This window comes from Terriglobales bacterium (assembly GCA_035764005.1).
Classification (GTDB): domain Bacteria; phylum Acidobacteriota; class Terriglobia; order Terriglobales; family Acidobacteriaceae; genus Gp1-AA112.
On sequence record DASTZZ010000111.1, the window covers coordinates 115,343 to 160,362 of the forward strand.

A 45,020-nucleotide genomic window follows, 5' to 3' on the forward strand; every position below is an offset into this window, starting at 1 on the left:
CTTTGGGATTCACGAGAATCTTGACAATGTGCTCAGTGTCCTTGAGTCCAACGTTGTTCCAGTTCTCGCCGCCGTCGGTCGATTTGTAAATCCCGTCGCCGATGGAGACGCTGTTTCGCATCCAGCTCTCACCGCTACCCGCCCATACGATTTTTGTATTCGTGGAATCGACCGCAAGGGCGCCAATCGATTGCACATCCGGCTGGTCAAAGACCGAACGGAAGCTGCTGCCGCCATTCACCGACTTCCACACGCCGCCACTCGCGGCGCCTATGAACACCGTAAGACGGCCGTGATCGCTATAGGCGGTGACTGCAGCGACGCGTCCGCTCATCGTCGCGGAGCCGATGTTGCGCGCCGGCAGTCCCGAAATGGTACCGGCATCGAAGCGCACGGGACGGGGCTGCGGCTGCTGCGCGAAAACACTGATTGGAACTACAAGAGCAAGAAGGAATAATTGAGAACACAAAAGAAAATGCTTTCTGCGGCTAAACATCATTGTCTGGCATTCCTCTCGGTAGATAGGGCGATTCTTTTGACTTGTTGACGAAACAGGCGACACGCATATGACCAACTCGTTCCTTCTATACGCACTGTCATCCGTCGCGTCGCTGCGAAGCAGTATCGAATCGGGAACAACTGCCTTTGCGACGCGGGGGATCTGCTGTTCGTGCGAGTGAATTCAACAGCAGGTCCCCCGCGCAGCAAAAACAACTCTCCAGCATCCTCACTTTTATGGCGGCTGCGCGAGGGATGACAGTTCCTGGAGATGTTGCGGTTGCATTTCGCCGTAACGTTCATCTAGCGACTTTCGTTAGCTATTTGAGTCCCGGTTTCGACCCTGCAGGCTTCGCCGGCGCGGCGGGCGCGCTCGGCATCTTGAACTGGGTATCGGGGATATCGACGTTGGCTTCCATTTTCTCGATGGTGACTGTCCCTTTCTGGTTCGGACGGTTCTTGGGGCCGCTTGAGATCGAAAACGGGAAGTAGACTCCGTTCACCTGTTTGTACGACCCAAGATCGGTCTGCGTCTCGCGGACGGCGCCGCGGATGAACTGCTGGCGATCGGTGCGAATCTCGATGTAGGTATCGGGATCGAGATACATGTAAACGATGTCGCCGTTTTTTAATGTGACCTTCAGCCGATAGACGTCGTCGCCATCCACGGTATCGTGACCGAGATACTCAACCGTGTTTCCTTTTTCCTTGTAGTCGACCAACGGTCCGTAGAAATCGGCATCTTCGCTGATATCGCGCAGATCGTCTTCACCCAACATCTCAGGGTCGCGTCGGCCCTCGAACGGCGAGATCTGCCAGCCGACGTTGCCGTCGTAGGCCTGAATTTGCGTCATGCCCTGAATGGTGAACATCTCGCGCAGATCGTCTGGAGCCTTAGCTTCTTCCGCAACCTGAGCAGTGAAGCTGCCTTGCTGATATTTGCCGGAAAACTTCAGCGACTTGATGGCCTTGATCTTCTCCAGACCGCCCTTGGCCTGAAGGTTCTTGGCCACAAGCTCATCGGCAGTTTGGGCCGACAGAACGGTCGTGCCGCAGGCGATCGCCAGCACCAGACCCAGTCCTTTACGCATCAGAATTGCTCCTTCATTAGTACGGCGAGTGTGCCGCCTTCGACTCGATTCAGTTGTGAAAATTGAAAACGGGAAAGTGTACATCAAGGGAGCAAGTTGCTCGTCGCAAATGCGATGGGACTCGTCCCATGCTGTGAAGCTTACCGGGGCGGAATTGAAGGCGGGTTTACAACCTCGCCGTTTTCACCGAAAACGAGGCAAGCCAATTGTCGTTTTGTCTGCACGAGTTTCGCAGGAGTGTTGGCAGCTAAGAATTTTCGAGCAACCTGAAAGAAGTGCTCTTTATCGCTGACTGAAGTGGGCCTTCCGCCGTTGCGTTTGAAACGTTCTCTCTTCCTCATGCTGAAAAGACTTAGAAAATTGTACACATTCCGATCTTACCGATGACCGATCGCCCAATTTCCTCTCGGCGTATCATTAGATTTAACTCTGACCCAACCTTCCCCGGTCACAAGAGCCATCGGAGCAGTCAATGGCGGTGAAAACCGATTTTGAGTATCGCGTAACGGAAACGCGTGCGCAGCAGCTCGAGCTGCAGCCGAATCGTGGTGTGCCTCTCAATCTCGACTGGGTGGAAGACGTCCGCATAAATACCAGTGCCGTCGAGCGACGCGCCGAGTCGCTGACTAAGCGGCGCACGGTGAAGAAAGATTGGCAGGCGGCATGGCTGCTGCGCGCGATCTCGTGCATGGATCTCACTACGCTCTCCGGCGACGATACCGAGCAACGCGTCCTTCGACTTTGTGCTAAGGCGAAGCAACCCGTCCAGCACAGCATCATGAAGCAGCTCGGACTGGAAGATTTCCGGCTCAAAGTGGCCGCGGTATGCGTTTATCACAGCTTCGTTGAGACTGCGTTGCGCGCGCTTGAGGGTACGGGCATCAATGTAGCTGCTGTCTCGACCGGATTTCCTGCTGGACTTTCACCATTGGCGGAGCGCGTAGGGGAAATTCGCCGCTCGGTAGCTGCTGGAGCGCAGGAGATCGATGTGGTCATCACACGCGCACACGTCTTCGGCGGCCGATGGCAGGCACTCTTTGACGAGGTTGCAACATTCAAAGAAGCATGCGGCAAAGCGCACATGAAGGTGATCCTCGGGACGGGCGATCTGGTGACGCTGCGCAATGTCGCTCGTGCCAGCAAGGTTGCCATGATGGCAGGTGCAGATTTCATCAAGACCTCGACCGGAAAGGAAAGCGTGAATGCCACTTTGCCGGTAGGTCTGGTCATGGTTCGTGCCATACGCGAATACGTCGCGCACACCGGCATGGCGGTGGGATTCAAACCTGCAGGCGGCATCCGCACCGCAAAGCAGTCGCTCGATTGGCTCGCGCTTATGAAAGAAGAACTGGGAGATCGCTGGCTCGATGCAAGTCTGTTCCGCTTCGGCGCAAGCGGAATGCTCGCCGACATCGAGCGGCAGCTCGAATACTACGCAACCGGACGTTACTCGGCGGATTACAGGCATCCGATTGCGTGAGGAAAGACACTAGCATTCAGCAATCAGCATTCAGCACTCAGGGTTGCTGACGGCTGATTGCTGATGGCTGACTGCTAATTTCATGTCTAAGATCGCGGAAAAATTCGCCACCATGGAGTACGGCCCGGCGCTGGAGGATGCGAAAGAGGCGCTGAGCTGGCTCGATCGCCACAAGCGGCACTTTGGGCACTTCATCAAAGGAAGCTGGCAGGAGCCGGTCGAGGGAGAGTACTTCGATACCACCGATCCGTCGACAGGTGACAAGCTTGCGGCCGTCGCTCAAGGGAGCGCGAAAGATGTAGATGCGGCGGTGAAAGCGGCGCGCGCAGCTTTCCCATCGTGGAACTCCCTCACAACGCATGCGCGAGCTCGCTACCTCTATGCTCTCGCCCGGCAGATACAGAAGCATTCGCGGCGGCTCGCGGTTTTGGAGACGCTTGACAACGGCAAGCCGATCCGGGAAAGCCGCGATATTGATATTCCGCTGGTTGCGCGCCACTTCTATCATCACGCCGGGTGGGCGCAGATTCTCAACGAAGAATTTCCCGGCTACGAAGCTTGCGGCGTTGTAGGACAAGTGATTCCATGGAACTTCCCGCTGCTCATGCTGGCATGGAAGATCGCGCCGGCTCTTGCGACCGGCAACACCGTTGTCTTGAAGCCCGCGGAGTTCACGCCGCTCACGGCTCTGGCCTTCGCGGACATCTGTCACGAGATTGGGTTGCCGGCCGGCGTGGTGAACATCATCACCGGCGATGGCCGCACGGGAGAGGCGCTGGTTAAGCATCCCGATGTAGACAAGATTGCCTTCACCGGCTCAACTGAGGTTGGGCGCGCGATTCGCAAAGCCACCGCAGCCAGCCACAAGAAGCTTTCACTTGAACTCGGCGGCAAGTCTCCGTACATCATCTTCGATGATGCCGATCTCGACAGCGCAGTAGAGGGACTGGTCGATGGGATCTGGTTCAACCAGGGACAGGTCTGCTGCGCGGGCTCGCGTCTGCTGATGCAGGAGAGCGTTGCCGATGCATTGGTCAACAAGATTCGGGCGCGGATGGAGACTCTTCGCGTAGGTGCGCCTCTGGATAAAGCCATCGATATCGGGGCGATTGTCGCTCCCGTTCAGCTCGAACGCATTCGCCGTCTGGTCGATCAAGGCGTTGCCGAGGGAGCGACCTGCTGCCAGCCCGGAACGCAGCTTCCCATTAAGGGGCTGTATTATCCGCCGACGCTTCTCACGAATGTTCATCCCAGCTCAACGGTGGCGCAGGAAGAGATCTTCGGGCCCGTGCTTGCGGCCATGACCTTCCGCACATTGCGCGAGGCCGTCGAATTGGCAAACAACACAACGTACGGCCTGGCCGCGAGCGTTTGGAGCGAGAACATTAACGTCGCTCTCCAGGTCGCCTCGCACATCAAAGCCGGCGTGGTCTGGGTGAACAGCACGAACCTATTCGACGCGGCCTGCGGCTTCGGCGGCTATCGCGAGAGTGGCTATGGACGCGAAGGCGGACGCGAAGGGCTGCTCGAGTACCTCGAGCCATCTTGGTTCAAGAGAGCTCCGCTGCTGCTAAAGAGCACGAAAAATGTGGAGCAGCAAGCAGGAGACGAAGAACCCTCGCCCGGCATTCCAGGCATCGACAGAACGGTGAAGCTTTACATCGGCGGCAAACAGGCTCGTCCCGATTCGGGATACAGCTTTCCGGTGTATGGAGCTGACGGTGCACTGCTCGGCGAAGCACCACTGGGAAATCGTAAAGATATCCGCAATGCAGTTGAAGCTGCGCGCAAAGCCGAATCCTGGGAAAAGGCGACTGCACACAATCGCGCTCAGATCCTGTACTACATGGCCGAAAACCTGTCGCAACGCGCGACAGAAATTGCTGCGCGATTGGCGCGAGCTGTAGGCGAAAAGCAGGCCTCGGCCGAGGTTGAGCGCAGCATCGAGCGCATCTTCTCTTATGCGGCCTGGGCAGACAAGTTCGATGGGGCGGTGCACAATCCACCGTTCCGCAATGTTTCCATTGCGATGAATGAGCCGATTGGGACGGTAGCAATTGTCGCTCCAGCAGAAGAGCCTCTGCTCGGATTCCTTTCCCTCGTCTTGCCGACGATTGCAATGGGAAACACCGTCGTAGCGATTCCGTCCGAACGTTATCCGCTGATTACCGGCGACTTGTACCAGCTCTTCGATACCAGCGATCTCCCGGCAGGCGTGGTGAACATCGTCACGGGACGAGTCGCGGAACTCACGAAAGTTCTGGCCGAGCACGACGACGTCGATGGCGTCTGGTGCTTCTCTGACGAAAGCGCGGCTGCGCAGGTAAAGGCACTGTCAATCGGAAATCTGAAGCAGGTCTTCACCAATGAAGGTCGCGCTATCGACTGGTTCAAGAACGATCAAGCCGAGGGCCGCTGGTTCCTTCAGCATGCAGTACAAGTGAAGAACATCTGGGTGCCATACGGAGAGTAACGCAAGCGGCGAGGATCGCGGGCTCATTGTCGATGAAAGGTCCAGCTCCCAAGCACGATAAGGGTGAACACATTCAGCGTGTTCGCCGGATTTGTATGGCCCTGCCCGGAACAACCGAAAAGCTGTCGCATGGTGAGCCTACGTTCTTTGTAGCCAAGAAGGTCTATACCATGTTTGCCGACAACCATCACGACGATGGCCACATTGCCGTCTGGCTGCCCGCCGCGCCGGGAGCCCAGCCAGCCTTAATTCGCCAGAATCCCAAGGCTTACTTCAAGCCTCCTTATGTAGGCGTGCGCGGCTGGATCGGTGTCAATCTCGATCACCTTGATGAGGATGAATTGGGCGCCCACATCCACGAAGCGTGGCAGATGGTCGCCTCAAAAAATGCGAAGAGACGCGGGGTGTAGCGGTGCTTGCTTTGCCGTTCGCACCATTGAGTTTCTTTGCCTGCTGCGAAAATTCCCTGTTCGGTGCTCCAAAATCCCTGGGGCTCGGGAATGTAGTCGCGCCTTTCGTCTAAGTCATATCCGATCAGCGGCAATACCGGCGTTTGTGAAGAATCCCTGCTCATTCGCTGTTAGTTCCCTGCCCTGCAGAAAAATTCGTCAAATTTCGGCAGAAACACGCAATTTCGCGAAATCCTGAAGAAAGTTCCCTCTATACTTCGCTGTTAACGATTGGAATGGGAACTTCGGGGGCGGAACAAAGCGAAGATCGCCGCGACAATCAGGCCGTCTTGGTAACAACTCGCGCCTGGGCGGCTGGAGAGATGTACTTCCCCCCTACGGAGTTCATGCGAATGCGGAGTAGCTCGCCGAGCATTCGCGTACCGTCACGCATAGGGCTGATCTTGGAGCGATGATCGTGGGCCCACGAGACCGGGACTTCCGCCACACGCAGTCCATAGCGACGAGCCAGGAAAAGGATCTCGGGATCAAATCCCCAGCGTTCAATCTTCATATTTGGGAAGATCGTCGTAACAGCCTTCCGATTGAAGGCTTTAAACCCGCACTGGGTATCAACATACGAGAGTCCAAGAATCATGCGCAGCGCCCCATTGAAGGCTCGTCCGAGCATGCGACGATGCAGCGGCTGCTTTCGCGTCTGCAGCTCGCTTTGCAGATAGCGGGAGCCAATAGCAACATCCGCCTGGCCACTCTCGATTACAGCGAAAAGCTTGTTCGCTTCCTCGATCGGAGATGACAGGTCGGCGTCAGTAAAAAGCAGCACCTGCCCCGAAGCATTCAGCATTCCGTTGCGGACACTATATCCTTTGCCGCGATTGCCCGGATTCTCCAGCACACGGATGATGGGATTCCGACCCGAGTACTCCTGAACGACCTCGGACGTGTTATCGCGGGAACCGTCGTTGACCACGATAACTTCTGCCGACCATCGCGATTCGGCGATGTAGCTAAGAATACGGTCAAGACTGGCGCCGATACGTTCGGCCTCGTTATAAGCCGGGATGATGATGCTGTAGAAGGGGGCGGGCATTGGTGCCAATCCGGTACCTGAGACTTAGACGCTCACGATTGTACGTCAGTTGCTAAGGAAGTGGGATGGAATCAGTCCCGCTTTCTGTAACTTATGACCTAAGTGGGAATGATGCGGGCAACCTGCTCGGGAGTTGGTACCACACCTCGTCTTTAGGCCGCGCGGCGCTTTGCTTCCAGCATGCTGAAGAATTCGCGAACGAGTTCGTAGTCCCAAAGTCCGCGTTTGGCTTCGCGCAGCATCGTCTCTTTGGCTTGAGCGGTTGGGAGTGCAGGCTTATAAGGACGAGCCGTGGTGAGCGCATCGAAGACATCTACTACTTGGAGAACTCGCGCTAGGACGGGAATGTTGTGACCTTCGAGCCCGTCCGGATAGCCCGACCCGTTCCAGTGCTCATGATGGTGACGAATAATCGGAAGGACTTTGCGGAAAGATTTCAGCGGTTGGCAGATGGTTTCGCCATCGACGGGATGCTGCTTCATGATGTCCCACTCGTCACGGGTAAGCTCTGAGCCTTTCTTGAGGATTTCATCCGGTACCTTGATCTTGCCAAGATCGTGGAGATACCCCCCGCGTTCGAGCGCAATGATGTTCTCATTATCGAAGTGGAGATGCCGCCCGAGGGCACTGGCATAGTGCGCGAGTCGGGAGCAATGATCGCCTGTGAATGGATCCCGGGCCTCTACACCCAGAGCCAGCGTAAACAGGACCGATTCCGCGTTCTCAAGCTCATCGGTAAAATGCTTGAGCTTCAGCAGGCTCTTGACGCGGGCATATAACTCTTCTGGATAGAGCGGCTTGGAAAGAAAATCGTCGGCTCCGGCCTCAATGCCGCGGATGCGGTCGGCGCGGTCGCTGAGTCCGGTGATCATGACTACCGGAATAAGCCGAGTGGCGGGATCTTCTTTTAATTCCCGGCACAAGTCATAGCCAGACCGACCCGGCATGATCACATCCAGCAGAATTAAATCGGGTCTCTCCGCATGAATAGCTTCGATCGCTTCGTCGGCGTCAGAGGCAGTCGTAACGTTGTATCCGCGGGAGGTGAGTAGCTCGCGGACCAGCAGAAGGGTGTCGAGCTTGTCGTCAACTACCAGGATTGTCTGTAACTTGCGCGGCGTGCCGCTGCGAGAGCCCTGGAGCATGGATGCCATCTACTGATGTGAGGGCAAATGTGCATCTCTGAGTTGCACAATCGCGCCTCAAGACTGAATTACTATTGTGCCAGCACCGCCGAACGACTGGACAGCCAAGTTTACCTTAATACCAACATGCGCAATAGCTTCCTGGTCGCTATCTGCTTCGTAATTTCAACCGCAACTCTGGCTCATTCCGCCAAAGCGCACCTCGTCACCTTTGGGCCCTGGATCAAAGTAAAGCTATTCCTCGGGCCTGAAGCCGACCGCGTTCAGGACATGAGAATCCGTTCGCTCAACGTTGATGGACGCTCGCGAGAGTTCACGATCGATCAGCCGCACGATGTGACCGACCGCGTCTTCGTAGTTCGTCGCGCCTATCGCATGAACGACGCGCTTACCTCGCGCCCGGACTGGAAATGGCAGCGCGATGGCTGGCTTCTGGTGGATCGCAGCTCGGGGAGGGTGTCGAAGATCAATCTTCCCGACTTCGATCCTTTTTATTCTGTCGTGAGCTGGTTCCGCGACTACGCGGCTTATTGCGGAGTCACCGACCGACAGAAGCTCTATGCGGTTGTAGCGCAGCTAGGCCAACGTAAGCCGGTGCTTCGGACTCCGCTCGGACAAGCCAGAGGCGGCGACGATCCCGATTCGGAATGCAAAGCGCCGGTCTGGCAGAAGCAGCCGGTGCGAGTGACCTTTGAACCGCTGAACGGCGAAAAACGCAGCTTCTCCGTTCGCGGCCGGTCCACTGAACCCGAGCAGGCGGAAGATCAACCCGAGCAGAAGGAAGGCGAGAAGCCGCAATAGCCGTTGCTTGTATGGAACCGCTCGAGACCTACCTTCATGAAGCCGAAGTTGCGCATGGCCATTTATGCGCCGGACAAGTTCTAGGCGTGCGCATGGCAATGGCCGGTCTCTCCCGATTGGGGATTCACGACGCTCGCGGTGCTGATCGCAAGCGGCTGGTCACATACGTCGAAATCGATCGCTGCGCAACTGATGCAATTGGCGTTGTCACCGGATGCCGTCTGGGCAAGCGCGCGCTCAAGTTTTTCGATTGGGGAAAAATGGCAGCCACGTTCGTGGATCTCGAATCCGGACGCGCAATTCGCGTCTCAGCAAAAGAATCATCGAAGGAAGCGGCTCGGCGCCTCCATCCAGAGCTTCAGAGCAAGAACGAGCAGCAAATGCTCGCATATCGAGAAATGAAAGATGAAGACCTCTTTGATTTTCAGAACGTGAAGGTAGAGGTCCGCCCCGAAGATCTGCCCGGATTCAAAGCGGAAAGAATCGTCTGCTCAAAATGCGGCGAGGGCATCAACTTCCATCGCGAAGTCAGACGGGGGGATCAAATCCTTTGCCGCGCCTGCTCAGGTGACAGCTACTACACGCTAATTGGAAGCTAAGCGGAATCTCCGTGACCTCCGCCGTTTACCTCCGTGACCTTCGTGTTCGCTCTTGGGGTTTGAATCGAACTCAGCCATCAAGCATCTACATGGCCATGCCAGACTTTGCCCTGCTCGATTCTGCTCTTCCAGCGCAGCCTTCTCTTCAGTCGTCTATCCCAATTCCTGAAGACATTGAAATCCTTGACAGTTATTCGCGCGCAGTAGTCTCGGCCGTCGAGAAGGTTGGCCCTGCGGTGGTTCACATCTCCGTACGCCAGCAGAGTTCTGCACGCAATCCGCAAAGTGAACGCGGAGGCAGCGGCTCGGGGTTTGTCTTCACGCCCGATGGCTTTGTCCTGACGAACAGCCACGTGATTCATAACGCGTCGGAGATCATCGTCACTTTCCTAGACGCGCAGACCTGCCGCGCCACTCTGATCGGCGACGATCCCGATTCCGATCTCGCCGTGCTTCGCGTCGATGTATCCGGTCAACTTCCGTTTGCCGCGCTGGGCAGCCGCCGCCCGCTCGTAGTTGGACAAGTCGCCATTGCCATCGGCAATCCTTTGGGCTTTCAGCACACCGTTACCGCGGGCGTGGTGAGCGCGTTAGGACGCAGTATGCGCTCGCGGACTGGCCGGCTAATCGATAACGTGATTCAGACCGATGCGGCACTAAATCCCGGCAATTCGGGCGGTCCGCTGGTGAACTCGCGCGGCGAAGTCATCGGCGTGAACACGGCGACGATCATGGGCGCGCAGGGAATCTGCTTCGCCATCGGAGCGGACACGGCACAATTCATCGCTGTCCGCCTGATCCGAAACGGGAAGATCGAGCGTAGCTACATCGGCGTCGCCGGACAGGATGTTCCGATTCATCCGCGCATCGTGCGCCACTATTCACTGAAGGCGAGCACGGGAGCGATGGCGATTTCAATCGAGCCCCGCTCCCCAGCTGAAGCGGCAGGCCTGCGGGAACGAGATGTAATCATTGGCTTCGGCCGCAGTTCCATTTCGGGCGTCGATGACCTCCATCGACTGCTCACCGAAGTCGCTCCCGACGAGTCAATCGAAATAACCGTGCTTCGCGGCACAGAGCTGGTCAAGCTGCAAATTCGCCCTCAACCGAGACTCGCATAACGTGGAGCCGGACGCCATCGCCCGGCTGTTAGGAATTTCGCGATTTCCTGACCTCGCGATGTCGTAGCCGAAAGCCGGCGGCCGGTAGCGTCTTCGGTGTTGCTGTTGCCGTTGTTTTGGCTGGAAGCCGGTAGCTGGTAGCTCGCCGCTTCGTTTTGGCTGGCAGCTAGTAGCTAGCAGCTCAGCAGCTTGTTCTCGCTGAGTGCCGAATGCCCGGCATCCTGAGCGCAGGAGGGTCTACCGCGACCTCATCAGCGGCGGAAACCGGGGCCCCCAAGAACTCGGTTTTGTTCTTGGGGTGGCAAACCGGAGTCGAAGGATCTTTTGTTTGCTGTTGCCGTTGTCTTAGCTAGCAGCTAGTAGCTCAGCAGCTTGTGTCCTGCCATTGCGGGGGAGCAGTTCAAGCCGTCCCAACCGCTGCCTCTACCTGCTCGACAGCCTCCGCCGACGCATGGAATATCCCGAATTGAAACGGACCGTTCTGGAACACGCGCGGGAGTGGACGCCGCGCAACATCCTCATCGAGGATCGAGCCTCGGGTACGCAGCTCATCCAGGAACTCCGGCAGGAAGGACTGTCCACGCTCACGCGCTGCGACTCGAAGGAGGAGAAGATCGTGCGCATGTCCACCGCCAGCAACCTGATCGAGAACGGGCAGGTCTATCTGCCGGAGAAAGCGCCGTGGCTCTCACAGTACATCCACGAGCTGGTCACGTTCCCAAATGGGAAACACTTCGACCAGGTCGATTCCACGTCGCAGGCCCTGCGCTGGTTCAAAAGCCGCGCCTTCTTGTCCGGCATTCAGCAGTACTACAAAGACGAAGCAACAATCGCAAACTACAGGCGAGGACTCATCAAGAAAGAAGACGTGCCGGAGCACCTCTGGAAGCGTCTCGATGAACCACCGCCACCGCCGCGCGGCCCGTACGGGCTATGGTAGTGATGGCTATGAGAAGCCACGAAGCCACGGAGCCACGAAGCTTCGAAGCTGAAAGGCAAAACAGAAATAAGTTGCGGATTGCCGACTGCCAAGTGCCGGAGGCACGAAATGTGAAAGCCCAGGACAAAGTCCTGGGAATGGAGACACATATAGAATTCAAGTCCCGGAGGGACGACATCTAGATTCCATGGGACATTCCTATTCCAACGTCCTCGTTCACATTGTTTTCAGCACCAAGAATCGCGCCAAAATCATTCCGCGCGATCACCAAGAAGACCTTTGGCGATACATGACCGGTATCGCTAAGAGCGTTAAGGCCAACGTTCTCGCCATCGGCGGCATGCCCGACCACATTCACGCGTTAGTCGCCCTTCCAGGAACGATTGGTCATTCGACTCTTATCCAAAAGATCAAAGAAAATTCATCGAAATGGATGGGCTCCAAGTTCGAGTGGCAGGAAGGATTCGGTGCATTCAGCGTGAGCGATTCACGCCGCGACGATGTGATTGCATATATCCACAATCAGGAAGAGCATCACAAGAAACGCAATTTCGAAGAGGAATTCATTGCGTTGTTGAAGGCGCACAACGTCGATTACGATCCGCGGTACGTGTTCGGATAAGCGTTGGTGTCGTCCCTCCGGGACTCGGGATCTCTGTTATCCGTCACCCAGGACCTTGTCCTGGGCTTTCACATGTCGTGCCTCCGGCACTAGGCTCGTGACTCCGCAGCTCGGTATATGCCGAGTGCTGAGTGCCGAATGCCGCTCTTCGGGTCTTGTCGTTGATTTTTTGGCTAGCAGCTAGTAGCTAGCAGCTCAGCAGCTTGTTTTGTGTCATCAAAACCAAACCGAGGATGGCCTCACCCTCTTCTTCACCCACCCTTGCAAAAGCGGCAGGGATGGGCACCCGGCCTCAGCCACGGCTCACATAAACGTGGAGCCGGGCGCCCTCGCCCGGGTGTTGGGAATCTCGCGATTTCGTGATTTGGCGATGTCGTGGTTTCCCAATCGCGGAAAGCTTGAGCTGCCCAGTTGTATCGTCAGACGGAAGTAGGCAGATCAGGCTGTCCCGCTCCGTTTCCGGAAGTAGGCAGATCAGGCTGTCCCGCTCCGTTTGCATGGTAACGCGGTTTGTCGCTGACGCACTCGGGGTAAGAACTGTGTCACCCGAAGCGTGTGAACAACTCGTCCGCGACGCAGTCGCAATTCTGAAATCGGAATTTCCTAAGCTGACGCCAAGCCTGCTCGATCACGCGATCTGGAACTATCAGCGCCACCAGGAAGAAAGTAGGGATTTGCACTGCAGCCGCGCGGCGGCTTCGTGATAGTGAAGAACAGTCGTATGTGATCCCTGTCACGGATGGGGCGGGTCAGGCTGTCCCTGATTTCCGTCCCTGATTTCCGTCCCTGATTTCCCGTTGCAGCGTACATTCGGTGAAGTTCATCCAATCCCTTAAAGAGCCTGTCGGCCTTCTCCTTCTCGAAAGCCTGCGTGAACGCTTTGTCGCGCTCATCGAGAGATTTGTTAAGCCAGATTTTCTGAAGCTCAGGGTCACTCAGTGTGTAGTGGCCATGAGCGGCGTAATCCATTGCGTCTCAAGAATCGAACGAGCTTCCTGCAAGCACCCCTGAAAGGCTAATTCCAAAGCAATACGCATCTTCGCGTGAGCGTTGATGAAAAATGTGAACGGCAAAACCGTCTTGGGGTCACGGACTGTGGACAAATCGTCGAACTCGCGGTGAAGGATTTTATCGAGAGCCATAAACATGCCCCATAGTTCGCGGAACGCATTGATGCTCGCGAGCAGATGGTGACGTTTGCTCTTGTAATATTCCTTATAGTCGTGCGGAAAGTCGCGCTCGAACGATACGAGCAGCATTCGCTTTCGCTCACCTCTGTTGCCGTTTGCGTTGCTGACGTGGTTGTGTCCTCCAAGCTCTCGATCGCGCTCATACGTCCTTCTCCCTTGCCAACCGCACATGCTCGTTCTTCGCCACGCATCGCTCGCCATTGCTGAGTTCGACCGTACACCAGTTCTCACTGACGGCAACTAGCGTCGCTTCGATACGTTGCACGCTCTTGCCGTAGCGACCGCGAACGGGCTTCAACCAGATGACCTTGGGCATTATTTCTATTGTAAGCTGCTCGAGGCGAAGGGGGACTCCATGAAATTCCCGAAACGGCAGTCTTTGGCTGTGCTGTTGTTGGTTATTGCTGTCTCGGCTCAACAAAACAGGAACCTGAACGAAGCCAATGCCGTAGGGAGCGTGCGGGTCTTGAACACTGCTGAAGCAACGTATGCGAACCGTCATCCGCAGGAAGGCTTTGCCTGCACGCTGTCACAATTGGCAAGCGCAGGCCTCATCAACGCTGCGTTGGCATCTGGACGAACGAACGGATACAGATTCAGCCTGAATTGCGGTGGAGCACAGCGACCATATGTGCGAGTGACGGTGCAAAGTTTGCCGAATGGCTCTCGCTCTGGTGTGCGCGCATTCTGCTCCGACCTATACCTGTCGAATGGAAAGATTGTGGGTGGGGCTATCAACGTGAGCAACGATGGAAGGGCAGATACATGTTTCATCAAAGGCGAGCCGTTACAGTTGGGACTATCGCCAGCTCGATGACCGAAGGGCTACATCATTTCTGAAACCGATAAAACCAGTGACAGACGGGAAGTTCCCATCTCGGTATCCGCTTACCATCACTCTGGATGATCCTCCGCCGTGGCCTTATATCACGGCCTGCTTGCCTGGGGAAAGATCGATGGGGATGTTTTGATGAGCGTTGAAAGGACGCTGCGCGCACGCACGCCGCCATAGTCGATCCTATCGAATCTCACCCATTCGCTACCCGCAAACGGTTCTGAAGATCGATGTTGCTCGTCATCGAATCGTGCGTGGCCGCCCAGCGCGCCGTCCGGATGGCAAGGATGAGAGAGGTTGGTCGGTTCTTACGGATATGCGGCAAAAAGGATTTTCGGCTGACAGCCCATGCATTTATGCATGGGCGACGCTTTAGCGTCGTCCGTGTGTGCGAGGTATTGATTTGCGGCTTCAGCCGCGGGCTTTGATTTGTTGAGCATGCGGATAAAATAGCAGAGCCGCCGCGGCTAAAGCCGCAAATTAAGGCCAACGTTTATGACGAGGCTAAAGCCTCGCCTACGGATAAATCCGTAGGCTCTCACCAAAGGCTTTGGTTCTTGAATCCGTGGGCCCTCCACGGGGAAGCACTGCTTCGCAAATCCGTGGGCTCTGGCTCAAAGGCTTTCGCAATGCCCACGTTGCCCTGAGAACCGAATCGCTCGACTCTTTGCCCGCATGGTATAAACATCCGCCATGCCGCTTGCGCCACAAGAGGTCCGCACATTCTTTGTTTCGTCGGTTACGCACGAACGAAGACCGATCTTCCGAATGGTTCGCTTCTGCGCGTTGCTGCTCGATCTCTTGCGTGATGATCGAGCCTTGAAACGATATGAGCTGCACGAGTTTGTGTTCATGAGTAACCACATCCACCTGATTCTCACTCCGGCTCCGAATGTTTCGCTGGAGAAAGCCATGCAGTTTGTTAAGGGCGGATTTTCCTTTCGCGCGAAGCAGGAACTGACGTATGAAGAGGAAATCTGGCAGAAGGGCAATGACGATCACCGAATCAAAGATGCCGCGGATTATGCACAGCACGTCGAGTACATCTGGATGAATCCTGTGAGGGCTGGCCTGGTCGCGCGACCGGAACAATACCTGTATTCGTCGGCGCGACTCAGAAATGAGGTTGATCCGGCGCCCACACATTTTCAAATGGCCCGCGCTGTAGCAAAAGCCCGCCGGTAGTGTGGGGGAAATCAGGGACACCGGACGCGCCTGCGCGCCAAGCGCTTCCGCGATGACCTTGTCGAATCCGCGACAGCTTGACCGCCCTACCAGCTTCCAGTCAAAACAGGGGCAACGCCGATGAAGCTACCGGCCACCAGCTACCAGCTAAGACAACGGCTACACAAAAGAAGCTGCTGAGCTGCTAAGCTCCTAGCTGCTAGCTAACGGCAACAGCAACACCGAACAAGCCACCAGCTGCCGGCTACCAGCTTCCAGCCAAAAGAACCAGCAACACCAAATCAGCTACCGGCTACCGGTTTTCGGCTACGAAAGCGTGAAATCAGGAAATCTCGAAATTCCTAACAGCCGGGCGAGTCGGGGCCCCCAGCAAGCGCGGTTGCTGGGGTGAGACGGCGCCCGGCTCCACGTTGTTCTGCTACTTTCCCAGTTGATAATTCAATGCGGACAGCGTAGAGAGATATTCGTAGCGAGCATTCGAATTCCCAATCTGGGCATCGGTCTGCTGCAACTGGGCCTGGCTTAGCTCGACGATGGATGCCAGCCCGAGCTTATAGCGCGTCTGGGCCAGGTCGAGGGCGAGGTTCGCCTGTTTCAACAATTGCTCTGTGACCCCTACTCGCTCGTAGGCGGTGTTGGCCTCCAGCCAGGTAACTCGAACGTCTCTTGCGATCCGATCGCGCAGGTCGCGAACTTGTTGCTGCAGGGCTGAGGCGCGATAATCCGCTTCCCTGGCGCGGGCTGAAAAGAGAAATCCGTTGAAGACAGGAATGCTCATGTTCACGCCCGCGGCGCCATACCAGGAGGAAGTGATCTGGTCGGCACGCACCGGAGTTCCTCCAACCGCAGCCAGGGCGCTGATGGTCGGGCGATTCAGTTCGTGCTCTGCGCGCGCGAAACGCTGCTCCGCTTGCCACTGATCATCGAGAGCGGCTAGATCAGGACGGGAGCGGAGAGCTTCAGCGACGAGATCCTCTTCTTTTGCCGGCGGAGCGGAGAAGGCATTTCCGCTTTCCGCTTCAGCTTCATCCATCAGCAGATAGGTCGTGGGCTTCTCGAAGCCAAGAATCTCATTGAGACCGGTAAATGCTGCTTCCTTCCTGTTCTGGGCATCGAGCAGCAGCAGCTTGGCCTGCGCGAGATTAACATTCGCAAAGCTGAGATCGAGATCCGAACGGAGCTTGGCTTGCGCGAGAGCCTGCACCTGATCTGCAGTTGTTTGCCGCGTCGTCACGGTTTGCTCCGCTACGAGAAGCTGTGCCTGGGCCGCGAGGGCTGAATAAAAGGCTCGATCGACCGCCAGGGTGATGTCGGCAGCAGTTGCCTGTTGCGAGAACTGCTGCGCGTGCTCGCGAAGAGTCGACGACTGCAGCAGGTTATGGGTGCGGCCGAAGTCGGTGATGAGCTGGCCCACATTCATGCCGGCTCCGGCTCGCTCGAAGACGCTGGGATTGTTCAGCACTCCCGCAGTAATTCGCGTGCCCGCATGAGCATCTACGGCAGTGAGATTCGCCGTTGCCGTTGGCAGCTCGGTAGAACGCGTCTCGCGCGTGGCTTCGTGCTGAGCGAATGTGAGTAACTTCGCGACGGTGATCTGCGGGTTGTTCTTGAGCGCGAGTTGCTCAGCGTCGTGGAGGGTGAGGCGCATGGGCGACTGGGCTTCCAGCTCGACGACAAAGCAGGTGGACAGGAGAACGAGACCGATTGTGAACAAAGCTTTCATGGCATTTGGCCGCATCCGAAATTCAGATCAACGTGGAGCCGGGCGCCCTCGCCCCGGGTTTTTACGATTTGGTGATTTTGTGATTTCGTGATTTCACGATTGAAAACAATCACAAAATCACGAAATCGGGAAATCACGAAATTCAAACACCCGGCGGAGGGCGGCCGCCTCCACGTGTTTGGTTATGAGGCTGTTGGGATCGTTTCTTCTCGGTGATGGATTAGCAGATATGCTGCCGGCACTAAGAAGACCGTGACAATCACCGATACCGTCAATCCGCCGATAATGGCACGCGCGAGCGGAGCATACTGCTCGCTTCCTGCCTCAAGTGCCAAAGCCATCGGAATCATTCCCAAAATGGTAGCGAGTGATGTCATCAGCACCGGCCGCAACCTCATGCGGCACGCTGTAGAGACCGCCTGCTGGATCGGCATGCCGTCGCGGCGCAGATTGCGCGCGACATCCACGATCAGAATGCTGTTCGAGACGACGATTCCGGTCATCATGATCACGCCCATGAGCGACATCACGTTCAGGCTCGTGTGCGTGACCAGCAGGAAGATGATCACGCCGGCGATGCCGGGCGGCACGGCCAACAGAATGATCAGCGGATCGATGAACGAGGCGAACTGCGCCATCAAAATCAGATAGACGAGCACGATTGCGAGTATCAGGCCGATGCCGAAGCTTTTGAACGATTGCCGCATGCCTTCCACAGATCCCCGAACGGTGATTCGGACGTTTTCGGGAGTCTTTGTGTCATGAATGATTCGATCGACTTTCGAAGCGATGCTGCCAAGGTCCTCGCCGGAAGGAGCGACATAGACGTCGATCACGCGCCTAAGCTGATAGTGATCGACTTCGGTCGGCGCGAGCATTGGCTCGATATTAGATACCGCTCCGAGCTGCGTGGTATCGAGACCTCTCGCCGAGCGCAACGGAATTTGCTTCAAGTCGTTCATTGACTTGACCTGCGCGTCGGGATACTGCACGGTGAGCATGTAGTCGTTTCCCGTTTTGGGATCGACCCAGTAGCTCGGCGCGATCATCTGGTTGGAGTTGAGCGCGGTGATGACGTTATCGACCACCTCGCGCGATGAGAGGCCCAGACGCGAAGCCATTTCCCGATCGACGTTCACCTTCAGCGCCGGATAGTCGAGATCCTGGGGGATGAGAACGTCACTCACGCCTTTCAGACCGCGAATTTTGGTCGCAAGCTCTTGCGCAGTTTTGTAGGCGGCGTCGAGATTATTTCCGCCAACCTGGATATCGATCGGCGCGGGCAAACCGAGATTGATGACCGCGTCCACCAGTCCGCCAGACTGGAAGTACGTCGATAACTCCGGCAGATCGTCAGCCAGCCTCTCGCGCACACGCTTCATGTACTCGTAGCTGCCGACTTCGTGCCCTTTTTTCAGACTCACCTGCACGGTCGCGGTGTGTTGGCCGGAATTGCTGGTGTACATGGAAGAAAATCCCGGCTGAACTCCGATATTTGAAACAACAACGCCGAGATCGCGCGGAGAGACAACATCGCGAATGTCGTCTTCGACCTTCTTAACGTATCGATCTGTGACTTCGAGCCGAGTGCCGGTTGGCGCTTTGAGATTGATCATGAACTGCCCCGGGTCCGTTCTGGGAAAGAACGCGACTCCGAGCAGCGGGTATAGGGCGAAGGTGAAGAGACACACGCCGAGAATTCCGATCACGCTCGCGGCAGGACGGAGCAGCGTTTTGCTGACGGCAACGTCGTATTTGCCGAGCATCGCTTCGTACTTGTGGTTGAACCAATGGACGAAGCGGCCGAATCCAGAGCGGCGCCGGTCGTGTCCTTCCTCTTCATCAGCTTCGAGCTTGTGAATAAATTTGGCGCAGAAAAGCGGCACAACCGTCATTGCCACCGCGTATGACGCAAACAGCGACAGCACAACCGAGAGGGCAAGTGCCGTAAACAGGAACCTGCTCACGCCGTAGAGGAAGATCACCGGAAAGAAGACGATCGCCGTGGTGAAGGTGGCGGCGAGCACCGGCAACCCCATCTCACGTCCACCTTTTTCGGCAGCTTCTTCCGGAGACTCTCCCATTTCGAGATGGCGGAAGATGTTCTCAAGCACTACGACCGAGTTGTCAATCAGGCGGGAGAACGCCAGCGCCAGTCCGCCAAGCACCATGGTGTTGATGGTGCCGCCGCCGGCGTCCAGCGCCATAAAGGCCGCCAGTGCCGAAAGGGGAATCGAGAGCATAACCGCGACAGTGGCTCGCACGCTGCCGAGGAAGATGAGAATCATTACAGCCGTTAGTACCAGGCCGATTCCGCCCTCATTGCCGAGATTCTTGATCGCGGTCTTTACATAAATGGACTGGTCGAAGACTACCTTCGCGACCAGTTGCTTGGGAACGTCGAACAAATCGTTGAGCGCCGACTTGACTCCGCTCACGATTGCGATGGTGTTGCTATCGCCGCCTTGCTTCATGACCGGCAGATAAACCGACCTTTGTCCGTCCACGCGGACGATGCTGTTCTGAATCTGCGCCGCATCCATCGCCTGGCCTACATCGCCGACCAGCACCGAAGCATTACCGACAGTCTTAAGCGGGAGCTGGTTGATTTCTGCTGTGGATGGAAGCTGGCTATTGGTGTAGATGTTGAAGTCCTTCGGCCCAATGCGAACATCACCGGCAGGGAGAATCATGTTGGAGTCGTTGATGGTGCGCACGACGTCCATCACGCTGAGCTGATGGGCCTGCAGCTTCACCGGATCGACGTACACCTGAATCTGCCGGTACTTGCCCCCGAACGGCTGCGGCACCGAGGCGCCGGGAATATTCGCCACCTGGTTGCGGACGTTGTATTGACCTAGATCGCGAAGTTGCGTTTCGGTGAGTCCGGTACCTTTCAGAGTAATCAGGCAGACCGGCAGGCTCGAAGCGTCGAATTTCAGGATTACGGGCGGCAGCGTGCCCGGTGGCAAACGCCGCAGATCGGCCATGGCGAGATTCGAAATGGTGCTTACGGCGGCGTTCGCATCGGTCCCCGGCTGGAAATAAATCTTGATCAGACTCACACCGGGGAGTGAGCGCGACTCCATGTGATCGATGCCGCTGCCCAGAGTGAAGAATCGCTCGAAGCGTCCGGTGATGTCGGACTCGATCTGTTCCGGCGGCATTCCCGAATAGAAAGTCGCTACTACGACCACGGGAATGTTGATGTTGGGAAACAGATCTACCGGCATGCGCGCCACGCTCACGACGCCGACTACTGCGATCATCAAACACAGCATGATGATGAAGAAGGGATATTTGATTGCAAATCGAGACATCGGCTAATGCGCGCCTCCATTCGCAGCTTGGGAATTGAAGACGCTCACGCGGGGATCGACCGTTTGCCCATTTTGGTACGAGCCCAGATTGGCAACGATTACGCGGTCGCCGTCTTTCAATCCTGAGACAACCTCAATCGAGTTAGGGTCTTCGAGTCCGGTACGTATGGGTCTGATTTGGACGCGATGGTCGCTGCCGACCACGAGCGCCGAAGCTTGGTCACCTGCGCGGTTGACCGCCTGCACCGGAACCAGCAGTGCAGAATCGTGCCGTTCGACCTGAAGGACCACATCGGCAAACATGCCCGGCGCAAGATGCAGCTTCTGATTGGGAACATCGATCTCGACCTGCTCAGTTCGCGTCGAAGGATCAAGAGCTCCTGTGAGCCGCGATACTTTGCCGGTAAAGTGTTCGCCAGTCGCCTGCACCGAAATTTCTGCCGGCTGGCCGTCATGAACGGAGGCGGCCAGTGATTCCGGAACGGGAATGCGCAGGCGCAGGACGTCGACTTCCGCGATCTTCACCACCGGTTGCGCGCTGTTGGTCGAGGTCCCAGCCTGCACAAGGGCGCCGGTATCGGCGTATCGCCATGTGACTACGCCGTCAAACGGAGCGACAATGCGCGAATAATCAGACATTGCCGATACCTGCAGATGGCTCGCCTTCGCGGCATCGAGCTGCTGTCGCGCCGCCGATAGCGCCGACTTCGCAGCCTCCACCTGTGCCTCGGCAGCACGGTCTTTTGCTAACGCGTCGTCGAGTTCCTGTGCGGCAACCAATCCGGGGCGTGCCTGCGAGGCTTGCTTTAGACGAATCGCCGCTGCGTGCAGCGCTTCATGATCGGCTTGCGCACGCGCGACTTCGTTCTGCGCGCGGACAATCTCGTCCTGACTGTGGCGGACACCGGCGTCGGCGCCTTGAACCTGTGCTGCAAGTTCGGGAACCTCAAGAACAGCCAATACCTCGCCCTGATGCACGCGATCGCCGATATCGACATTGATCTTCTTTATGTATCCGGCGACCTTGGCGTGCAGCTCGACTTCTTGAAACGGGAGAAACTCCCCGGCTATCGAGAGCGTGTTGGCGATGGTTCCGCGTCGGACAAGCGCGACGGCAGCGCGGGGCACTGTCCTTCCAATGCTGCCCGACGGAGTGCTGGCGCGTACTCGCGCCGAGATGAGTAGCACGGCAATGAGACAAATGAGGGCGATCCCTGCTATCGAAATGGCATACTTGCGGCGTACTTCCACGTTATTCCTCGCGGTTAAACTCTGGAGCCAGAACATTCAGCTCTTCTTTTCGCGCGGTGCTTCCGCGCTATGACGCTTCGCGTCTAGGAAACGGCAACTCGCTAAACGCGGTAGGAAGCTCAACGTTCATTTCAAATCGCAGTCGTCGAACAGGAACCGACTGCGCTGAATTGAACTGAAGCTAAGCGGAGTAGTGGCGTGAGGAATTAGGCGGGGGACGCAGGAAGCGGTGAAATTCGAAAGCAGGCATCGCAGACGGCCGGGGAACGCGAAGCTGCGTGGTCGGTAAAGGCGATCGGTGGAACCGCGGCCGCAGCAGGACGAATGCGAGGCTGAGCACAGCAAGGACCAAAATGGGCGGTGTTTGCGCTTCCATCTTCTGTCCACTCAGCCAAAGTTTGGAGCTGTTGGTCGCATCCACCTGCGCAGGCTGCTCGTAGAGCGAGAGCTTCGCGTCGAGTGCCAATAAAAAGACGAATAGCGAAAGTGCGATCAAAAATATCTTGATTTGCTTCGCTTTGGGTGACATGTGGCAGGGATGCGACAGGCGCTCTTCGCATTATATCCACAGATCCGGCATCTTTGGCGAGATTACCTTCTTCTTAGACCCAGCATCTGTACCATCTGTGTTCGGCTCGAAGACAACGCCTGGCAGCCAGTCCTCCGCATCGGATTCCGCATTCAGCGCGCAGGTAAATGCCCAGGCAGAACGAATCACCGCGGAACTGAACAAACTGGGGCAGTTGTTGCAAGCGGGAATGGTCGACCGGCGAGTGCTTGTCAGCTTCCGGGAAGCAGTCAATCGCATTCGTTTGATTAGCTGGGGCGTTCAGCAGTGGTTGGAGGGTGGCGAATCGGACCTTCAGAGTTTGTTGCTGAAGGAACGCATCCGCATCGCCGAGCAACTCACCACACAGCTCAGCGAAGACCTCACCCATTGGGACCTAACGCAGGATTTAAGTGCTTTGCGGCAAGCTGTAGAAAAGTTATCCACTGTGTTGCGCGATATGCCAACCGGCTAGGATTCCCTGCCACAGCGCCACAAAGGACGCACACAACACGATTTCAGTCCACGCTGTTTCCGCTCATTCTTTGCGTGCTTCCGCTTCTGCGCGGCAAATCGCGTCTTGAAGGTTTGACCATCAAACCTGCCCCATGAAATAGTCATCCTTCGTAGCTTCTTCACTCTGAGTGTGTGAGACGCATGGTCCGGCTGATTCCAAAGCAGACGCAGTTCTTCGACATGTTCTACGACATGGCGAGCAATCTTACCGATGGCGCCAAACTGCTCAAAGCCATTCTGGAAGACATGAAGGACGTGAAATCGCGCGTCGAGCAGCTCAAGACCATCGAACACCGGGGCGATGAGATGACGCACGAGATCCTCACGCGCCTCAATCAGACGTTTATTACGCCGTTCGACCGGGAGGACATCCACAAGCTCGCCTCCTCGCTCGACGATGTCCTCGATTTTGTTCATGCCGCCGGCGAGCGCCTGGTGATGTACAAGATTACGGAGTTCACCCCTTCCGCTCCCCAGCTCGCTGACGTAATCATTCGTCAGGGGGAACAGCTTTGCAAAGCCGTCTCACATCTCGAAAAGAAGAACAACGTTTTGCAGTACTGTGTCGAGATTAATCGTCTGGAAAACGAGGCTGATCGTATCGCCAGCGTAGCGCTGGGTCAGCTCTTCGAAACCGAAACGAATCCAATTTCGCTCATCAAGAAGAAAGAGCTGTATGAAGTACTCGAAACTGCGACCGATAAGGCCGAGGACGCCGCAAACGTCATCGAGTCGGTTGTTGTGAAGAGCGCTTAAGCCTGTATTTCCACTGTTCCGGCTGTATCTGTTGTCAAAACCTTGGCGGCAGCCTCGCTGCAGCTTCGTAGTTTCGGAGACTCTCCTGCTTGGATAACGCGACAATCCTGGTCATTGTCACCATCCTGCTGGCTCTTTGCTTCGATTTTTTCAATGGCTTTCACGATGCCGCAAATAGCATCGCAACAGTGGTCTCTACACGCGTATTGTCGCCACGACTGGCGGTGGTTTGGGCGGCGATCTTCAATTTCATCGCTGCCTTCATTTTTGGAACTGCGGTAGCAAAAACGATCGGCGCCGGAATGATCGACGTGAATCGCATCACTCAAACGGTAGTGCTGAGCGGTCTTGTGGGTGCGATCGTGTGGGACATTCTCACCTGGTGGTGGGGACTGCCAACGTCATCTTCCCATGCTCTGATCGGGGCTTACGCTGGGGCCGCCATCGCGCGTGCGGGCTTCGGCGTAATCATTCCCCACGGCTGGACCAAGACTCTGATCTTCATTGTTGTGGCTCCAATTTTGGGAATGATCCTCGGTCTCATATTTATGACCGCGATGTTCTGGATTTTCCGGAACTCGGCGCCACAAAGCGTCGACGCACTATTTCGACGCTTGCAACTTCTTTCCGCCGCTGCGTACAGCCTCGGGCATGGCGGCAATGACGCGCAGAAGACTATGGGCATCATCGCCGGCGCGCTCTACGCCGATGGCATCATCACCAAGCACGAGTTCTCGACAACCTGGGGGCATTTTCATTGGCCAATCATTCTCGGAGCGAACCTCGCCATGGGACTTGGCACCTACTTCGGCGGCTGGCGCATTGTGCACACGATGGGCTCCAAAATTACCAAGCTCAAGCCCATCGGCGGCTTCTGCGCGGAAACCGCCGGAGCGATAACTCTGTTCGCCACTGCGGCAGCAGGCATTCCCGTCAGTACGACGCACACCATCACTGGCGCAATCGTCGGTGTCGGTTCCACTCAGCGCCTTTCTGCCGTGCGCTGGGGCGTAGCCGGCAAAATAGTCTGGGCTTGGATCCTCACAATTCCCGCTTCAGCGGCGGTTGCTGCCGCACTGTTTTGGACGATTCGCTGGTTCAATCCAAGCGCCTAGCGATAACCAGCTGCATCGGGTTGGCCTCCACAAAAGTCGTATTGGTTTCGCAGCTCCTAAGGTCTAGCCTTCACGCATTGCAACTCGCCGGATTTTCGACCCAGTTCAGTGTTTCGGCTACTAAAAGTTGTGAAATCAATGTGGTAACTTGCTTCGCGCGCTAAAAGGTTACTTAACATTCCTTTACATTTGGCATTAGTTGTGTCATTTTGATGGCCCTTTGCGGTTCCCCCGTCAATTGAAACGAACCGTAAATCTGAAGTTTGCGGTGCAATACGAACGGGCCGGAGTCCAGCACCCACCGCGCCCGCGCGCCGGAGAAACATTCGAATAATGTGCGGAATCGCGGGATTTACCCACGTTGAAAAACGTCTTCCTGCTGGAGTTCTGACATCAGCGCTCGACTCGATCGCCCATCGCGGCCCGGATCATCAGGGACAATTCGTCTCAGGACAGGTATCGCTCGGCGCTACGCGGCTGCGAATCATTGATCTGGAAGCCGGCGACCAGCCGCTGAAGAGTTCAGATAGCGATGTGGTGCTTATCTTCAATGGTGAGATCTTCAATCACCATGAACTTCGCTGCGAACTTCAACAAGTCGGCTATCGTTTTCAAACTCACTGCGACACCGAAGTCGCGCTGAATGCCTACCTGCATTGGGGCGATTCATGCTTCGCGCGCTTCCGCGGCATGTTTGCCATTGCGGCATGGACGCAGTCATGTCGCCGACTCGTGCTCGCACGCGACCGCATGGGCATTAAACCTCTTTACTATCGGCTGCATGAAGGCGAGGTTTTCTTTGGCTCGGAGCTGAAATGCCTGTTTGCTCATCCGGAGGTGCCGCGACAGATCTGCCTTCAAGGACTCGACTCATTTCTAAGCGTCAACTATGTGCCAGGACCATTCACTCTGGTAGATGGCATCGTGAAGCTGATGCCCGGCCAGATGCTCGAGTGGCAGCGAGGCGCCGCCCATGTAAGCGATTTCGCGATCGCTTCACCGAAGCGGCGATCGCCGGCAACCATCGAAGCTGCATGTGAAGAACTCGACGCTCTCCTTTCCGAGGCGGTGCGCGAACAACTTGTCGCCGACACAGCGGTGGGAATCTGGTTGAGCGGCGGATTGGATTCCTCGACAATCCTTCACTACGCCAGCGAGCAATCAAGAAAGGCGATTAAGACTTTCTCCGTTACCTTCAAAGGCAGTTCGGGAGACGAGAGCGAGCACATCCGCCGCGTGAGCCGCCACTATGGAACCGATCACACGGAGTTTGATCTGAATAGCGAAGTAAATCTAATCGGAGCAATCGAAGACCTCGCCTTCTACTCCGACGAGCCGAGCGCCGATGCCGGAGCGCTGCCCACATGGTTTCTCTCTCAGATCACGCGAGAGAGCGCGACGGTAGCTCTGAGCGGCGAAGGATCGGACGAGTTATTCGCCGGCTATTTGACCTACAAAGCTGATCGCTATGCCTCGACGTTCCGACTGTTGCCTCGTGCCCTGCGCAAGGCCGCACTGGCTATGGCAGCACGATTGCCCGCTCAGGATGGCCGCATTAGCTTCGAATATAAACTCAAGCGATTTCTCGAAGGATCGCTGCTATCGCCGCAGCTCGCGCACATTTTCTGGAACGGAACCAATTCGGAGCGCGACAAGGAAGACCTGTTTCTGTTCGCAGAGCCGGATTCACTCGGCGGATGGTTAGGTCAAATGAGCGGCTCCACATTGCAGAGTTTTCTGGATTTTGATCAACGCTTCTATCTCGCCGACGACATTCTCTACAAAGTCGATCGCATGAGCATGGCGCACTCGCTGGAAGTGCGTCCGCCATTCCTCGATATGCGCATCGTCGAGTTCGCGCGGGCGCTTCCAGCAAAGTTCAAGCTGTACGGCAGCACGTCAAAATATGTGCTGCGCAAGCTGATGGCGGACAAGTTGCCGCCCCATGTCTTGCATCGTTCCAAAATGGGATTTGATATCCCGGTCCACGACTGGTTCCGCGGAGTGCTGCGACCACTCCTTCTGGAAACGTTGAACCGGGAAAACGTCGAGGACACCGGACTGTTCCGTTGGCCCGCAGTCGAACGCCTGATTCACAGGCATCTCGAGAGGAGAGAGAACGCAGGTTATCAGTTATGGGGACTTATGGTGTTGTTGATGTGGATGAAGCGCTGGAGCGTGGAACTGCCGGCGGCCGAACAGGTATCCGAGGTGCTGGTCGAGGGCTTGGAGGGGGTCGGATCGTCCTCGCCGCAGCTAGCCTTGTCTTCCTCGTAGGCGTCATCAGCCCGCCGCATCTGATGGACGACGTAGATGCCGTCCAGGCGCAGATCGCACGCAACATGCTCGCGTCTGGAGATTACGTCACCGCGCGCCTCGATGGCGTTCCCTATTTGGAAAAGTCTCCGCTTGTGTACTGGCTCATGGCGGGTTCGTACCGCACCTTGGGCGTGCACGACTGGTCAGCGCGCCTGCCGCTTGCTCTCGGCGTTTTGCTGCTGTGCTGGATTACTTACCGCTTCGCGCGCTGGGCGTTCGATGAAGCGGCGGCAGTCTACACCGGGCTGGCCCTGGCGACGTGCATTGGACTGTTCCTCTTCACACGCATTCTGATTCCCGATGCACTGCTGACTCTGACGATCACAGGCGCGATCTGGGCGTGGCTGCGATTGCTGGATCCTGACGAAGAACCAGGAACGATTCACGCCGTTCTGCTTGGCGCCTGTTTTGGCGCTGGTTTACTGCTCAAGGGATTGATCGCGATCGTTTTCCCGATACTTGCAGTCCTCTTGTACATGGGTTGCACGCGGCAATTGTTCGCACTGAGCGCGTGGAAACGCCTGCAGATGTTTACAGTGGCGGGAATCGCGCTGCTCATCGCTGTGCCCTGGCATGTGCTCGCTACCCTTCGCAATCCACCCTACTTGGCGTTTTCCTTGCACAGCGGTCCTGGTGAGTACCGCGGATTCTTCTGGTTCTACTTCTTCAACGAGCACCTCCTGCGCTTCCTGAACCTTCGATATCCGCATGATTACAACACCGTCCCTCGCGCGCTCTTCTGGCTGCTGAACCTGGTTTGGCTGTTTCCCTGGTCGGCATTTCTGCCTGCCGCTGCACGATTGAGTTACCGTCCGAGCACGCGCGCCGGTCGTGCGCGCCTGATGGCTCTCTGCTGGATCGGCACAGTCATGGTCTTCTTCACTTTCTCCACCACGCAGGAGTACTACTCGATGCCGATTTATCCGGCTCTAGCCATGCTCCTCGGATCGGCAATCGCTTCAGAGAACACGCGTGTTCGCGCAGGAATGCGCGGACTCCAAATCACCTTCGGTCTGCTGTTTGCTGCGGTAGCAACTTTGCTCCTGCTGGTTTGGCGCACGCCCGCGCCGGGCGACATCTCGCAGGCACTGGTTCAGCATCCTGAGCTCTATACGTTGTCCCTCGGCCATTTCGGCGACCTCACCCTCGCCGCATTTGCCTATCTCAAGCTACCGCTCGCTCTCGCAGCCCTCGCGTTTGCGTTGGCATCGGTAGGGCTCACACTCGCCCGCGAAAACGCGAAAAAAATCGCTGCGATTGCCGTTGCAATGGTGGTGTTCTTTCAGGCAGCTCGAGTGGCTCTTATTCGGTTTGATGGCTATCTCGGTTCGTATCCGCTCGCACAGGCACTGGAAAAATCTCCTCCAGGAGAACTGATCGAAGCAGACGCTTACTATGCATTCTCGTCGGTCTTCTTCTATACCAACCGCAGCGCGCTGTTATGGAATGGACGCAAGGACAATCTCGAGTATGGCTCGTATGCTCCCGGAAGCGCGAAAGTTTTCATCGATGACCAGGGATTCCAGGCGCTCTGGTTGCAGCCGGCGCGATTCTATCTGCTTGCGTACGGAAGCGATGTGCCGCATCTGAAGCAACTCGTCGGTGAGGCGAAGGTGCACGAGGTGGCTCACAACGCCGACAACTACTTACTTACGAATCTCCCGTCGCATGAGTGACACAATGCAAAGATGGATCGAGTGTCTTCGATTGGCAGTAGCGGCGCTCAAGGCTGATCGCCTGAAGGCATTCCTCACTACTCTGAGCGTAGTGATCGGCTGCGCGTCGCTGGTGCTGGTTCTCACCATCGCCGGCAATGGGAAAAAATACATCGTCTCGCGCATTGAAGGCATAGGCGCAAACCTGGCATATGCAACACTGAACCGAAATGGGAATCCGACGACTCTCGAAGATGAGTTAAACCTTGCCGATCTCGACGCTATCCGCACCACAATCCCGGGGGTAAAAGCGGTTGCCGGAACCTACGATGCGCCCATTGACTTCCAGATCGCCGGCAAGCCTCGCCACGCGCGACTGGTGGGCGCAACGCCTGATTTCCTGAAGATTCGCAATCTGAACATCACCTCTGGCCGCTATTTCGATGACGAAGATTTTCGCTCGCGCTCGAGGGTCTGCCTGGTGACGGATGCGATTGCCGACCGCAATCCCACACTGGCAATCGGCGACCGCCTGCGCATTGACCAGTTCCACTGCACGGTGATCGGCACCTTCACCGAAGGTATTCCCACTTTTGGACAATCAGAAATTCAGGCGGAAACCATTCTGGTCCCCTACAAGACGGCGCGGCTCATTACCGGCGAGTCGTTCCTGCAGGTAATCTACGCACAAGCGGACTCCTCCTATGCTGTGCGTCAGATCACCCGGGATATGAAACAGCTACTTCAGAGCCATCATCGCCCGGAAGCTAAATACGATGTAGAGAATCTTTCCTCGTTGCTTCAAACCGCGGGCGACATTTCGCTGGCAATGAGCGCGGTGCTTCTCGCGATCGGATTGGTTACGCTTGTGGTGGGCGGCACCGGCATTATGAACATCATGCTGGCAAACATTGCGGAGCGAAAGCAGGAGATTGGCTTGCGGAAAGCGCTGGGCGCACGCTCATCGGAAATTCGTCTTCAATTCCTGCTCGAAGCAGTGTTCATCAGCTCGGCCGGATCGATCGCGGGCGCATTCTGCGCACTCGCCTTACTGGCTTCTGCAGCAATATTTGTTCAGGATTTTGTGAACCTGAATGTCTCGTGGACTTCCGTGCTGTTTGCGCTGTTAGTCTCAAGCGCCGTCGGTGTGCTGTTTGGTTACCAACCGGCAAGCCGGGCGGCTAGTCTGCATCCGGTGGAAGCGCTCCGCGCCGAAGCCTAGCTCGACTCTGATTCCTTCAATTCCGCAGCGTGCTTTTGTTGGAGATGCCGTGCAAACGCATCGCGCAGCTTGCGCTCCTGCTCGATAGAGTCACCAATATTTGATCCGAGAGGAATGTCGGCCTGACATCCTGAGCATCGAGCGCGCACCGGCCCGCCACGGATAATCGCCGTAACAATGGGATGAAGACCTCCCGGAATGGGAACGGCGGGCGTTCGCGGCTCAGATGCCGCTGGATGCTCCACGATCGGCAATGCAACGCGAGACAAGGGAACTGGCGGGCGAACCAGCGTCTGGATTTCAAATTGACGAGACAGCCAACCTTCAAGCTCGCTACGATCGGCTTTCGTCATCGACGTGAATTGCACGCCGGTAAGACCATCGCGCTGCCAGACGATGCTTCCCGTCAGCTCGACTAAAGGTCCGCCATCCTCAAATGCAAATCTCATATGCAAGCTGCCCGATAGCCGCTCATCGATACCTCGAATACAAACGCCTCCCTGGCTGACATTCAAAATCCAGGCATGAGTTGAGAATGCGCCGCAGCGAACATCAACTTCCGCAACCAGCGGAAAGCGGCTGTATCGTCCTCGTTCGCGGAGAATCAATCCATACGCCGAGCGCAGCGTGGTAGCAATTTCTACCGAATAATTTGCATGGGAGACGATGAAGTCAGCGCCTGCTTCTGACACCTGCTCCCGGTTTCCATGCTCGCCAACGATGGCGATCGATACGGCGGAGCGATGAGTCGGACTAAGTCGGATCTCGCGCAGCGCAGCGCAGCCCTGTTCGACGTTGGAACAATCGACTACCACGAGATCGAACTTATTTCGCTGGAGCTCTTCGAGAACATCTCCGCCCCTCGCACCCGATCCCGTCGCGATGCCAAAGCGCTCCACTGCAGTGCGAATCGCCTGCGAGAGTTCGAGATCTCCGGTCAGGATGAGCGCTTCTGGTTTCATGGCTTAAGTGCGTCTGGCGTAAATCGAATGTTAGCTCTGGAACCCCCAGAACCCCGCCAGTCGTGAACCGGCGGAATTACCGGAGTAACCATCGAGCCGACACTTGCGGCAGATACTAGCAACTTGACTGGCCAGGAACCAGCAAAAAGACGGGGTTTAGACAATGCAAGGTGGGCAGCTAGTAACTGTGAGGACTCGGCTCACGAGGGTTTTGGAACAATTTCCTCACAAATCTCGTTTAACAACTATGAATCGCCAATCGATCCCACCTTTTGCTCGTCAGGCAAAGGATCAATTCCTAATATGGAACTGCGTCGAACTGAACAATTCCTGAATCGTGAAGGTCGCCTCTTGAATCTAAGTAGAAGCTAAGGTAGATTGAATTCGATGTTCAGCTCTGGTATTCGCTTCACCAAATCTCGCTGTACCGCGTCCGCCACTACACCTCGAATTTTCCCCAAAATGCGGTAAACATTTCGTTCCTCAGTCCGTCTATTCATTCAACGATCATTCTTCGCCAACTTAGCAGGAGTAGATGTCTCATGGAGGATGCATTGGAGTTAAAGCTGGAAATCTTGGCAGATCAGGGAATCGCACTCATACGCTGCAGTGGCCGTCTTCGGTTTGGCAAGGAAGCACAATTATTGAAGAAGTGCGTGGAAAGCGTCCTGTCACAGTTTTCTATTTGCATTTTGGGCCTCAAAGCTGTCGACCAGATTGACGCTCGCGGACTGGGCACGATCATCGCCTGCTTTGAAAAAGCACGCTCGCTCGGTTCCCTGCTGCTAATCGGCGGAGCCTCCGAGAAGGTGCACGACATCTTCGGGATAATGCAAGTTGATCGTGTGCTGGAAATCTATTCGTCCGAAAACGAGGCGATCTCAGCCTGCTGCCAGGCGGCGTGATAGGAGAGATTTGCAACCCACCGATTACGAAGAGCTATCGAAATCCACCGACCCATTCCGATCTGGTACTCGCGGATTTGCATCTGCACTGGTTCTCCAGCGGCGAACCACGATCATGAGTCCGACGAACATCAGCGCCGGAGGAACAAGCAGAACGACGATGCCGTTCCGCAACGCATGGACGGTTTGTGCTCCTCCGGCCGCTGCTGTCGTATAGCAAGAGGCGCAGCCCTGCGCCACTGCGTATTTCGCGGCCACCGAAACCGCGGCGAGTACCGACCATGATGTAGCGTACCTGGTGTTCATTGATCCCCGCTTCCAACAGAATTGGACTGCATCACGAAATCCCGCTCTTCCGTACCGTCGCCATATTCATAAGGACCACAGCAAACGACAGGCAGTTCCCCATGAAAGCTCATGAACGGCGCGGGAGAATCTATCGACCACTCTAGCGAAGTCGCATTCCACGGATTCGCCCCCGCTCTCTTGCCCTTGAACATGCTCCAGAACAGATTGAAGAGGAACACAAGCTGAACCGCTCCGGTAGCTAGCGCCGCAATCGTGATGAAGCGGTGCATTCCCACTGTGGACTGAAGGAAGTCGTCGGTCAGCATGGCGTATCGGCGCGGGCTGCCTTCCATCCCCAAGACGTGCATGGGCAAGAAGATGCAATAGACTCCCACGAAGGTGAGCCCAAAATGAATCGCGCCCAGGCGCTCGCTCATCAAGCGACCAAACATTTTTGGAAACCAGAAATACGTCGCGGCAAAGATTCCAAAGATCGCCGAAACGCCCATCACCATGTGAAAGTGGCCCACAACGAAATAGGTCGCGTGCAGGTAGGAATCGATTGCCGGATGCGCCAGCAACACCCCGCTCAGTCCTCCGGTGATGAACGTCGAGATAAAGCCTAGGCAGAACATCATCGCCGTGCTGAAGTGAAGCCTGCCTCCCCAGAGCGTCCCCAGCCACAGCAGGGTCACGATCGTGGACGGCAGCGAAATGATGATGGTCGGAATCGAGAACAGAAATCCCGAAAACGGGCTCATTCCGCTCACGAACATGTGGTGTCCCCATACGACAAAACTCAGGAATCCGATTGCAAGCATGCAGCCGAGTATGACTCTGTATCCCAATATGGGCTTGCGTGAGAAGCAGGTGATCAGGTGCGACACGATGCCGAATCCCGGCAGAATTGCAATGTAGACCTCGGGATGTCCGAAGAACCAGAACAGGTGTTGCCAGAGCAGAGGCGAGCCTCCAGCGTGTGGGTCGATTTTTCCGCTTACCAGCAAATTCGCAGGCACAAAGAAACTGGTGCCGGCGTTGCGATCGAGAAGCAACAAAATCGCGGCGGCAAGCAACACTGCGAAACTCAACAAAATGAGAATCGCCGTGATGAACCACGCCCAGCAGGTTAGAGGCACCCGCATCAGCGACATGCCTTGGCATCGCATGTCGATGAAGGTGACGATGAAGTTGAGCGCGCTCATCATGGCGCCAATGCAGAAGATTCCGAGAGAGATGATCCAGAGGTTCTGACCAGCGGCGAGGCCCGGCCCAGCATCGCGTCCCACTGCACTCAGAGGCGGATAGGCGGTCCATCCTGAAATCGGCGGCCCATCGCTAACGAATAACGTTGAAAGCAAGACTCCGAGCGCAATCAACGTGGTCCAGAACGACAGCATGTTGAGAACGGGAAACGCCGTCTCTTCGGCTCCAATCTGCAGCGGAAGAAAATAGCTTCCAAACGCGTTTTGGGGAGCGGTGGTCAGCACAAAAAAGATCATGATCGTGCCGTGCAGGGTGAGCAATGACAAGTAGTACTCGGGAGTCAAAACTCCACCGGGCGCATTCAGGCCAAACAGGTTTTGGAACCCGGATATGCCACCTGCACCCCAAGCCAAGTGAATGCGCATGATCCAGGACAACGTCATTCCGACCACAACCGCAAATAACGATAGAAAGAAGTATTGAATCCCGACGACCTTGTGGTTGGTGCTGAAGACGTAGGTGCGGAGAAATCCTCGCCTGGACTCCTTCCCTGCTCTGCTGGAATTCATCTGCTGTGCGCTCGCATCCAGTTTTCGAATTCCGTTTCTGGAACGATTCGTACGTAGGCACGCATACGATAGTGTCCTAAACCACAAAGCTGCGTGCACACCACTTCATACCTACCGGCTTTGGTAGGAGTGAAATGGACGGGAATTCTCATTCCGGGAACCATATCCTGTTGCACCCGCAGCTCGCGCACGTAGAAGCTGTGAATCACATCCTGCGCTGTGAGGAAAAGATCAATAGGCCGATTCTCGGGCAATACCAATTCGGCACTCACGACATCGTCTTTCGAAGCGTCATCGTTAGCGCGATCAAGTCCGAAGTAATTCCCGATGCTCGCGTTGATTTTGTCGGTGTGCACCGGGCCAAACTTCCCGTCTGCACCCGCATAGCGAAAGTAATAAGCGAACTGTTGCCCCATAGCTTCCACCTGGAGCGAATTCGATGCGGAGCCGTCGTACATGCTGGCCCATGCTCGCCTGCCAAGCGTGGCTGCGCTAAAAAGCTCAATGCCGATAAACACGACGGCAATGATGATTGCGATCCGAACTCCTACTGGAAAGCTCCTCGTTTTCCTGTCGGGAAGCGCGCGAAACTTCCATACGAAAGCGGCCAGCACGAACTGTGCGATCAGGAAGATCACGCCCGCATCGACGAGCGTCCAATGCAGTTGAGAATCCAGAATGGGCGCATGCCTTGCGGTAGGGGAGGGCATCCAGTGGCGAGACAAAAAGAGCCCTGCTGAAGCCAACGCGATCACGGCAACGATGGCCGAGAAGAATTTACCCATGGGGAAACGCACGCACAAGCCTATGGCCTCGGACACTTACGCGCAACTGCTCAGAAAGTGCTAAGACGAAACTCTCAAGACAAGAGCCTTTCACTCTTAACCCGCGAATGGGGCAGCAGAGTCAAATAAAATAGAAACAATGCGATTGGGTCGATTCATCCTGGCTTTTTTCGTCTGCATTGCCTCAGTGATGGCGCACGCCGATGCCCCTGGCTTTGACCTCGACGGTCCCAAACTCGACGTGCATGTCGAACGTGCAGGCAAGACTCTTCCCATCTCCCAGGTGCCGAATCTCGAAGCGGGAGATCGTCTGTGGCTGCATCCAGATTTTCCCGAGAGCCAATCGACTCACTATTTGCTTATCGTTGCCTTCCTCCGTGGCGCTACCAATCCTCCTCCAGATGAATGGTTCACGAAAATCGAAAGCTGGGACCGTGCTGTCCGCCAGGAAGGCGCCTTTGTAGTAGTACCCAAAGAAGCGGAGCAGGCCTTGGTCTTCTTCGCTCCCGAAACGGGAGGAGACTTCAGCACCTTGCGTTCGGCGGTCCGTGGACGCCCCGGCGCTTTCGTCCGCGCAGCGCAGGACCTTCAGCAGGCCGGCCTTGACCGCATGCGCCTCGATCGCTATCTCGACGAGATCAAGTCGATTTCCGAATCGAATCCCTCGGCTTTGCAGCCCGAATCGGCTCTTCTGGCGCGCAGCCTGAAAATCAAAGTCGATCAGCAGTGCTTCGATAAGCCCGCCGAGCAGCAAGCTGCGTGCCTCACTCAGCATAAAGACGATCTTGTGCTCGATGACGCCCACAGCCAGTCGATGGTTGCGCAACTCGCGAATGGCGCGACAGCCGACCTGATGAATCAGCTCAGCTATTCCCGACTTGGCGGCGGCGGGGCTTACAGCGCCTATGTCGGCGCGGTCGTGGATCTCGCGCGCATCATGAGCTCCATCCACACCGCGCAGTACGTCTACATTCCCGCTTTGGCAATTCCCGAAAAGGAATCCCTCGACCTCAAGCTGAATAATCCACCCTCGTTCCGAAAACCGCAGTCGGTGCTGGTGGTGGCTCTTCCGCCCGTGCAGAAGGCACAATTTCCGCCGCTGCAGCCGATCGACGCCAAGCAACAGTACTGTGCGGAGGCGCCTTCACTTCTGCTCCCCACTCAAGGCGCCCCACTGGTGTTCGCCAGTAATCTTGCACATGATTTGACATTGCAACTGCAGGACAAGCACGGCAAGGCATTCCACTTGCCGCTGCAGACCGATCCCGCCAAAGGCGGTTTCGTCGTAGACACAACGAGAGTCGAGCCTTCTGCGCTGAATCCCGAGATGACTGCAAGCGTCGTCGGCATGTGGGGCTTCGATCATTACCGCGGTCCGCAGTTTCAGTTGAGAAGCTCGCGGTCGCAACCGTGGCGAGTCGAATCGAACGACGCTCTATCTTTGGTCGTCGGACGCAACGACAAACTGCATATCGATGGCCAGGATTTAACCTGCGTGAGCAGCGTAACTGTGCGCGACGAATCTGGTAAAACCACGAATGTCACGTGGAAAGCGATTAAACCGGAGGAGATGGAGCTGGATGTCCCTCTCACCGATTCCAAACCGGGAAAGCTTACCCTCGAAATCGCTCAGCATGGATTGAAAAAACCGGACCAGGTCACGGTCCAAACTTATTCCGAGGCAGCGCAGTTCGATCGCTTCACTCTGAACGCGGGCGACAATGCGGGACAACTCGAAGGCAAGCGTCTTGACCAGGTTGCGGCGCTCGAACTCTACGGAATGAAATTTCGTCCTGGCGCTTTCCATCGCGACAATGGACACGATGACCTCACGCTCGTCACCGAGTCCAACACCGCAAATGTGAAGCCTCAGGCATTCACTGCCAGCGTGACACTGAAAGACGGCCGCACCTTCTCGACGATCGCTACGGTGCTGCCGGCGCGTCCTCGTGTTGCACTGATCAGCAAAGGCGTGCAGGAAGACGAAGGGTCTCCACAGACAATTCATCTCGGCAATCCTGACGATCTGCCTACTACGGGCCGCATCGTATTCTTCGTGAAAGCTGTGTCGCCCGAAACATTTCCTCGTACGCAGAAGATCGAAGTTGCTGCTGCCGATCAGTCGTTCAAGACAGTGCTCAGTCTGACCGACGGAACGCTCGTTCTGCAGGACGCGCAAACGGCGTTAGGTGTGCTCGATCCTGCGAAGACCTTCGGTGCCTCCGCTTTTGGTCCGGTGCGTTTCCGCGCCGTCGACGCAAACGGCACTGTAGGAGACTGGCAGAATCTCGGCACTCTGGTTCGCCTCCCCGCTTTGAAGGAAATTCGTTGTCCAGTGGCGACGGCGAAGAATTGTGTCCTGACGGGCTCAGATCTGTTTCTGCTCGCGGCAGTATCGACCAGCCCGGATTTCGACGATGACGCGCAAATTCCAGACGGCTTCACCGGTACCACGCTCGAAGTCCCACGCCCGGGAGCCACATCCAGCACGCCGCTGTATTTGAAGCTGCGCGACGATCCTTCGGCTGTGCAGAGCGTAAGCTTACCCGTAATCCGCGGAGCGGCGACGGCAAGCGCGAAGCCACTTCCATAATGTGAATCCGGGCACTCGTCCGGGCTTTCGGGCTACTGGGGGCTTCCTCCAGCGTTCTGCGCGACTTCGTTGGTTTGATTGATGCGTACCAGATTGGGAATCATCGGCGTGACCTCAAACGGCAGTTTGTCACGTGCGGACAATATCGCCTCCGGCTTGGCTTTTTTCAGACTGACGTGATCATTCCAAGGGTCCAGCTTGATACGGCTACCAAGGGGGAGGGCGGCGATCTGATGAATGTCTGTCACCTTCAGCGCTGGAGCCCTCTGAATAAGCGACTCCATCCGCAGCACGTCGCCGCCTTTGGCCATCTTGTTTCCAAAATTGGGACTGATCAGCCAATGCAGCTCGTCGGAGTGCGCCTGCAGCGCGCGCAGGAAAAGTCCGGCGTTCGCGAGCTTGTCCTTGTAAGGTGAATTGCGCAGCAGTTCAACGGCTTTCTTGTCGGCTGCGTCTTCGTCAGTTTCATTGCGCTCCATGCTGATCTTCTGCATTACGTCTTCATCGGGAAAGATGAGCCGGTCACTGAATGCATATTTCGTGTTCACTGAATGGCCGAGAGCAATGTGCGCCAACTCGTGCGAGATCGCCATCGCGAGCGAAGCCTCATCCGGCAGCACGTCGAGCAATCCACGACTCAGCACGATGGTATTGCCGACCGTGAATGATTCAAGAGGAGTAGTGAGCAGCACGCGGCAGCGCACTTCAGGCTGGATGTTCAGGTTGTTGGTGATCTCCAGATTATTCGCCACAGTCTCCAGCACTTTGCTAACCTCGCCCGCGGGCGCCAGCACTCCAGCGCGCTCCATACGATCGAGCACGTTGTCTTCGGCTTCGCGCTGCCACTTGTGGCGACTCTCCAGCGGACTGACCTCGTTGGCGCTGTCGCCACTTCGATCACTCACGTCTTTCACCGCTTCCACCTGCATGTCGGTAAATTCGGTCTGCTGGCCTGAGTGCTTCAAGTCGTATCCCCAAAGACGCGTCTGGCCCTTCATGTCGATCTTGCGGACAAGGTCGTACTTCACATCGGCATCTTCGGTATAGACGAACGCCGGCAGCCATAGGCCCGGCTGCATGTTCGTACGCCAGCTATCGAAATGGAAGTAGATGTCGCGGTTGCGCTGCGGCTCGTACGTGCCGTTGATGCGAACGATGTTGTGGTCCTGGTCCTCTACCCATATGCGGCCGACGAAATGCACGCCTTTCATCTTCTTGTACGGCACTACGTCGAACACCAGAGTGCGAACGTCCCCGAGAAACTCTTGCCGCTGATATCGGAGGTCATAGTTCTGCTTGTTGAAGCGGTCGTTGAGGAAGACGAGCTGCATGAATCCCTTCGGCAGGTAATTCATCTTGTAGAAGCTGTTCAGCCGATCGAGCACCCGGGTAAATATCCCGACCTTCTTCTTGTCGAACGTTTTGTCGTTGATTCCATGCTTATCGAGAACCAGACGTCCGAGAAAATACCTGTCGCTCACCGGCACGTCGCCGAGTTCTTCATCGGGCTTCGTGTTCTGGATGTAGGTCTCAACCAGCGGCGTGTACTTGTGCATCGTCTCAACGAGCTTTGCCTCACGAACGAAAATGCTGTCGATGACGGCATCGTTTGCAGATCGCTGCGCAGCTGCCTGGGGAGCTGAAGGCTCCGACGCCGCCAAAGCGAGCGGCGCCGTGAGCGCGATCGCTACGATCCAGATCTTTCTAGCCAACCACATAATTCCTCCCAAAATGAAACATCATTCCGCCAGGGCGAAGACGATGTGTACTACCGCGTTAGAGTCGTAAGGCTGTCCATCTCTTTTCGCGGGATTGAAACGAATTTGCTGCGCTGCGCGCTGCGCGGATTCATCCAAGCCGTGTCCCAGGCCTTTAACCACGCGCAACACGCGAATCTGTCCTGAAGCACCGAACATCACATCGAGCAGGACTTCGCCTTCGATATGCATCTGCCGCGCTTCCGGTGTGTACGCCGGACGTGGCTTGGAGAGAATCTCCACCGGAGTGGAATCGGCCACGTGCAGCGGCTTCTTCGCGCCCGCTTGTGCGACGGTCGCAGCTCCAAATCCGCCGGTGCTCACGCCGCCTTTGGGCGCGCGATCACCGGAACCGTTCCCGGCCATGCCATCGCCGAAGCCAGCACTCGCAACCACTCCTGGTTTGCCGTGAGATCCGCCTGCGCCGTTTCCGTTTCCTGGTCCGCTCGGCAGGTCGAAAGCCCCGACTGAGGCGGCGGTCAGCTTCCGTTCCTGATTGGACTTCCCTGCTACTCCGTTGGGATCGCCAAAGCCTCCAGTCTGCACCTCGCGAACAGGAGCTTTGATCGTCGGCTTCGCTGAGCTGCCGGAATCGAACATTCCTTCGACAACTTTCTTTTCGGGAACCGGCTTGGGCAAAACAGGAGCAGGCGTTGCTGTGGCGATCTTGGGCGGTTCCGGAGCCGGCGCGGGCTTCACCGGAGGCGCTTCCATTTTGGGAACCACTTCAGGAGGCGGCGGAGTCAGCTTCGGCTCTGCTCTCAATTCCGCCAGCACCTTTGGCGGGGGCGGCGGAAGCGGTTTCACGATTACCGGCCGCTCCGGACTCGGCGCAATCAGCGTTATCGATTCGTGCTGGGGCGCCATGATCTGCACATGCTGCGGTAGCCAGACAGCAACTCTGACAAGAAGGATGAGAGCAGCCACATGCAGCAAAAGGCTCGCGCCCATGCGATTCCATTTTCTTGGAGCGCTTACCTCGACAAAACGCGGTACGGCACTGTTCGCCGCTCTGGGTCGCGGCAATTCATGGATAGTTGCGACGCCGCTCCGATGCAGTTCTGCCGTTTCATCTTCGAGCGGTTGGAGATTGCTTCGTCTCACCCTTGCTCCTGCTGCATCTAGCGTCTTCGGATCGCACGGAGCGAATGGACACCCGCGCATTCACATGCATTCGGCCACTTGTCTCCAAAGGAGAACTCCGGATGAGCTCTGCCGGGCAGAGACTCCCCTTCGCAGTAGAGACTCACCGTGGTACGGATGAGGGCGTCAGCACGAGTGTTGCTCACGGTGCCACTTTTCACGAATCAGCAACTCTGCTTTGGCGCAGGTGGCGACCATGTTCAGGAGACAACGGAAGCCGCTTGGTTCGGCCCTTACTCTGCCGAGGAGCTATTTACCTCGTTGCCAATAAGCGGTGAAGAGCACGCGCGGCGTTCGGCATCCAGACCGGCTTCGTACATGTTTCAGAAAGGCCCACCGCCAGCCCTAGTACATCACCGGGCTGCTCAGATTCCCAAATGGGAACATGACGCAGGGCATGGTATCGCTGGGGTCGCAGAAACACGTTGTCGACAATTGCCTACGAGGCAGCAAACCTCGTTTACTTTCAGTTGCTCTAATCCACCGTATCTTTGTTGCTGCTCGGTGTATCGGGGAGTGGCGGGAAGTGCGTGGCATGGGGACTCGGAATTTCGCACTATTGTTCGTTCTAAGCGCCTGTTGTCTTTTCCTCATTGGATGTGATCGCGGGCTTACAGCAAACAACCTGACCACTCAGCCGGGAGCAAATTCCACTTCCAATGCGGCCCCACCGAATAGCGCTACGAACCCAGCGAATCCGAGCGGACCCTCCAACTCAACGCCACCCGTTCAGCCATCGCAATTTCTGTATGTGGCCACTGACAAGATGACGACGTTTCCGTGTTGCGGAAGCAGCCACGAATCGATCTTGCAGGCGTTCAAAATAGATCCTCAAACCGGCGCGATCGCGAATGTCGGATCCATCCAGACAGATCCCGCTCCGCAGAGCATGGTGCGGTCCCCATCTGATCTTTCGTTCTATGCGGCGGGTGACCACAGCGAACAAGCCATTGGTTACAACGTTGACCCAACCAGCGGGATGCCGCAAATCGTATCTACCGGGCATCCCTTCGATATGGGCATATCGAGCGCAATTACTCCAGATGGGAAATTTGTATTTGTATTCACCGGCGGGATCGATAGCTATTCCGCCTCCATGGGCAGTCTGAGCATTGTTACTCAATTTCCGCCTTCGGGGACGCCTCTAATAGCCGAAGGACTTTTCGGACGCGGACTCGTCGCTCCCAACGGAAAATTCCTATTTGCCATAGCCGGGGAAGGAACATTCGGGAACTACTTCAACCGAATCTTTACATTCTCGATCAATGGCGATGGAACCTTTACTAAGAGTTCTACCATCGATGTTGGGCAGGCTGGCCTGCAGGCTATAGACGCATCTGGCAATTACATCTACGGCTTTGACAATGCCAGCACCGCGCTCCACATCTATCAAATCGATCAGAAATCGGGTGGGATTGCAGAAGCTTCTAGCTCACCAGAGGTTCTCCCTATACCTTCCGCTGGGAAGATTGTTGTCTCGCCTAAGAATATCTTGTACGTAGCGTCACGTTCCGTATTGGCTGCTTATGCCGTCAACGGAGCTACCGGGGTTCTAACACTAATGGGCACTGCTCCGTGTTCCAGTTCTTCTATAGACATTTCCATGGATCGTTCAGGCAGGTTTATTTATGTTGCAGACTACGTCACATCCAGCATTTTTGCCTTCTCCATAGACGAAAGAGGTGTTCCGCATCCGGTCCAAGGATCCCCTTTTCCGATCATTCCAGATTCCGGTCACCTGACCGCATTGCTGGCAGATTGATGTCTCGGTCGGCGGTTTGATCTCTCCATCGGACCACCTTCCTGCTGTGCTCCAGATTTTTCAGGGAATCCCGATACCGCAACCTTACTGCTTCGCCTGCGCAACCGTGGAGGACTGAACGTAAGCTTGCGCAGTCTTGATCTGCGATAGATCGGGATCGGCGTGGGACCACGCATCGAGAAACTCGCGGTAGGCCTTCGATGCTTCGGCGTGCTTGCCTTCTTTTTCCCAGGCGTTGGCGATTCCATAGAGCGCGAAACCCGAGTGGGGACGTTCTTCGAGATCCTTTTTATATGCGTCGCGCGCCTCCTGATAATGTCCGGCGCGAATCAGGGCAGCTCCCAATACTTCTTGCGGAGGACGCGAATACTGCGGCGGCTCGGAGTAGCCGAGTTCCTTTTCTTCTTTGACTGCGCGCTCCAGCAGCTTGCGTCCTGCCTCAAGGCTTCCTTTTCCCATATCGGTATCGCCACGCAGCTCCAACGATGCCGTGCCTAGAATCTTCACTACACGATCGCGCCCGTGCTTGTTGTTTTCGTCGACATCCTCGTTGGACAGACGCCATAGCAGCGCATCGAGAACTCCAGCCTGGTGTTCAGCTTCCTCAGTTTGGCCCGACTCGGCGGACTTCATGCCTTTGGCATATGCGAGCAAACCATCGCGGTAATCGCGAACCCATACGCCGAGTTTTGAATCGGGAACACCGAAGTGCAGAGGATTTCCGATCGCTGCATCCCAGTCACCGAATCGGATTGCTAGGCGTGTTGCCGTGGTGCCGATTTGCAACACGTAGAAGTTCGCAGCTCCCGAGTGTTCGGGATCGCTGTATGAGCCTTCGAGCAGCTTTGCGTACTGCTGTGCCTCCTGCCGGCGACCTTCTTCTGCGCAATCGGCGATCAAATAAGCAATGTTGTGTACGTAATTCCAATCATCTTTTTCCGCGACGTGCTGTGTGTCCATGTAGGTACGATCGACGTGCATGGCGTCGAGAAAACTTTGGCGTGCGCGCTCGTAATCTCCCACGCGATAGAAGATGTGGCCGGGCATGTGGACCATGTGTCCGGAAGCGGGAGCGAGCGAGGCGAGGCGCTCAGCGCTTTTGATGGCCCACTCCGGATGACTGCCCTCGACAGCATGGATCCAGTAATGGTTGGCCGCGGCATTGTCTGGGTGTTGATCGAGAATTTCGCGGAGTACTGACTGTCCGTAAAGGGAGCCTGGACGAGGATCTCCATCGTTTGTGTAGCCGTGGCTCAGCGACAGACCGTAGAAGAGGCGCGCCTCCAGATCGTCGGGATAGCGATCGATCAGCGCCTCCATGTCTTTTGCGTAAGCTGCTTCAGCGTCGTCATCTTTCTTCTCTTCTCCTGCAGCATCCGCGCGGATGTAACGTTGTTCGTGATCAGTAGCTTTCGCCGCCAACTCTTGAGCCTTCTTTAATTCCGCTTTTTGCAGATCCTTCTCGCCGCCACGGCTGTCGAGCGCGCGCGCTAATCCCCAGTGGCACATGGCGCAATCAGGATCGAGACGTACGGCCTGCTCAAATGCGCGCAAAGCTTCGTAGTCCCAGAAACAATGCAGAGCCGCCAGGCCCTGGTCGAACCATTGCTGCGCCTCCGGAGAATTTGTCGTGATCGCGATGTGCGCATGGCCGAGCCCATCCATATGCTTCGGCGCGGGCAGCTTAGCTAACTGAAGGCGCACATCGGTCGGATCGGCGCTGTGCTGATGCTGGGCAAAGGCGAAGCTGGCAATCAGGAGGACAAGAAGACGTCGCATACGTATCGCGACTATATGAGAAGCTGTTGGGAAGCTCAAGGAATGGACAGAACCGCCGCCGGTAGGCGGTGGGCCGGAGATGGCCGAATGGCCAGCTCCGGGCAGCACGATAGCGCCTCATCCTTCGAGAATCGCAGCCGCAACACACGCGGCTGCCCCACCGCCTACCGGCGGCGGTTCTGTTATCGCACTACATGCAACATTCGTTTCCAGCGGGTCTGATCAAGGAAGTGCAGGGCCACATGTCCGTAGAACGCGACGCGATCGCCCGCGGATGTTTTTTCGTACTGATTCTCAGGTGTTTGGAACGACCAATAGATAAAGAGCGGTCTTCCGATGATGTTTTCTCGCGGGATTGTGCCGAAGTAGCGGCTGTCGTGACTTACATCGCGGTTGTCCCCCATGACGAAATAACGGCCGGGAGGAACGACGATGTCTTCACCTTGCCGAATTGGCCAGCCTGCGATCACCTTTTCGCCGGCCTGCCATGGAGGAATAGAAGGAAAGTTGTCCCGATATGGAACGTAATCGCCGACGCTGTGAATGACATACGGCTCTTTCAGAGCTTCGCCGTTGCGATAGACCACTGCATCACGCAGGTGTATGCGATCTCCAGGAATGCCGATCACGCGCTTCACGAGGTGCAGGTCCGGGGTCTCAACAGAGTAGAAGACGACGATGTCACCTCGCTGAATCGGCCGGCTATGCTCGAAGAATGCCCACGAGGTTGGCGGGGCGATGGTGATCCGATCGACAAAGACATGATCGCCCACAAGAAGCGTGTTCTCCATCGAGCTGGAGGGGATCTCGAAGGCTTGAATGTTGAACGCGATGATGAAAAGAGCCGTGGCTAAGACCATCGCCATGGAAGAGAGTGCTTCCATGCGAGTTTCTTTCTTCTTTTCAGGCTTGCTGGAGTTTTGCGCCTTCGTCTTCAGTCTGATTCGCTTTACGCGTTTCATGGCATCCGCCTCTGAAAGCAGTATGCAGCATATAAGGTGTTTTCGCTTTCCGTGGTCACAAATTAGGTGCTGCCAAAAACAGGAATGTTGCCGCCCAGAGATCTGTCATCCTGAGCGCCTCTTTTGCGCGAAGGACCTCCCGGAATGCTTCAGACTGAAATGCGCTCGCCAGGCTCTTCCCCCTAAAATCCAGGATTTCTGGTGGAGGAGCCACGCAGGCGGCACTTAAATCCTAAGCATCGCGGGAGATCCTTCGTCCGCCTAAGGCGGACTCAGATGTGATGAAAACGGGTGTGCCTCCTATAGGGTAGACGTGCTCGAAGCACAAGACCCATTTCAGGAGGCACCGATGATCCACGTAGGAGTAGATCTTCACCAGAGATTTTGTTACATGACGGCGTTAGA

37 protein-coding genes (1 of these 37 cut by a window edge) are annotated in these 45,020 nt (G+C 56.3%); 19 read left to right on the top strand and 18 right to left on the bottom strand.

Features of this window, described 5'->3' with window-relative positions; genetic code table 11:
* Together VFU50_18575 and VFU50_18580 are read right to left on the bottom strand one after the other, a co-directional pair.
* Positions 1–394, bottom strand: the start of a protein-coding gene (locus VFU50_18575; GenBank protein HEU5234869.1) for a glycosyl hydrolase. It extends 2,705 nt beyond the left edge of the window; 394 of the gene's 3,099 nt are visible here — the first part of the coding sequence; its start codon is at positions 392–394; its stop codon lies off the left edge, out of view.
* A gap of 424 nt (positions 395–818) precedes the next feature.
* Positions 819–1,589, bottom strand: a complete 771-nt coding sequence (locus VFU50_18580; GenBank protein HEU5234870.1) for a hypothetical protein — start codon at positions 1,587–1,589, stop codon at positions 819–821.
* A gap of 472 nt (positions 1,590–2,061) precedes the next feature.
* Between VFU50_18580 and deoC the strand changes: the two genes are divergently transcribed.
* From deoC to VFU50_18595, 3 genes are all read left to right on the top strand, one after another.
* On the top strand, positions 2,062–3,069 hold the full coding sequence (gene deoC / locus VFU50_18585) for a deoxyribose-phosphate aldolase (protein ID HEU5234871.1): 1,008 nt from the start codon (positions 2,062–2,064) through the stop codon (positions 3,067–3,069).
* Positions 3,070–3,151: 82 nt separating this feature from the next.
* Positions 3,152–5,542: an aldehyde dehydrogenase family protein gene (locus tag VFU50_18590; GenBank protein HEU5234872.1), complete on the top strand. Its 2,391-nt coding sequence runs from the start codon at positions 3,152–3,154 to the stop codon at positions 5,540–5,542.
* A 32-nt stretch (positions 5,543–5,574) separates the two neighbouring features.
* Positions 5,575–5,952, top strand: coding sequence for an MmcQ/YjbR family DNA-binding protein (locus tag VFU50_18595; GenBank protein HEU5234873.1), 378 nt, complete (start codon positions 5,575–5,577; stop codon positions 5,950–5,952).
* Positions 5,953–6,271: 319 nt separating this feature from the next.
* Here VFU50_18595 and VFU50_18600 read toward each other — a convergent pair whose 3' ends face one another.
* Together VFU50_18600 and VFU50_18605 are read right to left on the bottom strand one after the other, a co-directional pair.
* On the bottom strand, positions 6,272–7,042 hold the full coding sequence (locus VFU50_18600) for a dolichyl-phosphate beta-glucosyltransferase (protein HEU5234874.1): 771 nt from the start codon (positions 7,040–7,042) through the stop codon (positions 6,272–6,274).
* A gap of 152 nt (positions 7,043–7,194) precedes the next feature.
* Positions 7,195–8,196 (bottom strand): HD domain-containing phosphohydrolase, encoded by a 1,002-nt coding sequence (locus VFU50_18605; GenBank protein ID HEU5234875.1) that lies wholly within the window; start codon positions 8,194–8,196, stop codon positions 7,195–7,197.
* Between the two features lie 117 nt (positions 8,197–8,313).
* Here VFU50_18605 and VFU50_18610 point away from each other — a divergent pair, with 117 nt between their 5' ends.
* The 5 genes from VFU50_18610 to tnpA all read left to right on the top strand — a co-directional run bounded on the left by VFU50_18610 (position 8,314) and on the right by tnpA (position 12,270).
* Positions 8,314–8,988 carry a hypothetical protein gene (locus tag VFU50_18610; protein HEU5234876.1) on the top strand — a complete coding sequence of 225 codons (675 nt, stop codon included), beginning with the start codon at positions 8,314–8,316 and terminating at the stop codon, positions 8,986–8,988.
* A gap of 11 nt (positions 8,989–8,999) precedes the next feature.
* Positions 9,000–9,587, top strand: a complete 588-nt coding sequence (locus VFU50_18615) for an FmdE family protein (protein ID HEU5234877.1) — start codon at positions 9,000–9,002, stop codon at positions 9,585–9,587.
* Positions 9,588–9,682: 95 nt separating this feature from the next.
* Positions 9,683–10,708, top strand: a complete 1,026-nt coding sequence (locus VFU50_18620) for a trypsin-like peptidase domain-containing protein (GenBank protein HEU5234878.1) — start codon at positions 9,683–9,685, stop codon at positions 10,706–10,708.
* A gap of 385 nt (positions 10,709–11,093) precedes the next feature.
* The gene (gene terL / locus VFU50_18625) at positions 11,094–11,648 is read left to right on the top strand and encodes a phage terminase large subunit (GenBank protein ID HEU5234879.1); all 555 of its coding nucleotides are present in this window, start codon (positions 11,094–11,096) and stop codon (positions 11,646–11,648) included.
* Positions 11,649–11,835: 187 nt separating this feature from the next.
* A complete protein-coding gene (gene tnpA, locus VFU50_18630; GenBank protein HEU5234880.1) occupies positions 11,836–12,270 on the top strand; it encodes an IS200/IS605 family transposase in 435 nt (144 codons plus the stop codon).
* Positions 12,271–13,205: 935 nt separating this feature from the next.
* Here tnpA and VFU50_18635 read toward each other — a convergent pair.
* Both VFU50_18635 and VFU50_18640 read right to left on the bottom strand, forming a co-directional pair.
* On the bottom strand, positions 13,206–13,529 hold the full coding sequence (locus VFU50_18635) for a hypothetical protein (protein ID HEU5234881.1): 324 nt from the start codon (positions 13,527–13,529) through the stop codon (positions 13,206–13,208).
* A 70-nt stretch (positions 13,530–13,599) separates the two neighbouring features.
* Entirely contained in the window at positions 13,600–13,776 is a 177-nt protein-coding gene (locus VFU50_18640) for a hypothetical protein (GenBank protein HEU5234882.1), read from the bottom strand.
* A 39-nt stretch (positions 13,777–13,815) separates the two neighbouring features.
* Here VFU50_18640 and VFU50_18645 point away from each other — a divergent pair, with 39 nt between their 5' ends.
* Both VFU50_18645 and VFU50_18650 read left to right on the top strand, forming a co-directional pair.
* The gene (locus VFU50_18645; GenBank protein ID HEU5234883.1) at positions 13,816–14,277 is read left to right on the top strand and encodes a hypothetical protein; all 462 of its coding nucleotides are present in this window, start codon (positions 13,816–13,818) and stop codon (positions 14,275–14,277) included.
* A gap of 711 nt (positions 14,278–14,988) precedes the next feature.
* The gene (locus VFU50_18650; protein HEU5234884.1) at positions 14,989–15,480 is read left to right on the top strand and encodes a transposase; all 492 of its coding nucleotides are present in this window, start codon (positions 14,989–14,991) and stop codon (positions 15,478–15,480) included.
* A 418-nt stretch (positions 15,481–15,898) separates the two neighbouring features.
* On the opposite strand, the gene VFU50_18655 is transcribed toward VFU50_18650, so the two are convergent.
* The 4 genes from VFU50_18655 to VFU50_18670 all read right to left on the bottom strand — a co-directional run bounded on the left by VFU50_18655 (position 15,899) and on the right by VFU50_18670 (position 22,303).
* Positions 15,899–17,203 carry a TolC family protein gene (locus tag VFU50_18655; GenBank protein ID HEU5234885.1) on the bottom strand — a complete coding sequence of 435 codons (1,305 nt, stop codon included), beginning with the start codon at positions 17,201–17,203 and terminating at the stop codon, positions 15,899–15,901.
* Between the two features lie 182 nt (positions 17,204–17,385).
* A complete protein-coding gene (locus tag VFU50_18660; protein HEU5234886.1) occupies positions 17,386–20,523 on the bottom strand; it encodes an efflux RND transporter permease subunit in 3,138 nt (1,045 codons plus the stop codon).
* Positions 20,524–20,526: 3 nt separating this feature from the next.
* A complete protein-coding gene (locus VFU50_18665; protein HEU5234887.1) occupies positions 20,527–21,774 on the bottom strand; it encodes an efflux RND transporter periplasmic adaptor subunit in 1,248 nt (415 codons plus the stop codon).
* Positions 21,775–21,955: 181 nt separating this feature from the next.
* Entirely contained in the window at positions 21,956–22,303 is a 348-nt protein-coding gene (locus tag VFU50_18670; protein ID HEU5234888.1) for a hypothetical protein, read from the bottom strand.
* Between the two features lie 97 nt (positions 22,304–22,400).
* Between VFU50_18670 and VFU50_18675 the strand changes: the two genes are divergently transcribed.
* The 6 genes from VFU50_18675 to VFU50_18700 all read left to right on the top strand — a co-directional run bounded on the left by VFU50_18675 (position 22,401) and on the right by VFU50_18700 (position 29,904).
* Entirely contained in the window at positions 22,401–22,796 is a 396-nt protein-coding gene (locus tag VFU50_18675; protein HEU5234889.1) for a hypothetical protein, read from the top strand.
* Positions 22,797–22,978: 182 nt separating this feature from the next.
* A complete protein-coding gene (locus tag VFU50_18680) occupies positions 22,979–23,593 on the top strand; it encodes a DUF47 family protein (protein HEU5234890.1) in 615 nt (204 codons plus the stop codon).
* Positions 23,594–23,682: 89 nt separating this feature from the next.
* Positions 23,683–24,708, top strand: coding sequence for an inorganic phosphate transporter (locus VFU50_18685; protein ID HEU5234891.1), 1,026 nt, complete (start codon positions 23,683–23,685; stop codon positions 24,706–24,708).
* Between the two features lie 333 nt (positions 24,709–25,041).
* Positions 25,042–26,985, top strand: coding sequence for an asparagine synthase (glutamine-hydrolyzing) (asnB, locus tag VFU50_18690; GenBank protein HEU5234892.1), 1,944 nt, complete (start codon positions 25,042–25,044; stop codon positions 26,983–26,985).
* A 23-nt stretch (positions 26,986–27,008) separates the two neighbouring features.
* A complete protein-coding gene (locus VFU50_18695) occupies positions 27,009–28,703 on the top strand; it encodes a glycosyltransferase family 39 protein (GenBank protein ID HEU5234893.1) in 1,695 nt (564 codons plus the stop codon).
* 4 nt (positions 28,704–28,707) lie between these two features.
* Positions 28,708–29,904: an ABC transporter permease gene (locus VFU50_18700; protein ID HEU5234894.1), complete on the top strand. Its 1,197-nt coding sequence runs from the start codon at positions 28,708–28,710 to the stop codon at positions 29,902–29,904.
* Here the strand turns inward: VFU50_18700 and VFU50_18705 are convergent.
* Positions 29,901–30,866: a PilZ domain-containing protein gene (locus VFU50_18705; protein ID HEU5234895.1), complete on the bottom strand. Its 966-nt coding sequence runs from the start codon at positions 30,864–30,866 to the stop codon at positions 29,901–29,903. The genes VFU50_18700 and VFU50_18705 overlap by 4 nt on opposite strands.
* 542 nt (positions 30,867–31,408) lie before the next feature.
* On the opposite strand from VFU50_18705, the gene VFU50_18710 reads away from it, so the two are divergent.
* Positions 31,409–31,771 (top strand): STAS domain-containing protein, encoded by a 363-nt coding sequence (locus VFU50_18710; GenBank protein HEU5234896.1) that lies wholly within the window; start codon positions 31,409–31,411, stop codon positions 31,769–31,771.
* Positions 31,772–31,795: 24 nt separating this feature from the next.
* Here the strand turns inward: VFU50_18710 and VFU50_18715 are convergent, their stop codons facing one another.
* The 3 genes from VFU50_18715 to VFU50_18725 are packed head-to-tail and all read right to left on the bottom strand — an operon-like array spanning position 31,796 to position 34,619.
* Positions 31,796–32,077 (bottom strand): hypothetical protein, encoded by a 282-nt coding sequence (locus VFU50_18715; protein HEU5234897.1) that lies wholly within the window; start codon positions 32,075–32,077, stop codon positions 31,796–31,798.
* Positions 32,074–33,834: a cbb3-type cytochrome c oxidase subunit I gene (locus tag VFU50_18720; GenBank protein ID HEU5234898.1), complete on the bottom strand. Its 1,761-nt coding sequence runs from the start codon at positions 33,832–33,834 to the stop codon at positions 32,074–32,076. The genes VFU50_18715 and VFU50_18720 overlap by 4 nt, the downstream gene beginning before the upstream one ends.
* On the bottom strand, positions 33,831–34,619 hold the full coding sequence (locus VFU50_18725) for a cytochrome C oxidase subunit II (GenBank protein ID HEU5234899.1): 789 nt from the start codon (positions 34,617–34,619) through the stop codon (positions 33,831–33,833). The genes VFU50_18720 and VFU50_18725 overlap by 4 nt, the downstream gene beginning before the upstream one ends.
* Before the next feature lie 139 nt (positions 34,620–34,758).
* Between VFU50_18725 and VFU50_18730 the strand changes: the two genes are divergently transcribed.
* Entirely contained in the window at positions 34,759–37,212 is a 2,454-nt protein-coding gene (locus tag VFU50_18730) for a hypothetical protein (protein ID HEU5234900.1), read from the top strand.
* 32 nt (positions 37,213–37,244) lie between these two features.
* Here the strand turns inward: VFU50_18730 and VFU50_18735 are convergent, their stop codons facing one another.
* Positions 37,245–38,930 carry a M48 family metalloprotease gene (locus tag VFU50_18735; protein ID HEU5234901.1) on the bottom strand — a complete coding sequence of 562 codons (1,686 nt, stop codon included), beginning with the start codon at positions 38,928–38,930 and terminating at the stop codon, positions 37,245–37,247.
* Between the two features lie 21 nt (positions 38,931–38,951).
* Complete coding sequence (locus VFU50_18740) at positions 38,952–40,073, bottom strand: energy transducer TonB (protein HEU5234902.1); 1,122 nt, start codon at positions 40,071–40,073, stop codon at positions 38,952–38,954.
* Between the two features lie 847 nt (positions 40,074–40,920).
* On the opposite strand from VFU50_18740, the gene VFU50_18745 reads away from it, so the two are divergent.
* A complete protein-coding gene (locus tag VFU50_18745) occupies positions 40,921–41,874 on the top strand; it encodes a beta-propeller fold lactonase family protein (GenBank protein ID HEU5234903.1) in 954 nt (317 codons plus the stop codon).
* Between the two features lie 84 nt (positions 41,875–41,958).
* On the opposite strand, the gene VFU50_18750 is transcribed toward VFU50_18745, so the two are convergent.
* Complete coding sequence (locus tag VFU50_18750; protein ID HEU5234904.1) at positions 41,959–43,653, bottom strand: tetratricopeptide repeat protein; 1,695 nt, start codon at positions 43,651–43,653, stop codon at positions 41,959–41,961.
* Positions 43,654–43,835: 182 nt separating this feature from the next.
* On the bottom strand, positions 43,836–44,615 hold the full coding sequence (gene lepB / locus VFU50_18755; GenBank protein ID HEU5234905.1) for a signal peptidase I: 780 nt from the start codon (positions 44,613–44,615) through the stop codon (positions 43,836–43,838).
* Positions 44,616–45,020 lie beyond the last annotated feature (405 nt).

Coding starts and splice junctions, on each gene's coding strand:
- VFU50_18635 (HEU5234881.1), bottom strand. CDS start 13,529: ATGCTGCTCGTATCGTTCGAGCGCGACTTTCCGCACGACTATAAGGAA.
- VFU50_18680 (HEU5234890.1), top strand. CDS start 22,979: ATGGTCCGGCTGATTCCAAAGCAGACGCAGTTCTTCGACATGTTCTAC.
- VFU50_18660 (HEU5234886.1), bottom strand. CDS start 20,523: ATGTCTCGATTTGCAATCAAATATCCCTTCTTCATCATCATGCTGTGT.
- VFU50_18710 (HEU5234896.1), top strand. CDS start 31,409: ATGGAGGATGCATTGGAGTTAAAGCTGGAAATCTTGGCAGATCAGGGA.
- VFU50_18720 (HEU5234898.1), bottom strand. CDS start 33,834: ATGAATTCCAGCAGAGCAGGGAAGGAGTCCAGGCGAGGATTTCTCCGC.
- VFU50_18595 (HEU5234873.1), top strand. CDS start 5,575: ATGAAAGGTCCAGCTCCCAAGCACGATAAGGGTGAACACATTCAGCGT.
- VFU50_18730 (HEU5234900.1), top strand. CDS start 34,759: ATGCGATTGGGTCGATTCATCCTGGCTTTTTTCGTCTGCATTGCCTCA.
- VFU50_18650 (HEU5234884.1), top strand. CDS start 14,989: ATGCCGCTTGCGCCACAAGAGGTCCGCACATTCTTTGTTTCGTCGGTT.
- VFU50_18645 (HEU5234883.1), top strand. CDS start 13,816: ATGAAATTCCCGAAACGGCAGTCTTTGGCTGTGCTGTTGTTGGTTATT.
- VFU50_18600 (HEU5234874.1), bottom strand. CDS start 7,042: ATGCCCGCCCCCTTCTACAGCATCATCATCCCGGCTTATAACGAGGCC.
- VFU50_18605 (HEU5234875.1), bottom strand. CDS start 8,196: ATGGCATCCATGCTCCAGGGCTCTCGCAGCGGCACGCCGCGCAAGTTA.
- VFU50_18655 (HEU5234885.1), bottom strand. CDS start 17,203: ATGAAAGCTTTGTTCACAATCGGTCTCGTTCTCCTGTCCACCTGCTTT.
- deoC (HEU5234871.1), top strand. CDS start 2,062: ATGGCGGTGAAAACCGATTTTGAGTATCGCGTAACGGAAACGCGTGCG.
- VFU50_18640 (HEU5234882.1), bottom strand. CDS start 13,776: ATGCCCAAGGTCATCTGGTTGAAGCCCGTTCGCGGTCGCTACGGCAAG.
- tnpA (HEU5234880.1), top strand. CDS start 11,836: ATGGGACATTCCTATTCCAACGTCCTCGTTCACATTGTTTTCAGCACC.
- VFU50_18750 (HEU5234904.1), bottom strand. CDS start 43,653: ATGCGACGTCTTCTTGTCCTCCTGATTGCCAGCTTCGCCTTTGCCCAG.
- VFU50_18700 (HEU5234894.1), top strand. CDS start 28,708: ATGCAAAGATGGATCGAGTGTCTTCGATTGGCAGTAGCGGCGCTCAAG.
- VFU50_18670 (HEU5234888.1), bottom strand. CDS start 22,303: ATGTCACCCAAAGCGAAGCAAATCAAGATATTTTTGATCGCACTTTCG.
- VFU50_18705 (HEU5234895.1), bottom strand. CDS start 30,866: ATGAAACCAGAAGCGCTCATCCTGACCGGAGATCTCGAACTCTCGCAG.
- VFU50_18725 (HEU5234899.1), bottom strand. CDS start 34,619: ATGGGTAAATTCTTCTCGGCCATCGTTGCCGTGATCGCGTTGGCTTCA.
- asnB (HEU5234892.1), top strand. CDS start 25,042: ATGTGCGGAATCGCGGGATTTACCCACGTTGAAAAACGTCTTCCTGCT.
- VFU50_18735 (HEU5234901.1), bottom strand. CDS start 38,930: ATGTGGTTGGCTAGAAAGATCTGGATCGTAGCGATCGCGCTCACGGCG.
- VFU50_18715 (HEU5234897.1), bottom strand. CDS start 32,077: ATGAACACCAGGTACGCTACATCATGGTCGGTACTCGCCGCGGTTTCG.
- VFU50_18695 (HEU5234893.1), top strand. CDS start 27,009: ATGGACGACGTAGATGCCGTCCAGGCGCAGATCGCACGCAACATGCTC.
- lepB (HEU5234905.1), bottom strand. CDS start 44,615: ATGAAACGCGTAAAGCGAATCAGACTGAAGACGAAGGCGCAAAACTCC.
- VFU50_18580 (HEU5234870.1), bottom strand. CDS start 1,589: ATGCGTAAAGGACTGGGTCTGGTGCTGGCGATCGCCTGCGGCACGACC.
- VFU50_18615 (HEU5234877.1), top strand. CDS start 9,000: ATGGAACCGCTCGAGACCTACCTTCATGAAGCCGAAGTTGCGCATGGC.
- VFU50_18610 (HEU5234876.1), top strand. CDS start 8,314: ATGCGCAATAGCTTCCTGGTCGCTATCTGCTTCGTAATTTCAACCGCA.
- VFU50_18590 (HEU5234872.1), top strand. CDS start 3,152: ATGTCTAAGATCGCGGAAAAATTCGCCACCATGGAGTACGGCCCGGCG.
- VFU50_18620 (HEU5234878.1), top strand. CDS start 9,683: ATGCCAGACTTTGCCCTGCTCGATTCTGCTCTTCCAGCGCAGCCTTCT.